The following is a 57,671-nucleotide window of genomic DNA, read 5'->3' on the forward strand; positions in this document are numbered from 1 at the left end:
CCTTTCCAATTATTATAAGAGAACCCTGCAAAGAAGCTATGTATCAGGTTATCTTAAAAATGATAAAAATGCCGTCAATATAGATCAATCCAATACCGAAAAATGGACCTGGTCCAATACTGCACAATACACCGCCAAGATTGGCAACCACCATTTTGATCTCTTGGGAGGAACGGAAATGTACCGCGAACAGTATGACAACACATGGCTTAGGAAAGAAGGTTTCCTAATAGAAAATCCAGACTATATGTACCCTGATGCCGGTACTGGTGATGCCTTTAATGGTGGAACTTCTACTTTGTACAGCCTTATGTCTTACTTTGGAAAATTCTCCTATGATTACGATAACCGTTACCTGTTTTCTGCAACATTGCGTTATGATGGGTCTTCCCGATTTGGGAAAAACAACAGGTTTGGGACTTTTCCTGCATTTTCTGCCGGATGGCGCATCAACAAAGAGGATTTTGCTGAAAAAATCATCCCTTTCTTCTCAGACCTTAGGCTGAGAGCTGGCTGGGGGCAAACTGGTAATCAGGAAATCAGCAACTCGGCGGTGTACTCTTTATACATCGCCAACTATGCCGGAGGCAACCCGACATGGGCGACTTCTTATGGTACAGCCTACGCCATATCAGGTGTAGGCAGCGGCCTTCTGCCATCAGGCTTTATCGCTACCCAAACCAAAAATGATGATCTTAGATGGGAGACTACTACCCAAACCAACCTCGGTTTGGATTTCGGATTTTTCAATCAGAAACTAACAGGTTCTGTGGATCTTTATAAAAAAGAAACCAAGGACATCTTGGTACTTCCACCTTACTTGGGTGTAATTGGTGAAGGTGGTGACCGTTGGATTAATGGTGCCTCTATGGAAAACAAAGGGATTGAGACTGCTTTGGCTTATCAGGACGAGACTTCCGGCGGTTTCCGGTATGAGGTTTCTGCCAATTTTTCCATAAACAGAAACAAGATTACAGAACTGCCACAGTCTGTGGTTAACAACTACGGCGGCAACGGCACTACAGACAACATCCTAGGAAGACCGGTTAATTCTATGTACGGCTACGTTGCAGACGGACTTTTCCGTACCCAATCGGAGGTTGACAATTCTGCCACACAGTCAGGAAAAGGACTTGGCCGCATCCGCTATGCCGATCTTAATGGGGATGGTGTGATTGATGACAAAGACAGAACCTGGATTGGCAATCCCAACCCAGGATACATGTATGGGTTGAACCTAAACTTCTCTTACAAGAACTTTGATCTTTCTACCTTCTGGCAAGGCATAGGCGATATTGACGTGGTTAATGTCAAAAAATACCAAACCGATTTTTGGAGTGTGGACGATGTGGGTTCCAATAAAGGAACGCGCCTGCTGAGTGCGTGGTCTCCACAAAACCCCAACTCTGACATCCCGGCTCTAACAACCGTTGACAGTAACGCAGAATCAAGGCTCTCGTCTTATTATGTAGAAAATGGCAGTTACCTGAAGCTAAGAGTTTTACAATTGGGTTACACCTTTCCAAAATCCATGATGGAGCAATATAAGATCAGTAACTTCAGGATCTACACCAGTGTACAAAACCTGCTGACCATCAAATCCAAAAGCTTCACAGGCATAGATCCAGAGACGCCAGCCTATGGCTACCCATTTCCGTTGACCTTCAATTTTGGTGTTAACTTTTCCCTTTAACCATTAATATTTTAAAAATGAAAAAGAATATACTTTTACTCATCTCCTGCGGGCTCCTGCTAATTGCAACTGCCTGTAATGATTTCCTCGACAATGATCCCAGAGGTGTCCTTTCCGAAACAGATGTTGTCTCTGCGCAGAATGTGGATGGTTTTGTGGTAGCCGCTTATGCTGCGTTGGGAAATGACCATTATGATACCCCATTCAGTCTTTGGCCCTATGGGAACGTACGTTCCGATGACGCTTACAAAGGTGGCAGTGGGACCAATGATATCCAGACATTCCATTTCTTCGAAATCTCCAATAACATCCGTTCGGATTTTGGCGAGTTAGACCGCTTGTGGTATATCAGTTATGTAGGTATCGGCCGATGTAACAAGGCTATTGCGGCACTCAAACAACTCTCCGATGCAGAGTATCCCAACAAACAGAAACGTATTGCGGAGATGAACTTTATCCGCGGGCATTTCTACTTTATGCTAAAGATCCTTTTCAAATATGTACCCTACGTGACAGAAGACACTCAGGTAGAGGATTATCCCAAAATCTCCAACAGAGCAAAATCTGACCAAGAACTTTGGGAGGCCATTGCCTCAAACTTCGAATTTGCTGCTGCTAATTTACCAGCTACACAGTCTGACCTGGGGCGGCCAAAGAAAAGTGCGGCCTACGCATACCTTGCCAAAGTAAGGCTTTATCAGGCCTATGAGCAGGATGACAGTTATAATGTAATCAAAATCAACCAGCAAACTCTACAAAAATCTGTAGATGCCGCGAACCAAGTGATCGGCAACTATAGCCTGGAGCCGGACTTTGGCTACAATTTTTTACCAGGTGCTCACGAAAATGGTCCCGAGGCAGTATTCTCAATCCAATATTCAGACCATGATGGAACTTTGTTTGGTAGACTCAACTATGGTGATCTGCTCTCTTTACCACAAGGCTTAGGCTGCTGCGATTTCCACAAACCGAGCCAAAACCTGGTCAATGCCTTTAAAACGACATCCCAAGGCTTACCCATGTTTGACAATTATAATGAGGTAAACCTAGATTACAACCATCTCAGCAGCTACAATGTGGATCCAAGGCTCTACCATACCGTTGCCATGCCGGGATTACCATGGAAATATGACGAAAACAAAATTTATCAGGAGAGTTGGGTAAGAAGCCCCGCCACCTATGGCTATTTTGCATCGTTAAAAGAAAATGTGCCCGTAGGATGCAGTTGTAGTGTCAATGTAGATCCTTTCTATGGAAATTCAAAGAATAGGATCATCATAAGATACTCCGATGTTTTACTGATGAAAGCCGAAGCATTGATAGAAATGGGGCAACAGGATGCCGCATTGCCACTCATCAATCAGGTTAGAAGCCGGGCAGGTGCCAGCACCGTATTAACGGGAAGTTACACCAGCAATAATCTCATCAGCAAATATGAGCCGGGCGTTAATTGTACATGGAGCCAGGATTTTGCAAGAAAAGCATTGCGCTGGGAACGCCGTATGGAGTTTGCCATGGAAGGCAACCGCTTCTTTGATCTTGTAAGATGGGGAAATACAGCAGAAACCCTCAACAGCTATTATGCGGTAGAAAAAACGAGAAGGTCTTACTATTCTCAAGCCGGATTTGACCACGGCATTGAGGAATACTGCCCTATTCCATTGGCTCAAATCAACTTTAGCCAAGGTGTTTATAAACAAAATAAAGGTTACTAAACAACATACTAATGAAAACTATATTTAAAAATTTTCAGCTACTGGCAGTCCTGCTATTGTGCGCAGCCCTTGTGTTGTCGTGCGAAGAGCAGATGGAAGACCGCCTTGTCACAGACGTTGCCGTTAATATCACCTCGTTCAGGGTGGGCAATGTTGCCGGTACCATTGACAATCAAAATGATAAAATCAATGTAACCCTGCCCTATGGCACCAAGGTTACAGCTTTATCTGCCGCTATAGACATTCCTCAGGGTGCCGTGGTATCGCCGGCTTCTGGGCAGAGTGTCGATTTTTCTGAGGCGGTGAAATTCCGTGTGAGGAATGGTAATATTTACAAAGATTACCAGGTGACTGTCAAAGCTCAGGATCCTATCCTCAGTTTCAAGATCAACGGTTTGTCTGCAACTATTAATAGTATCAATAAGAGCATTGCGCTGACCATGCCTGACGGTACAGACCTGTCTGCTTTGCAACCAGTGATAGAAACCGGTGCAGGGGTATCTGTTACACCAGCTTCGGGAACAGTTATCAATTTTAAAGATCCAGTTACATTTACGGTTTCTAATGCTAATTTAACAGAAACTTACACAGCCAAAGTAACTATCCCGGTTTCCGGCCCATCCATAGCATTTATTGGCACAGCTTCTACCAGAACCGGCCTTACCAATGCAGACGAAATCGCAGCTTCGGACTGGCTGTTCAGTAAATATGCCGGTGCCGTATATATTTCCATGGCAGATATAGGCAGTGGTGCAGCAAACCTTAGCAATATTGATGTACTTTGGTGGCATTTTGATTCTGCGGTAAGCTTACCAGCAGAGGCTCTGAATGCTAACGTTACATCAAAGATTAAAACTTACATCAATGCAGGTGGTAACATTCTGCTCACCAGTTTTGCATCGAAGTATGTGGATGCGTTGGGCATTGTACCAGCTGGAAAAGGACCTAACAATGTCTTTGGGGATTTTCCTCCGAGTGGCTTTGTAGATACTGGCAATGATTGGGGGATCTCCTTCAAGGGGCATGAGAACCATCCTGTATTTGACGGTCTGCAAACTTACGAATCAGGGAAGGCCAATCTGCTACAAAAAGGCACCTTCCGACTGAACCATACAGCATGGTGGTTTTTACCTGAATGGGGTGGCTATGTCAACTGGGCTGGATGGCGCACACAAACCGGCGGAACAAATCTTGCCAGCGAAGCTTGGGACAACACCCTGGATGGTCGTGTAGCGATTGCAGAATTCCCGGGAGGTAGTGCCAAAAAAACATGTATAGTTATCTCTATGGGTGCCTATGACTGGTACAATGAAACCTCCAACGGCAACCCTAGCCAACCTAACAGCTATCTTGATAATATTAAAAAGATCACGGATAACAGCCTTAACTATCTTGTAACCCATTAATTATAATCCAATGTCAATCAAAACAATATATTTATCAACCGTCCTGGCACTTGCTTTATTCTCCTGCCAGGATCATGATTCGGGTGTTGATATTAATCCGGATGATATTTTCAAAAAAACCAATATTTTCCCTTTACCTCCGGAACAGTGGATGCAGGGCGACAAGCCCTATTATACTGCGGGATATGTGGGCGACGTGATGCCTTACTATGAGAATGGGAAATTCCATATGTTTTTTTTGCATGATGCAAGGACAAAACCTTCTGGAGAAGGCTTCCATGACATCCACAGTATGGAGACCATCAACTTTTCCGACTACAGTTATTCTGGGAGGCAGATTGCCTACGGAACCACTTCTGAACCTGATTTTGGCGTAGGTACTGGCAGCATGGTGAAAGTTGGCAATACGTATTATTACTATTATACCGGTCATAACGAGATAGCTTCCTTTATCTCTTCTAACCCAAGGGAAAGTGTTTTATTGGCCAAAAGTACTGATATGAAAAACTGGACCAAAGTTTCCAATTTTAAAATCACAGCTCCGGCAGGATATTACGATTATGACTTCCGTGATCCACACGTTTTCTTCAATACCGAAGACGGAAAGTACTGGATGCTGGTATCTACACAAACCTCTTCCCGCAAAGCTGTTTTGCTTAAGTTTACGACCAACAATCCAGAGGCAGGAAACTGGACGCCGGAAGGTCCTCTCTACACGACAACAGCTTCCGAAAATTACTTGATGATGGAATGCCCAGATATTTTTAAAATGGGTAACTACTGGTATCTGATATTCTCAGAAAATTGGAGCGACAATACCGGAACCCGATACCGAATAGCGAGCTCGCCCAACGGACCATGGACTACTCCTGCAGTTGACCGTTTGGATGGTTCTTACCTGTATGCCGCAAAAACTGTGGCAGACAATACAGACCGTTACCTTGTGGGCTGGACAGCCAGAAAAGTTCCTGAGAATAATACCGGAGGAAAAGACTGGGCAGGAAACCTTGTCGCGCACAAGCTGGTACAAAATACTGACGGTACACTTGCAGTAAAACCGATCGCCAGCGCGCAGAATGTATTTTCAAAAGCAGCAGACTTGACTGTAGATCAAATAACAGGCAATGCCAGCCAAAGCGGAAACAGTTTTAATCTGGGTGCCAATTCTCAGGTGACATTTGGTAAACTTCAAAAAGCAGAACAGATTAGCTTTACATTGGATACTAGCTCGGGCCAATCAGGTTTTATCCTTTCACATGACAGCAAGGCTGGCAGTGGCGTAAAAATTTCGCTAGAACCTGGTCAAAAAAGAATTGCCGCCTATATCCTGAACGATGGAGCAGAAACGTTGGCCAATACCTATCCCATTACGGCCATTGCAGGCAACACTTATAATGTGACCGCACTTATCAGCAATGATGTATGCGTGGTTTATATTAACGATAAAATTGCTTTCAGTAACAGAGTTTACCAAGTTGTTAACCAAAAATGGAGTATCTTTAGCTCTTCAGAAAGTACGTTTAAAAATATCAATATAAAAATACCTCATTAATGTTCAATAACAAGATTATTAAAGCTGTCAGTTTTGGAGAAGTTCTTTTCGATGTATTTGAATCTGAGAAAAAAATTGGCGGGGCACCACTCAACCTTGCGCTCCGAACAGCTTCTTTCGGTTTCCCGGTAGCTATGATCAGTGCCATTGGTAACGATGAAGACGGACAAACGATCCTAGATTACACCCGGGATAATCACCTCAACACTTCCGGAATCCAGACCACATCAGAGTACGAAACGGGAGTGGTTCAGGTTTCCCTTAATGACCGCGGGTCTGCGACATATGAAATCAAATTCCCTGCTGCATGGGACTTTATCAGTGTTAATGATTCCATTCTAAATACGGTGAAAGAGGCTGATGTATTTTTCTTCGGCAGCCTGGCCTCCCGAAATAAAGCATCTAGAGATACGCTGTTTGCTTTACTCGACTCTAATGCTAACATGTTTAAGGTTTTTGATGTAAATCTCAGAAAGCCATTTTATGAGACAGAGCTCCTCCAACAACTGATGGACAAGGCCGATTTTATCAAATTCAATGACGAGGAGATTTTAGAGATAGCTGGAGAACTTGGTTTAAAGTCTGATGACCTAGAGGAGAATATTTATTTCATTTCAGAAAAAACCAATACCCCAGCCATCTGTGTTACGCTTGGAAAACATGGCTCAATCCTGCTTTGGGACGGCGTTATTTACAGCCATGGCGGTTATCCCGTTACTGTCGCAGACACTGTGGGAGCTGGTGATTCATTTTTGGCAAGCCTCACCGCAAAGTTACTAACGGGACACAGTCCGGATGATGCCTTGGACTTTGCCAGTGCTGTAGGGGCTATGGTTGCCACCTTTACCGGCGCCAATCCTCAAATTGATTATACTAAATTAAACCAATTAATTAAACAAAGCCTGTAGTAATACAGGCTTTGCCTTTAGGAAGGCAATCTATAAACTGTAAAAAACAATTAGAACGCAGAAATGGCCCTTTTCTATCCGCAGCCAGATGTGAATAAATAGGCAGTTAAATTGTCTTGTAACGGAGGAGCTGAGGCTTTGCTGTTTTTATTACTTTTAATAAATCGTTAGACATAAGTGACGTCGGATCTTATATAAAAAACTTAATTCCTATATTTGTTGGCAAGTAAATGTTCTTTATCATACTTCATCCAACAGAAGAGGTTTTGCTTAACGCAGATTAATAGGGAATCGTGTGAGAATCACGAGCTGTCGCGCAACTGTAAGTAACACCCAAAAGGTTTTTATCAAGTAATGTCCACTGTTCGCCAAGGCGTATGGGAAGGACGATAGAAACTGTTACAAGTCAGGAGACCTGCCTATTCTGAATGGACAATGCTTTCGCGATTTTGAAGCTTTTGGTCTTACCGATGATATATTAATGACGCTTTTTCCTTTCATGGGATTACTGTGTCTTTTCGGTATATCATTTTTTTCCAACTCTTTATCGGTCAGCATTGCGAAGCATTCTAAAGCACTTTTAGAGTTAATGTTTAATTTTTTAAAAGTTTAAAGAAGATGCAAACGCACCTGCTTGGCTATCCGCGTATTGGTAGCAAAAGAGAACTCAAAAGAGCCTGCGAGCACTATTGGTCGGGCCAAATTGTACTGGAAGAACTTCTCGGTGTGGGAAGAAGTATTTGTAACAACAACTGGAATCTCCAAAAGGAAGCAGGAATTGACCTGATCCCCTGCAATGATTTTTCCTATTATGACCAGGTTCTGGATATGACGCTCACGCTGGGCGCCATTCCTAAACGCTATCGCGACATTGAAGTGAAGGTCCAACATGAAATGGATTTGTATTTTGCGATGGCAAGAGGGTATCAGAAAAACGGGTTAGACATCACCGCCATGGAAATGACCAAATGGTTTGATACCAATTACCATTACATCGTTCCCGAATTTTACAAGGATCAGACATTTAGCCTGAGTTCCAACAAGATTTTCAACGAATTTGAGGGTGCACGGCAGGCCGGTATCCAGGCCAAACCAGTCTTGATTGGGTTGGTTACCTATCTATTGCTTGGCAAAGAAAAAGAAGAAGGTTTTGACAGATTAGACCTAGCAAAAAACCTTTTACCAGTTTATCTAGAAATTTTGACCCGGTTGCAGGAACAGGGTGCCGAATACATTCAGTTTGATGAGCCTTTTCTTGCTTTAGATTTATCCGAAAAAGCCAGAGAAACTTTTGTGTATGTGTATGATCAAATACGCCAAAAATTTCCGAAACTGAAATTCATTATCGCCACCTATTTCGATGGTTTAAAGGATAATATCAGTTTGGCAACATCACTTCCGATTGATGTTTTGCACATTGATTTGGTGAGAAATCCTGATCAACTGGACAATGTTTTGAATGCCGTTCCTGAAAATTTGAGTCTTTCACTCGGAATTGTGGATGGTAGAAATATCTGGAAAAATGATTTCGAGAATTCTTTAAAATTCATTCAAAAAGCAAAAGAAAAATTGGGTTCAGAACGAATTTTTATTTCCTCATCCTGTTCACTTTTGCATTCGCCTTGCGATCTGGATTTTGAAACATCTTTAAATTCCGAAATAAAAGACTGGCTCGCTTTTGCCAAGCAAAAAGTGCAGGAAATTTTTGTTTTAAAAGAGCTGGCAAATGGAACTTCTGATTCACAAATTTTAGAAGAATTTGAAGAAAACAAAAAAGCGTTGGCAAGCAGAAAAACTTCAAAATTAATTCATAACGAAAAAGTTAAACAAAGAATTTCATCTTCAACTGAAAAAGATTCCCAACGAAAAAATGCTTTTGTCTCCAGAAGAAAAGCACAACAGAATATCCTGGGATTACCTCTGTTTCCCACTACCACTATTGGATCTTTCCCACAAACCAAAGAAGTAAGGAGCTGGCGTGCCCAATTTAAAAAAGGCGATTTAACGGCCGAGCAATACGACCGATTGCTGAAGGAAGAAACCAAGCGGACTTTGGCTTGGCAGGAAGAAATCGGTATTGATGTTTTGGTTCACGGAGAATTTGAACGGAATGATATGGTGGAATATTTTGGTGAACAATTGGAAGGTTTTGCATTTACAAAAAACGGTTGGGTACAGAGCTACGGAAGCCGTTGTGTAAAACCGCCTATTATTTTCGGAGATGTTTCCCGTCCAAATCCGATGACGGTTTATTGGTCTGAATTTGCTCAATCCCAAACCAAAAAATGGGTAAAAGGTATGTTAACAGGTCCCGTTACAATTCTGCAATGGTCTTTCGTTCGTGATGACCAGCCGCGCTCAGAAACCTGCCAGCAAATTGCCTTTGCCATTCGCGATGAAGTTGAGGATCTGGAAAAAGCAGGCATCAAAATCATTCAGATCGATGAACCCGCGATTCGCGAAGGATTGCCACTTAGAAAAGCAGAATGGCAGAATTATCTGAAATGGGCGGTAGAAAGTTTCCGTATTTCAGCAAGCGGCGTGGAAGATTCTACTCAGATTCATACACACATGTGTTATTCGGAATTCAATGATATTATCCAAAATATAGCCGATATGGATGCCGATGTCATCACGATTGAATGTTCGCGCTCTCAAATGGAACTACTAAGTGCTTTTGCTGATTTCAAATATCCAAACGAGATTGGTCCTGGTGTTTATGATATTCACTCGCCGAGGGTCCCGTCCCAAGAAGAGATGACTGATTTGTTAAGAAAAGCCGAACATGTAATACCCGCTGACCAGCTTTGGGTGAATCCTGATTGCGGATTGAAAACCAGACACTGGGAAGAAACCGAAAAAGCATTGATTGCCATGGTTGCCGCGGCAAAGGAAGCGCGGTCGCACTACGTGAAAGCGGAAAACCTGAACAATCAAGTGCATTAAGATTTGCCTCAACACGAAGAAAAATACTGCCCAAGATGCCACACCGCTTTTGAATGTAAAGCCGGTTCGATTATGCTTTGCCAATGTTCCACTATACGACTAACGCATGAAGAACTTGAGTTTATCCAGTTGCAATACGAGGACTGTCTTTGTGCCCAATGCATGAAGGAACTGAAAGCAGTCTATCACCGGCAGCTATTACAGGATAAAATGAAGCGCATTTTGGGTCTATTTTATAAATCTTAACCGCTACTATTAACATCACCTCGCAGGTCTCGAAAACCTGTGAGGTTTATCCAAACCCAAAAACAATGACAACAGAAGAAAAAATACAACAATCAGAAACCCGGATATTTAAAGCCGTATTTCCCAATACCACCAATCATTATGACACGCTTTTTGGCGGAACTGCCATGCAGATGATGGATGAGGTAGCGTTTATCACCGCCACGCGATTTACCCGGCAAACCGTAGTTACCGTCAGCAGTGACAAAATCGATTTTAAAAAGCCCATTCCAGCGGGAACCATTATAGAACTCATTGGCCGTATCACCCATATCGGGACAAAAAGCCTGAAAGTAAGCGTTGAAATTTTTATTGAGCAAATGTACTCGGAGCACCGCGAAAAAGCAGTTCATGGCGACTTCACTTTTGTGGCCATTGACGAAAATAAACAACCCGTTGCCGTTTGCCATCTTTAAAAAAATCAGCAACAATTATGGTGAAGACGATCCCTTAGACAGAAAGTTGAAGATTGGTCTCTTGCGAAGAACGACCAGCTTTTAATACCTCGATTTTTATCCCAATTATTTTATCTATATTTGCTGCCATCTGGTGCGCCGTAACAAGCACTTAAAAGGGAATCCGGTGAAAATCCGGGACAGACCCGCTGCTGTAAGCTTCGTAAAAGGTTTTTGAAAATTATATCCACTGTTTTTTAATGGGAAGGATTTCAAAAATGAAGTAAGTCAGAAGACCTGCCAGGCCATTTTAACGTTTGACGCTTTCGTGGAATAAAGCTTAGGACAACAATGATTCTGTGCAGCCTGTATTGCGCTTTGTCATTGCTTTCTTATCTCCATTAGCGTCATCATTATTCGACAGAGCTAATGGTGACACAATTCTTTTTCCGGATTTATAAAGCCGTTGTTGCAATATTTGTGACCACTTCATCCTTATGTTTTTCCCAGTCAAAAGACACGATAAAGGAACGACAAATTTTCCCGGTCAGCGTTTACAAAAAGAATTTTAAAGAAATTCTACCTGCACAGACCTTGTCTGGTGAAGAATTACAAAAACTCAACAGCCATTCTGTTGCCGATGCACTTCGTTATTTCTCGGGTATCCAGATCAAAGATTATGGCGGAATTGGCGGTCTAAAAACCATTAATATCAGAAGTATGGGCAGCCAGCATGTGGGCGTTTTCTATGATGGAATACAGTTGGGCAATGCCCAGAACGGGCTGGTAGATTTAGGGCGTTTTTCGTTGGATGATATGGAGGCCATATCATTGTATAACGGGCAAAAATCTGATATTTTCCAACCTGCCAAGGACTTTGGCTCTTCCGGTTCGATTTATCTACAGCCAAAAGTTCCTTCTTTTAAAAATAAGCGAAAAACCAATCTTACGTTACGGCTTAAAAATTCCTCTATTGAACTTTTCAACCCTTCCTTCCGGCTAGAGCAGAAGATTTCGGAAGCGGTTTCAGCGAGTTTCAGTTCAGAATTCATACAGAGTAACGGCGTTTACAAATACCGTTACTATAAAAAATACCCCGATGGCGAAATTGCTAATGATACGATAGCCAAAAGGTTCGACTCCGATATCAAAGCCAAACGGTTTGAAACCACACTTTATGGCACACTGAACAACGGCAGCTGGAATGTTCGTGGATATGGCTATATTTCGGATAGAGGAATTCCTGCACCTGTTGTTAATAACGGATTTGGAGAAAAAGGCCAACGAATGAGAGACGAGAACTATTTTGTTCAGGCCAATTTTGTAAAAAAAATATTCCCAAAATTAGAAACACAGTTTAAAGCGAAATTTGCTTACGATTATACCCGTTTTATGGACACCGTTAAAAGCTCCAGGGTTTTGCGTGTCGATAATTCTTATATCCAAAGGGAAGTTTATCTCTCCTCTTCCAACCTCTACTCTATCACGCCAAACTGGGATTTGAGTGCCAATGCAGATTTCCAGTATAATAACCTGGATGCGTACGGAACGGGGATTTATAATTTTTCTTTTCCTGTAAGATATACATCTTTACTCGCTTTGGCGACAACTTACCAATGGAAACGACTGAAATTTTTGGGAAGCGTATTGGGGACTTTTGTTACAGAAGACGTGGCAATGAATACCAAGTCGCCAGATAAAAATGAATGGACACCTGCTGTTTTTTTGAGTTATCAGCTTTCCAAAGATTTTACTTTAAGGGCATTCTATAAAAATATGTTCAGGATGCCGACCTTCAATGATCTGTATTACACGATTATTGGAAACACCGCCCTGAAACCAGAATATGCCAAGCAATACAATTTTGGTTTCACGTATCAGAAATTTTACAACCACTCTATTTTTAAAGGGTTTTATGCCAAAGTAGATGGTTACTTTAACAAAGTTAAAGACAAGATTATCGCTGCCCCGAACGGCAGTATGTTCCGATGGACAATGATTAACCTGGGGCAGGTAGAAATTATCGGGACAGATGTGAATGTACAGGCAGAACTGGATTTGGGAAAAGTAAAACTAAAGCCTTTATTGAGTTATACCTACCAAAGCGCCCAGGATTTTACGGACCGGGGCGAGTCTTATTTTGGACATCAAATCCCTTACACACCGTGGCATTCCGGGACTTTTTCATTAATGTCGGATTATAAAGACTGGTCTTTCAATTACAGCTTTGTTTACGTGGGTGAGCGTTATGATGTTAATCAAAACAATATCGCGGTCAACTATGTACAACCTTGGTACACGCACGATCTATCGGTTCAGAAAAAAATCAACTGGAAAGACCACCAGTTTAGGGTTAGTCTAGAAGCTAACAACATCCTGAATCAATATTATGACGTGGTTCTTAATTATCCGATGCCAGGCCGAAATTTCAAACTCATTTTAAGTTTTAATTTATGAGAATAACGAAGTCTATCATATTGCCGTTAATGCTGTTGTTTCTGGTTTCATGCCGCACGGATGATATCATCCCGAGAGAAGAAACCGTTGCTGGGCTTACTCCGCCTGAAAATACAGCAATTAAAGGTTTTTACCTTCTGAACGAAGGCAATATGGGCACCAATAAATGTACGCTAGATTTCTTTGATTATACCACTGGTACATACCACAGGAATATCTATGCAGAAATTAATCCCGAGGTGGTAAAAGAGCTTGGCGATGTGGGTAATGATATCAAAATCTACGGCAGCAAAATGTATGTGGTAGTGAATGTCTCCAACAAAATTGAAGTGTTAGATGCCAAAACTGCTAAGAGGATCAAAACAATCCAGCTTCAGAATTGCCGCTATTTGGCATTCAGAGGTGGTAAAGCCTATGCCAGCAGCTATGCCGGTCCTGTTTCCTTGGATCCCAATGCACCCATTGGCAAGGTGGTAGAGATCGACACCTTATCATTAGCCATCCAAAGAGAAGTGACGGTAGGTTATCAGCCAGAAGAAATGGCGATTGTGGGACAGCAGCTCTATGTTGCCAATTCTGGAGGTTACCGGTTCCCGAATTATGACAGAACAGTTTCTGTGGTTGATTTAAATACCTTTAAGGAAACCAAGAAGATTGATGTGGCCATCAACCTTCACCATATCGCTAAAGATGATGATGGTGATCTATATGTCAGCTCCCGGGGAGATTATTACACTGTACCCTCGAGTCTTTTCCTGTTAGATTCCAAAACTGGAACTGTCAAAAAAAACTTTGGTGTGGCTGTGAGCGAGATGACTATTGTAAATGGCAAACTGTACTTCTATGGTAACGAATTTAATTACAACACACATTCTTACACCAAATCCTTTGGCATCATAGATGTGAAAACCGAACAGATTATTTCCAAAAGAATTATTGACCAAGACTATGCTGATGCTATAAAAACACCTTATGGTATCGCCGTGAATCCGATTACTGAAGACATTTATATGACCGACGCACGAAATTATGTCTCAACAGGATTTGTGTATTGCTTTGATAAAAATGGAAAATTCAAATGGAAAACGGAGGGCGGCAATATTCCCGCGCATTTTGTTTTTCTTTATAAATAAGTGGTTATTGATTAAAATTTTAAAATTTGATATTCAGTATTTTACGATTGTAACAAAGAATTATATTAATTAAACTTATGAAAAATAGTAACGTTTTAAAAATCGCATTATTTTCATTATTTCTGTTGGGAATAATTGCGTGTAAAAGCGACAGGGATGAAGAAACCGGAGTTTTACAAGATTCTTATTCGGTTGATCGTTCAAAAGTTCTGAACATTGTTCCGAAAATATCGGGAAATGCAAAACTAACGTGGAGCATTAATGATTCTATCATCGCTGAAAGTTCTGCTTTAGATTTTATCAGCCCCTATTTAAGATCTTATTCTTTAAAGCTAAAAGTTGATAATAACGGGAAAACCACTTTTTACACCTCCAAAATCATCATCAATAAGGAAGCGAAGCCCTACAGCAAATACATTTCCAATGTTTTCGATTTCCGCCCGGCAGTTGGGCAATTTATCAATGAAATCCCCGAATATGCAACGGGAAATAGTGCTGGAGATATGATTATCAAGGCACGGCAGTCTTTGGTGGGTTCCAACTCAACAATGGTTTCTTTGGGTGGTTACGGCGGTTATGTGGTTTTTGGGTTTGATCATACCATCCCGAATCTAGCAGGAAGAGATTTTAAAATTCTCGGTAATGCATTTTGGGCAGACCAGGCTAACCATTCTAGAACGGGAAGTTGTGAGCCGGGGATTATCCTAGTGGCTTACGACAAAAACAAAAATGGGAAACCCGATGAGGACGAGTGGTATGAAATTGCCGGGAGCGAATATTTTAAAAATACCACTGTCAAAAATTACAGTATTACTTATTATAAACCAAATGAAAGTAAGCCTGCTGTTCCCGGAACTATGCCGTGGCAGTTAAATACGCAATACGTTCAATGGCAGGACAACCAAGGAAAGTCAGGTTACAAAACAAAAAATTCTTATCACAAACAAAGTTATTACCCATTATGGATTTCTGAGGCCTCTTATGGTTTTACAGGAACCAAGCTTGCTGATAATTATTACGATCAAAACGGCGCTGGAAATTATTGGGTAGGAAGATCCTATGACTTTGGTTATGCAGATAATGCCCCCAATAATGATGACGCCTCTAATATCGATATCTCTTGGGCAGTAGACAAAAACGGAAATTACGTTAAGCTTCCGGGGATCGACTTTGTAAAAGTCTATACCGGAATCAACCAGGAAGCCGGGTGGTTAGGAGAAGTTTCTACGGAAGTGGCAGGCGCATATGATTTATATTTAAAATAATATTCGAAAACAAATAATTCTTAAAATCAATTAACAATGAAAAAAATTTACCTTTTTATGATGCTGTTTCTGTTTGCATTTATCACAAATGCACAGATTACAGTCCAGGGATTTTCTAGAAATGATCTTGAAGGAAAATTTCATCAAGAAAATCAGGAAAAAACGACTGATTTTACATTTGATGATGTACAATATTGGGTGGGAACTGGTTCTAACCGAGCCGTTATGGTGGTTCAGTGGAACGACTCCAAAAACCCAGATGCTTTAGTCTGGGGATTCAGATGGGATGGAGAAGCGAAGGCAGAAGATATGATAAAAGCTATTGCAAAGGCAGACAAAAGATTCTACTCATTAATGTATTACTCTGGACCGGGACTGGGAACCGCATTGGGAGGTTTAGGTTTTGACAATGATGGTAAAGGGATTAAAGGTCTGTACAAAAACCATGATTTCGCAAATCCGTTTTATCCAGAAAATGGTGTTATAAATACCTCCACTTATGATTTTGATTCTTTTTCTGCCATTGATACCAATGATAGATGGCAGGCGGGATGGAAAACAGAAGGGTATTGGTCCTATTGGGTAAGAAGTAGCGCACAGGCAAAATTTTCATATTCTGGTCTTGGGATTTCCAGTAGAAAACTTAAGGATGGTTCTTGGGATCTATGGAATTTTAATGTTAAATTTAAACAAGCTCCAACTGCGACGACCTTCACCGCTGTTTCTACACCTCCAGTAGAATATACACAAGGTTATTTTATGATAAACGAGGATTGGTTTGGCCACCGAAACGGCTCCCTTAACTTTATCACCAATACCGATGAGGTTATTTACCGTCCTTATGCCACCGTTAATAATAATGGGGCATTTGGTGCCACCGCACAATTTGGTACGATATACGGAGGAAATCTCTATGTAGTATCCAAACAAGAAAGTGACGGAGGAGATTCAGAATCGAACGCTGGTGGAAGATTGGTTGTCGCAGATGCAGTTACTTTGGTTAAAAAAGCGGGTTTTGATAATATTGGTGGCGGAGATGGCAGGTCTTTCTTAGGTGTAGATGAACATACAGGATATATTGGAGCTTCCAACGGTATATACCTTTTCGATATTGATCATCTTTCTGTAGGTAATATAATATCCGGCACAGGTGGTGGCGAATTGTATGATGGGCAAATAGGTAATATGATTAGAACCTCGCAATATGTTTTTGCCATTAAACAAGATTTAGGAATCTTTGTTATTAATCCAAAAACACATACGATTATCAAAACAATTGAAGGTGCTTTCAACAGTATCGTTCAGGCAAAAGATGGCAGTGTTTGGGCGATACAAAGTACAAAGCTGGTGAACATTAATACTATTGATTTTTCCACCACAAGTTACGATCTCCCTTCCGGAAAAGATTATGACGGAAGTTGGGGAGCCTGGAATGCTGGAACATTAACTGGAAGCATCAGCGAAAATGCCTTGTACTACTTTCCAATTATTGGATGGTCGGCAGACTCTACATTAGTAAAATTTGATGTTGATTCCAAAACTTTTAACACTGATTACTTGAATATACAACCTCTAGATCCTGATGAATTTATTTATGGCGCCGGCGTAAGAATCAATCCAGCAACGAATGATTTTATCATCACTACAACAAACAGCTACACAAGTGACCAGATCTATCGACATAGTAAAGAAGGAGTGTTACAATCATCAATTAAACTGAATGAAAATTATTTTTTTCAGGCAATGCCTGTTTTTCCTGATAATGCAGTACCATTGGTAAGCACTACTTTTCCTGCACAAGTGACATTGAACGAAACCAAAACCATTGATTTGAAAAGTTTGGTATCAGACCTTGACAATCTTTCCACTGCCATTGTGAAAAGTGTAAAATCCAACAGCAATGAGACAGCAGTTTCTGCGGAAGTGAATGCCAACGACGAATTAGTACTGACTCCAAAGGATGCGGGAACAGCTTATGTTGTTTTAAGTTTTAACTCCAATGGTAAGGTAGTTGAAAAAACTTTAACCGTTATTTCTTCTTCGCTGGCCGTAACATCAGACTACAAAAAACCTGAACTGAGCATCTATCCAAATCCAGCAACAGACGTTGTGACCATCAGGACGCAGGATAAGATTAGCGCCATCATATTGTATGACCTCAGCGGGAAACAAGTTGATGCACCACGCCACGATAATCAGATTCATGTGACGCATCTACCTAAAGGAACCTATATCCTACAGGTGAAGACCGAGCAAGCTGTCTATCAGCAGAAGTTTATCAAACAATAACATGAAGCGAGCCTTTCGGCTCGCTTTTTTTTTCAAGTTTTTGCTCAGATGGTTTAAGACTGCCAGCAATGGCGTGTACAATTCTTGTTTGCTTTATTTCTATTTTCTTATTTATTTTTCCTGTGTTTCTACTTTTCTCAAAAAAAGACATCAGCAGATATTTTATAGTGATGTACTTCCATTATTCTATATTTTATTGTTAAGCCCCATCCATCCACCTCCGTTGTAAACTTTGGTGTAGCCGTTATTTTTCAGGATTGCTTTTGCCGATGCGCTTCGCATTCCGGACGCACAGCAGGTAATAATGGTTTTGTTTTTGTCTTTCAGTCTGGAAAGATTCTGCGGAAGTTGATCGACCGGAATATTTAATGAATTGGGAATATGCCCCCCCGCGTACTCACTTTTACTTCTCACATCCAGGATGACGGCTCCTTCTTTCATAAGTCCGGCATAGTCGGTTTTTTCCAACCCGAACAGGTTTTTGATTGCCTCTAACATTTTAATTGATTTTTAAATTGATAGTGCAAATTTAGAGCTGCCACAAAAGCCGGTCAGTGATGTAAGTTACAATAGGGTAATTTTGTTTCGGGAAAGTTGGATTTGGCCATCGGTTTCAATGTGTTTGAGTACGCGGCTCACTGCTTCGCGTGTAATCCCCAATTCGTCAGCCAACTGTTGATGGGTAACTGAAAGGGTTTTGGATTTATATAATTGGGCTTTTTGATTGAGCAGGTGCATCAATCGAGCATCTACTTTCTGGAATGCAACGGCGTTGACTACGCCCAGCAAATCCTCGAACCTGCGCTGGTATAAACCGAAAATAAAATCGGTCCATTCCGGATATTTTTTCAACCAGTCTTTGGCCTGCTTCAGAGAGATCATTAAAATTTCCGCCTCTTCTTCCACAACAGCTTTTACTTTGGATGTACCCCGGGTGAGACCGGATAAAATGGAAGAAATGCAGCTTTCGCCGGGCGTTAGATAATAAAGAAGGATTTCTCTCCCGTCTTTATCCGTCCGCGTCACCTTGATGCTACCCGAAATCACCAAAGGAATATAATTGATATAGGCATTGATATCCAATATAACGCTTCCGGCAGGAAACACTTTAAGATGGTCATTAGATGCTATTTCTTTTCTAAATTCTGGGTCTGATATTTGACTGATATCCATGTTCAAATATAAAGATACAATCATCATCGCCAATGTATTAGGCAAATTTTTGTTCATAACATTATTAATCCCCAGCTTTCGAAGTTTTCCTTATTGGCCTATGTAGGCCTTTTATTAATATAATGCAGACATACCTCCTCAATTTTTTTAGAACGTTTATAAAAAATACAAGACAGCACTCATAAATCCCGATATATTAATATCTTTGCCCTGTGAAAAAATGCCTGGCCATTGTATTACTTTCATTATACCTCTGTTCCACAACAGAGTTATACCAGTTTTTGAAGGTGCCCATTCTTATTGAGCATTTTATAGAGCATAAGTCGGACAATCCGGCCATGAGTTTTTACGGTTTCCTGAAACTTCACTACGACCACCATGTAAAAGATGCCGACTGGCAGACCGATCAACAGTTGCCGTTTATTACGCACCACGATTTGCCAACGATGGTTTTCACGCTTCATGTACCGTACAGCATCGATTTGAAAAACTTACATTTACCAGTTGCCGTTCACAAGATTCCCGCTTATAATGACGAATTCTCTGACAGGGACATCGTTTCATCTGTCTGGCAGCCTCCCAAGTTCTGTTAAGATTTGATATTGATGATTTCCAATCATCCTTAGTTTTTGACTATTACCCATTACACTGCGCCGCTGCGTGGATGTCTGTATGGTGCATTATGCCGAGTCAAAAACAATTTTTCATTTTTTTACGATTAACAGAATTAATTATGCTTACGAAAATCATTGAGTTTTCTGTCAAGAACAAACTCATTATAGCGCTTCTGATTCTTGGATTAATTGGTGTCGGTTCCTATCAGGTTTCCCAATTACCTATAGATGCCGTGCCCGATATTACAAACAATCAGGTGCAGGTTATTACCATTGCTCCGTCATTTGGAGCAACCGATATCGAACGTCTCGTCACTTTTCCCATTGAGCAGGCCAACTCCAACATTGCCGGCCTCAAAGAAATCCGCAGTTTTTCACGTTTCGGATTGTCGCTGGTGACCATTGTTTTTGATGATGGCATCGATGTCTACTGGGCGCGCCAACAGGTAGCAGAGCGATTGCAACAGGTTCAAAACGAGATCCCACAAGGTATTGGCACCCCCGAACTAGGGCCAATCTCCAGCGGTTTGGGAGAAATTTACCAATATGTAGTGCGCCCTAAAAAAGGTTTTGAGCAGAAATATAACATTACCGAACTGCGAACCATACAAGACTGGATTGTGCGCCGGCAGCTGCTACAAGTAAAAGGTGTGGCAGAAGTCAGCAGTTTTGGTGGCAAGCTCAAACAATATGAGATCTCGGTAAAGCCCGATCAACTCAATGCCTATCGTATCACTATTAATGATGTTTTTGAAGCGCTGAATGCCAACAACCAGAACACCGGTGGCGCTTATATTGAAAAGGGACCTACGGTGCTGTATATCCGCAGCGAAGGTTTGGTAGGTAGTATTGAGGACATTGAAAATATAGCCATCAACAACAAAAATAATGATGTCCCGCTATTTATCCGCGATGTAGCCGAGGTTAAAACCGGCTATGCCACGCGTTATGGGGCCATGACCTACAACGATCAAGGCGAAGTCTCGGGAGCTATTGTTATGATGCTGAAAGGCGCCAATAGCAGTCAGGTGATCAAAGACGTGAAAAGCAAAGTCGCACAAATACAAAAAACACTGCCCGAAGGTGTGGTGATAGAGCCCTTTCTCGACCGCACGAAGATGGTAAACCACGCCATCAGTACAGTAGAAACCAACCTGATGGAAGGTGCCCTGATTGTAGTCTTTGTACTGGTTATATTTTTAGGAAATATTCGCGCCGGGATATTGGTTGCATCTGTTATCCCGCTGGCGATGCTGTTTGCCATATGTATGATGAACCTTTTTGGGGTAAGTGGTAACCTGATGAGTTTAGGAGCCTTAGATTTTGGGCTTATCATTGATGGGGCCGTCATAATTGTGGAGTCGGTACTTCATCAGATAATGCTCCACAAAAAGCTCCGTCAACTTACCCAAATCCCTAACGATGATATGGACAGCTTGGTGACAAGCTCTGCCGGCCGAATGATGAACAGCGCTGTTTTCGGACAAATTATTATTTTAATCGTTTATATTCCGATCTTAACATTGCAAGGAATCGAAGGAAAAATGTTCCGCCCCATGGCAGAAACCGTAGCTTTTGCATTGCTTGGCGCCTTTCTGCTGTCGTTAACGTACATTCCGATGATGAGTTCGGTATTGCTGCGAAAAAGAAGCATCAAACCATCGTGGTCTGATCAAATGATGAAAAAAGTGGAGGCTCTTTATTTAAGATTGTTGCTTAAAGTGCTGCGCATCCCCAAGACTATTTTCAGCATTATTGGGCTCCTTTTCATTGCTGCCGTTATTCTGCTCAGCAGAATGGGCGGTGAGTTTATCCCCTCCTTGGAAGAAGGCGATTTTGCCGTGGACACGCGTGTACTGCCTGGCAGTAACCTAAGCACTACCATAGAAAGCACTCAAAAAGCAGCCCATATCTTGAAAACCCGCTTCCCCGAAGTTGAAAAAGTGGTAACCAAAATCGGTAGTGGTGAGGTTCCCACGGATCCCATGCCCATGGATGCTTCTGATATGATGGTGATTTTGAAGGACAAAAAAGAATGGACTTCTGCCACAACATTCCCAGAGCTTTCCGATAAAATGAGTAAAGCGCTGGAAGACGTACCCGGCATTACCGTGGGTTTCCAGTATCCTGTAGCCATGCGTTTTAACGAATTGATGACCGGCGCAAGGCAAGATGTGGTGATTAAAATCTTTGGTGACAACCTAGATTCTCTCGTACAAAACGCAAACCGACTCGGCAAGATTATCGAAACCGTAAAAGGTACACAAAACCTTTATATAGAACCCGTGTCGGGACTTCCGCAAGTGGTTGTTAAGTATAACCGTCCGGTGATTGCACAATACCACCTCTCGGTGGCGGATATCAACAGGGTCATCAACAGTGCTTTTGCAGGCCAGAGTACCGGACTGGTTTTCGAAGGCGAAAAGCGCTTTGATATGGTTGTACGCCTCAACGCTAATGACCGAAAAAATATCAATGATATCCGAAAACTGCTAGTTCCAACCCCATCTGGTAACCAAATCCCACTCAATCAACTGGCCAGTGTGGATGTTGTACAGGGTCCCAACCAGATCCAGCGAGAAAATGCCCAGCGCCGTATTGTTGTAGGTTTCAACATCAAAGACCGCGATGTGCAAAGCATCGTTGATGAATTGCGGGGAAAAGTTGATCAAAGGATCAAGCTTCCTGCCGGCTACTCGATTACCTATGGTGGTTCTTTTGAAAACCTAAACAATGCCAAACAAAGACTGATGATAGCCGTGCCACTTGCCCTGGCACTGATATTCGTGTTGTTGTTTATGGCCTTCAAATCAATCAAAGAAAGTCTTCTGATTTACACAGCCATTCCGTTGTCCATCATTGGAGGAGTCTTCCTGCTGAGTCTGCGTGGGATGCCTTTCAGCATCAGTGCCGCTGTGGGTTTCATTGCTCTTTTTGGCGTCGCGGTACTGAACGGGATAGTACTAATTTCGGAATTTAACCGCCTGCACAAAAGCGGCATCCGCAATATCGTAAGAATTGTTATCGATGGTGGGGAAAGCCGCCTGCGCCCTGTGCTGATGACCGCTGCCGTAGCGTCTCTCGGATTTATTCCTATGGCACTCAGCAATGGTGCCGGCGCCGAAGTCCAGCGACCGCTTGCCACGGTGGTGATTGGCGGGCTACTGCTGGCCACGCTGCTCACCCTATTTGTGCTGCCTCTTTTATATGTTAATATCGAAAATGGATTTAAAATGAAAAAACCAAAACATCAATATATCGCACCTATCATAATAATTTTGCTGCTACTTTCAGGAACCATAGTGAAGGCACAAACTCCTATTTCTCTGAACGACGCCATCAGTGTTGCCCTGCAAAACAACCGAAACCTCAACAATGAGAAACTGCGGTCAGACTATGCGAAGGCACTCATCAAAACGGCTACCGCTGATCTCCCTCAAACCAACTTTACCGCGGAATATGGTCAAATCAATAGTGCTTATAATGATATGAAATTTGGGATTACCCAAACTATTGCTTTCCCAACGGTTTACCAGAAACAAAAAAACTTATACACCGAGGAGTGGAAAAAAAGTCAACTGAATGTGTCACTCAAAGAATATGAACTTAAAAAAGCAGTAAGCCAAAATTATTTTCAGATGGTGTACTGGCTGCAGAAGATGAAACTACTGAATGAAACGCTGCAACTATACACCCAATTTTTGGATAAAGCCAGCCTGAGGCTGAAAGCTGGCGAAAGCAATATCCTTGAAAAGACCACTGCGTCCAACCAAAAATCAGCTATCGACATTCAGCTAAAGCAGGTTGCCCAGGAGCTGAACACACTGGAACTGCAGTTCCAGTGGCTGCTGAACACCGAAACCCGCTATGTTGCGACGGAGCATACTCCAGCCTTCCTTATAGATCAGGACTCCCCTTCCCATCCTCTGTTAAAAGTTCTTGAGCAGCAAAGGACGGTTACTGAAAAACAAACTGAAGCAGAGAGGTCCAAGTTATTACCAGGGCTACAAATTGGATATAATCTCAACTCCTTCAAAGGTACCGGCGCTGATGATCGCCTTTACACGGCTACGCCCCAGTTTCATTCGGTAATGGTGGGTGTGGGTATCCCTCTGTTTTCTAGTGGTCAAAAAGCAAGGATCAATGCCTCCAAATTAGCGGAAAATATTGCCGAACATGATTGGCGCAATGCCGACGTGGCACTAAAAAATAGACAACAACAGCTGAAACAGGCCTATCAAACCAATATGGAGATCGTAAACCGGTATGAAAGCTCTGAACTTAAAAATGCAGAGGTAATCACGCGGACAGCTCAACAGCAGTTCCAAAATGGGGAGATCAACTATTTGGAATTTGTGATGCTCATCAACCAAGCTGTCACCCTTAAAAGTAATTATGCGGATGCCCTTCTAAAGCTTAACGAAAGTGCTGTTGAGCTCCAATATTTGACGCTCCCATAGTATTCTATCCCAACATTAATTCCCCTAATTAATTATAATACAATGAAAAAAAACAAGATATATTACCCTTACATTTTTCTTTTGCTGGCACTTTTCTCTGCCTTGCAATGTCAAAAAAAGGAAGATAAAAGAGCTAACCCAACCGCACAAACCAAGCCTAAAGATGACACTACAGTTAGTCTCACGACCGCCCAGTTGCGCAATGCTCCCATTGAGATGACGGAGTTGTCTATGCAGCACATCTCAACGGTATTGAAACTGAACGGAAAAATCGACGTACCGCCTCAAAATCTGGTTTCGGTGAGTACTCCATTAGGTGGCTACCTTAAAAGCACGGCGTTGCTGCCGGGGATGAAGGTGTCTAAAGGCGAGGTGATTGCCGTTATTGAAAACCCACAGTTTGTCCAGTTGCAGCAGGATTACCTGATGGCCAAATCCAAATACCACTTTGCCGAACTAGACTATAACCGCCAGAAGAAGCTGAACCAGAGCCAGGCTAGCAGTGACAAGGTGATGCAGCAGGCCCAGTCTGAGATGACCAGCCAGCAGATCCTGATGAGCTCGATAGCCCAGCAGCTGCAACTGGTGAATATCAACGCATCTTCGGTTTCGGCGGGCAATATCAGGAGGAGCATCCCGGTGTACAGCAGCATCAACGGTTTTGTAAGCCAGGTGAATGTGAACATTGGCAAGTATGTTACCGCGTCGGATGTCCTCTTTGAACTTATTAACCCTTCTGACATTCACCTGAATCTGAGGGTTTACGAAAAAGACCTGCAAATGCTGAAAAATGGTCAACGGATCGTAGCGTATACCAATACGGATCCTTCAAAAAAATATGCCGGAGAAATTTTGCTCACCAGTAAAGATGTAGATGCCAGCGGTATTGCTGATGTACATTGCCATTTTGAAGCCTATGACCCTACCCTTATCCCTGGCATGTATATGAATGCAGAAGTGGCTACCCAAACCTCTTTTGCCAATGCCGTTCCCGAAGAAAGTGTGGTAGATTTCGAAGGTCAAAGTTACGTCTTTGTAGCCATCGGAAAACAAAGCTGGAAGATGATGCCTGTAACGACAGGAACTTCTGAAAACGGTTATATAGAGATCCTGAACTATCAGGCATTTAAAGGAAAGAAAATCGTAACAAAAAATGCCTATACCCTTCTGATGAAACTTAAGAACACTGGAGAGGATGAGGATTAGCAGCCATTGTTTTTACCACTAACAGCCATTGGCACTTTATGATCCAGAATGCGCATTAATTGTAAAAGATATCATAACTTTGATTCCGCAACGGTGATTGGCGGTATTTTTGTTGTCGCTGAGACATCTTAAATTATTATTATGAAATACTTATTTATTGTTATGCTATCATTTTTCGGATTTACGAAGAGCCAGGCGCAGGCCCGGTCGATTCACAGTTTTAAAGTAGAAGCCTTAGACGGCTCCACGATAGATTTTTCCCAGTTTAAAGGAAAAAAAATCCTTGTTGTGAATACCGCATCCGAATGTGGTTTTACACCTCAATATGCGGATCTGGAAAAGCTTTATGAGGCCTATAAAAACAAGCTGGTTGTTGTGGGCTTTCCTGCCAACAACTTTGGTGGGCAAGAACCCGGCAGCAACCATGAAATCTCTACATTCTGCCAGAGAAACTATGGTGTACAGTTTCCTATGGCGGCCAAAATTTCGGTGAAAGGCAAGGATATTGCACCGATCTATCAATTTCTGACTGAAAAAAAAGAAAACGGTGTAAAAAACACAAAGATCCTCTGGAACTTTACCAAGATCCTTCTTGATGAGAACGGGCATGTGATTGACAGTTTTATCAGCACCACCAATCCGATGAGTGAGAGCATTACCAAATATCTGAAATAAATTATTTTGCATCCTTAGAATGATGAATATATACTACTACGCCGCCCAACTGATCATCTGCAGAGGTATTTTTAAATGAAAAATGATGAGTTGGCTGGTGAAGCTGGTAGGAAAATCTATGCGGATATTTGAAATAAGTAAAAGCATTTGAACAGAGAAAGGTCAAAGTAAATCTAGAGGGCTTTTTACAGATGATTTTTTAACATCGCTGATATGCGTATAGATCTGTGTTGTTTTTATAGAATTATGCCCTAGAAGTTCCTGAATAAAACGAATATCAGCACCACAATCTAGCAGATGAGACGCATAACTGTGCCTTAAGCCGTGGATACCGATAGTTTTATTGATTCCGGCTTTTCTCATGGCATTTTTGAAAACGGACTGTACACTCCGTACAGAATAAGGCCCGCCATATTGCCCCTCAAACAACCATTCTTTTGGTCTATAAGCAGCGTAATACTGGCGAAGCAACTCCAAGACCGATTCGGGAAGATTGGTATAACGGTCTTTTTTACCCTTCGCGCCACTAATGTGCACTAGCATATCTTCGGAATTGATATGTTCTACTTTTAGGTTAACGATTTCGCTCACCCGAAGTCCCATGCCATATGATAGCTTTAGCATAAGAAGGTGTTTGGTATTGTTGGTGTTAACAAATATTTTTTTAATCTCGGCCTTGGTTAATATTTTGGGCAGCGTGGCTGGTGTTTTTGGTCTTGGGATATCAAAAAACATCCTCTGCCGGTGCAAAACCTGTTCAAAATAAAATTTGATGGCATTAATACGAGTATTTAGATGCCGCTCTTTTATATCTTCTTTTTTAACACAATAGAGAAAGTAATCTTTTAATCGTTGTTCCGTCAAATCTTCTACAGGATGAGTTTTTAATGTAATTAGAAGGTGGGCAAACTCTGACAAATAATTTTTGATGGTTCGTGGAGAATAAGCTTTCAGCATCATCTGATCAATATATTGCTGAAAAGCAGATTGATTAATAGGATGTATTTTACCGAATATTCTTTGTCCCCATTCTTTAGGTGGCAGTTTTAAAACAGTTCTGATGGAAGGTAAATCTGGCAAATACCAACATATAAGTGTACGACTCCATCTCGCACTGGGAAATCTTTGTTTGAGATCATGAATCAACCTTTGGTTATACGGAAAACGGACAAAAATAATCTCTTTACCAAGATGGGATCCAAAAGAAAACTGATAGTCTGAAAAAACCATTGCGTAAAACTTATTGATTATTACCAAACAAATATAGTAAAATATTGCTATTCTATATAATATACGCACTTATAAATATTCATAACCAATTAATATACTGCACATTGTCCACTTACATTACTTTTTACTTATATATCTAAAAACTTTCGTATATTTGGGTGTTATCTGCAATATTCACAAAAACCCGTTAAAATACAATGTTTGGAAAATTAAAATCTCTTGCAAATAGCGGCATTCAATCCGCCATATCTTCTATTAGTAATAATGAAGAAATTACTACTAATATTGTAGAAAAAATTGTTTCAATTGATTATTTGGAAGCAATAGAATTTATTAATCAGAACGAATCAATGATTCCTCAATCGGAAATAATTCTATCAACTTTGTTGACTTTAAATAATGCTTCCAATGAATATCATTTCAAAGACGAAAATCAAAATACAAATCAATATTTCTTAACATCTCTTGTAAATAATATTGATGCCCAAAAAACTGTTGTAGCATTAGAACCAGTTGTAAAATTGATTCCATTTGGCGGAATTATTTTATTTGTGTTAAAAATGATTGTTAAATTCAAAAAATAAAAAATGTCAAAACTTTACAACGTAACCATTAAAGGAACTGGATATTTAAATGGAAATATAAATATTAATAAAACTGTTCAACTCGATGAAATTGTAGCTAGAAAATTTATTGGAGGTGACAGAGATGTTGCAATAATAGAATTATGCAGACAACATTACCCTGGTGTTAAAGTTGAAAAAGGAAGAGTTTCAGCAAATGTAGTTCCGACAAAAACTGAAACAAATACAAATTCTCCATCAAAAAATAATTTGCAAAAACAATCTTCAACTGTTTATTTAAGTGGAAGCGAAAATAGTTTTAATGAATCAAAAGAAAAAAAACAAAATAATTCCTCAAATTTTTCTGGTGGAAATTTGTTAAAATCTGCTGGTTCTTTTGCTTTAGGTTCTATTACAAATTCTGTAATGAATGAAATAAATGGAAACATTGAAGAAGAAAAAGAAAGAAAATTAGAGGTAAGAGAATTCAAGAATAAAAGAAATGAAATTATTTCTACTGAAATTCCTGATGATAAAAAAAGTGTTTTCAAATATGCAAATAATTTAATTGCAGAATTAAAAAGTTCTGGCTGGTCTGATGGAGAAAATCACAAAAATGAATTTGCAAATGCTTGTTTATCTAAAATTGAACAAAGCAAATATGTTTTAATTGGATTAGGTGCTGTAAATGAAGCGAATTATTTAGACAATGAAATTAAAAAATTAAAAAGAAAAAAATACACTCAAAAATATTTAGCAATTTCATTAGGAGCTGGTTTTATTGCTGTAATTTTTATATTGTATTTACTCGGTATAATTCACGATTAAAAATACTGCAGATAACAGTGTATTGGCAAAATGCGGGGTTTAAGTCTGAATTGATAATCCACAGCTTTTTTGCCGCCGCTGCTTTTCAATTCCACATTTTTTTGTAATTTAGTTCCATTGAAAAAGCATCGGCTTCGTTTGGGCTTTCTTGAACTAAAGTTCTTCGAATGCCCGCACTTCGCCAATACTTTTTCCGTTATATGCAATGCTATCAGAGTGGTCAAATAATCAAGATTTCTGAAAATAAAGAACTGAATTTTAGAAAAAACTCAAAACCTTTCCCAACTCAAAATTTATTCTTTTTTCCAGCACCTTTTTTTGCCAACGCACATCAGCACATTTGCAAAATTCCAACGCTAAATCAACAACCTATTTTGCAAAAGAGCTGATTTTCCATTCTTTTATGAAACACTTACTTTGAAATTTCATTATTTTTGTACATACTTTTACAGAATGAATCACTCAAAAATAAAATTTTTAATATTTCTTTGTCTTACAACATTCTGTTATGGTCAACAAAAACTAGATGAAAAGAAGTCTAAAAATTTTGAGTATTACAAAAAACTGCTGAATACAAATTCGAATAACTATAATAGTAATTCACAAGCCCTTCTTCAAAATGCTCAGACTTCTAATGAGAAATTTTACGCCAATTATATTATGGGTGGAATGAAGTACAGAAATGGTTTTTATATTCAAGCAGTCTATTATTATGAAGAAGCCGAGAAAATAGGAAAGAATATTGATTCAATAAGTTTACAAATGTCATATATCAATGGTTTGGTTATGTCATACAGAAGAGCAGGTCTTACTGAACAATCAAATGATGCTTGGCAAAACTATATTAAACTACAAAAAGAATATAAAAATCCCTTCAAAGAAGCTGAATATTATTATAATCTATCCAAAATCTATGATATTGATGCGGATTATTGTAAAGCTTCTGAAGCTAGAATAAAATATTTAAGTTTAGTACCTTTAGACATTCAAAAAAAAGATCCTGATTACATTTTTGCAGTGTATGCCCAAAATGCTTTTACTCAAATGAAATGCGGTAATATTTTTGAAGCAGAGAAAAATATAAAAAAAGCAGATAACACAATACGTGATGTAACCATAAGGGAAAACTCATCGTTATATGAAATTTATGAATTAGCTAAAGCTCTATTAGCAGTAAAAAATGGAAAAAAAGAGCAAGCGAAAACTTATTTTTCTACTGCCTATTCGAAGTCTAAAATCAAAAACACTGTTGCTTCAACAAAACTTATTTTAAAAGAACGTCTAGTAGCAAAGATAGATTCACCAGAAGAACAATTATCTTTTGTTGAGGAAATAGATAAGATAACCCATAATGAAACCTTAAATACACAAGAGTTAACAAAATACGAAACGAGAAAGTCAAAAAATAAGATTCAAGAAGAGAAAAATAAAACAAGTATCAGTTTTGTTATTATTCTATTTTGTATTATAGGTTTGATATTTTTAGTTTGGTATAATAGACTTAAACGCAAGAAACTTACATCTGCTTTTCAAGAAATTATTGCTAGACTTGAACAGAAAAAAAATGTTAAAACAACAACTCTTTCAAAAACTAATGGGGAGTTTAGAGAAATTGAAAATGAGGATCAAATTATCAAGCAACTAAAGAATTTAGAACAAAAGAATTTCTTTTTAGCTCAAAACTTTTTAGCAACCCAATTAGCATCAAAACTTAATATCACACCAAGAAACTTAAGTTTTTTACTAAAAAAATACTATAATCAAGATTTTAATAATTATATGAATGATTTACGAATCGATTATTTCACTCAATTATTAAAGGATAATCCACAATATCGCAGATACAAAATTTCTGCTCTTGCAGAAATGTGTGGTTATAATTCGTACAATCAATTTGCATTAAATTTTAAGGCTAAAACAAAAATTTCTCCTTCACAATATATTAGTTATTTGGAAAAAGAATCAGATTAGTAATGAATTTTCTGTTTAAATAACTCGACTATTTGTTGCAAATTTCTTTAATAATTCCGTTTTTGTCTTCATTTTTATTTGTTTTTTCAAATTGTCTTAGTTTCAATCCCTAAGTATTAAAAATACCATTTTACAATTTTACAATACTGATAATCAATTATTTAATGATTTTTTATATTTTGGAATAAACATCAAAGCCAAATACATTTACTTTTAAAACCAAGGAAAATACATTCTCTTTGTGCCATCAAATACGATGATTCTTTAAGCACAAATGATGATTATATATTTAAAGATGATACTTGAGTTTTTTCCTTTTATAAGGAAGAAGTTCTGTATCGTCTTTTTTCTTTGTGTTATCAATTTTTTCCAGTCTCAAATATTTCAGGCCAATAGTTCTACACTTTATATTTCAGAAGGAGCATCTATTATTGACGTTTACAAAGAAAATACTGATAAAATAGAGGTCAATATTGGGAAGATTTTTGTTTCAAAAAATACACTTGTATGTACTGATAAGAATACAATTTCTGCACAAGTTGTTTTGATAGAATCTCATAAAAAGGCTTCTTCTACAAAAAAACATCTTGTATTTATTCCCAAACTAAAGAAATTAGATTCGGGAAAAATTGCGGAACCTATCAAAAAATCCGATTTCAATTTCGTATCCGGAAAATCAAATTCAATTTTCCAAACGGATTCGGCTAACGGATATATCGCCGTTTCAAACACAAATTCACAGATAAAGGCAATTCTTGAGAAGAATTCCGCTCTTAATTTCAACAAAACAGTTTGCAAAACGCCTGTTAATCCCTTCATAAACAATGAAAATAACAGTAAAAGGAGTGTAAACTATTTTTCTATTCGTCCTCCGCCTGTGGTTGAATTTATTTCGAGTATGTAATTAGAAAAAATTAATTCAAATTTTAAAACAAATGAAACAAAAAATACTAGTGTTGGCACTTTTGTCAATTTCATTATCAGTATATAGCCAAGTTGGAATAAAAACCGAAAAACCAATTGGTATTTTCAATATTGATGGACAGAAAGACAATGCAGGTTCTTTAACACCAACTGCAGCACAACAACTTAATGATGTGGTAGTTCTCGCAAATGGAAATGTCGGATTAGGGGCAACTTCACCTAATGTTAAATTCACCGTTGTTACTGGAGGTACATCAACTTCACCAAAACCAGATATAAAAATTGTGGATGGCAACCAGACCGCAGGACATACAATGATTAGCGATGCAAACGGTGTAGGAACTTGGAAGTTACTGAATTTAGGGGCAACATCTACAATATCGCCAATTGCTAATCAATCTTCCTCAGTTACTATTTCGTCAGATAATTCAGGTGCCACATTCATCAACACAGGGGAAACGTTGCATATCCCCGAAGGCAGATGGAACGTTAATGTTGGTATGAGGTTTAATTATGTAGCATCAGGAGGAACAATTGATTACAAAAGTAGTTATTACCTTAATGGATATATTTCTTCCAGCCCAACAGCAATTTCGCAAACAGGGTTTACCGTTGAGAGTGTCACCAATAATCCTGATTTTTCCATTGGTGGAGTTATTGTACGAGGATCAAATTATATTTCGGGTACAGCTAATGACAATAATGGTAGCTATATACAAGGAAGCTCAATAATTAATGTAGGACCAGGTGGTGTAGATTTGTATATTTTAATAGAAAACATTGCAACTCCTACAGGTGCAACAGGTGCATCTTGGCAATATACACCCAACAACGCGGAAAATATTTTTTACGCAGTTCCCATTAATCCCGCTTAAGAGTAATAATCATTATAAATAAGCATAATAATTTAATATGTCTACAATGAAAAAAAATATAATTATACTCATTTCATCTTTATTTTGTGGAACTTTATTTTCACAAGTCGGAATTGATACTCCAAACCCTCAAGGTGTTTTTAATATTGATGGAGGAAAAGATAACCCTAAAACTGGTTCCGCACATACACCAGCACAACAACTAAATGATGTTACCGTACTACAAAACGGTAACGTAGGACTTGGAACAATAACCCCTACTGCTAAATTAGAAATACAGACAGGCGGAACTACTGCACTACCTGTACCCGGATTCAAATTGATTGATGGTTCTCAATCGGCTGGTGCCATGCTTACTTCAACTACCGATCAAGGAAATGCTAAATGGACAGTCTTGGGAACAGCGAAAGGTACTGTAGTTGGAACTATAGAAACACCTGGCTTAATTGTTACGTCTGATGAAAATAGTGGTCAATATAGATATACCAATTATAAAATTGAATTAACTACGGGCAATTGGATTGTAAATACGGGACTTAAATTGAATAACACAATGAACGTAAACATCGGTGATGGAACCTGGGTACACGGTCTTGTGTCTACCGATAAAATTATGAGACAACAGATTGGGTTTTCTCAAGATGCTAATTATAATGCTGGCTATGCAGCTGCTCTAATCAAGAATGAAACGGCAAATTCTCCTAATTTTTTCGCTGGTACAGTCAACGTAACAGTCACGGCTCCATCTGTCACTCTTTATTTACTCCTTGATAATGTTAAGCGATATGGTGGTGCTACATCTGGTGTTCAATGGTCGCTTGATCCAAATGCGAAAGGAAATTATTTTTATGCAATTCCTGTTAACAAGTAATATCTAAAATTTAACTACAATGAAAAAAAATATATTATTCATATTATCCTTTATAATTTGTGGAGGACTTTCGGCTCAAGTGGGCGTAAATACAGGTAATCCCCAAGGAACTTTTCACATTGATGCGGACAAAAACAATCCTACTTCTGGAAGTACCTTTACTTTTGCAGAACAAAATAATGATGTAATTGTAATGCCTGACGGAAAAATGGGAATAGGAACAATACATCCTGATACTAAGTTGGATATTAGATCAGTAGATGCATCAGTTGTCAATCCTACATATACTGCCGGTTTTAGATTGTCAGATGGCAATGAAAAGACTGGTAGAGTTTTGCAAACAGACGCAAATGGGCTTGCTACTTGGAAGGACATCAGTAAACGAGATATCGTAATTGGGAGGTTTTCTGGTTCTGCACCAGTTTATTCTGATAATGATCCTGCAACAGTAGCAACAGTTCCTTATAAATTGATAGGTGCAACAATAGATCTAAAACCTGGAAAATACGCTGTATATCTTGGTCTATCAGTCTATTTACCTGTTTCATATCCATTAGGTTATAGCTATTATTTGCCTGTACTTTTAAGTTCATCAAATACCTCTATTGATACAACAGGTTTTAGTTATCAATCCGGTGCAGGTACTGCAGCTGCTTTTGGAGGTAGGATGGTTAAAAACAGAGGGAATACCAGTCTCAATATGATACAAGGAAGTCTAATTGTAAATGTAACAAATCCTGCGGGTGTTAAACTTTATACTTTTTTAAAAAACATACCATTATATAACGATGTTACACTGACTGCTACCCAGCAAACGCCGCCACTTACAAGCTATAGATTTAATGCAACAAACTGGGAAAATTTCTTTTATGCATTACCTATAAACTAAGAAGTGATTCTGAAAACACAAGTAAATGAATTTAAAACACATCCATATAGGAAAAATGATTGAAAAAGAGGTTGCAGACTGCGGGATAGAAATGTCCCGCATCTGTAATTTTATGAAATGCAATGAGGAAGACATCAATCAAATGTATCTTCAGGAAAACCTTTCCACTGATGTTTTATTGAAATGGAGCAAATTATTAGAATATGATTTCTTTAGAATATACTCACAACATTTGATCCTGTATGCACCACAATCAGCCAAGGAGCCAACATTGGAACATACAAAATCATCACTTCCGCAATTCCGAAAAAACATCTATACAAAAGAAATTATAGATTTCATCTTGGAGCAAATTTCATCGGGAGAAATGACGAAAACACAAGTGATGGAAAAATATAAAATTCCCAAAACAACGCTTTACAAATGGATAAGCAAGTACAACTAATAGGATTGACCAAAAAAGAAATACTGAAAAAAAATGGGTGATGAGTTCAACTTCTACCCCGATAAAAAAGGGTTTATATCTTGAAAAAATATTGGTTGGGAAAGCAGAAAAAACTCATCATCGAATTTGATGATGAAGATAAAGCTGTAAAACAATACACAAAAAGTACGTATGAAAAATAATCAGCCCGACTATAAAACAATCTATGCGGATATTCTCCACAAAAAACACCCCGAAAAAAAAGCAGAATGTTTTCCTTTATTAGAAAAGGAAAATCTTTCGGTTTTGGATATTATCGAACTCAACAAAAAAATATTTGGTATTGCTGATAAAGAAACCCAAGCAGAAAACCAAAAACACCGCTCTTATTCCAAATCAGATATTTTAAGCATCCTTGACTATCAGAAAAAACACAAACTAAACAACATTAAACTCGCAAGACATTTCGGACTTAGCAGAAATACCGTTGCCAAATGGAAAAAAACATTCGTAGTATAGGACCTATACAAAAAAAATAAATTTTTCTACGACAGCGCAGCGCTCATTTTCATTATTAATAATGTTAGTTATTGAAAAATTTATTTCTCATCATTTGTTGTACTGACTCTCACGTGCCAGTATTTTTCAAAAGTATACACAATAAAAAAACAAAATATTATGAAATCGCACTCAGAAGTAGGACACGCAAAAAATGTCGCAAATTTTGCAGACTTAATTGCTTATTGCACTGCATACGGAACCACCTACAATCCGTCCAAAACAGCATTGCAATTACCATCACTCAACACATTATACACCTCTGCACAAACAGAACTCACCAACGTAACCACCGCAAAAAATACATTCGACACCGTTACAGGCGACCGCCAATTAGCATTTGAACCCCTCAAATCTTTAGCAACAAAAGTTTTCAATTTCATCTCCGTTACAGATGCCACAGAGCAAACAATCGCAGATGCCAAAACCATCAACAACAAACTACAAGGCAGAAGAGCGGGAACGCCCACAGAAACTACACCACCACCTCCTCTTGGAGAAGGCACTCCCCCTTTGGGGGAGCCGGAGGGGGCTATTTCCGTTTCACGCCAAAGCTACGATATGCTCACAGAAAACTTCTCTGCACTCATAGACTTAGTTTCCTCAATTCCTTCATACACCCCAAATGAAGCCGACCTCACAACCGCTTCACTCACAACATTTCACGCAAATCTTCAAACTGCAAACACCAACGTAACCAATGCCGAAGTAGCATACAGCAATGCAAGAATTTCAAGAAACAATGTGCTATACACCGAAAGCACAGGCTTAGTAGAAATAGCTTCTGATGTCAAAAAATATGTAAAAGCAATTTTCGGAGCAACCTCTCCACAATACAAACAAATCAGCGGAATCAAATTCACAAAACCATAATTCTAAAATAATAAACCAATAACTAAAGAGTTGCAATCCCAAAAATTGCAACTCTTTTCCATTTTTATAAAACTCTTTTCCGTATTTGTAAAATTCCTATCCTTATTCATAAAACTTCCGTCCTAATTTATAAAACTCACTTCCTGCATTATAAAACTCACATCTGCATTATAAAACTCACATCTGCAAGTATAAAACTTCTATCCTAATTCTTAAAACTTACGTCCTCATTTATAAAACTCCCATCCTATTTTATATTTCTTGTATCCTTACTTACAAAACAAACAGAAAAGTCCAACGCATAGGGAAAAGCACATTTGCAGTCCGCTCCACCCACAGCAAAACCAAAGACTGCAAAAGAGCTTTTCCCTACCATCTTTCGCCCACCGCTAAAAAAGAATAAATTTCCCACCACTACTCCTGCATATTTTACAACTAACTGAACAAAAAGCACTGCATATAACATTGTATTATATAATGTACATCTATTTTCCCTTTTATTCATAGTGCTTTATAACTTTTACATCTAAAAAAGTACAACATAAGTATAACAAATTAGAAAATATCGATAAATAAAGCGATTTGGGTGATTTTGTTTTTAGATTAAATCTTTTATACCTGATAAACAGGAAATTCTTCTAAGCTGGCTTTTGTCCAGCTTTTTTTAATGAGTTCTTATTCGAAATTTTAGACGGCTAATCCGATATTGATCGATATCCCTTTCAAAAATAGAAATTGATTTTTACCCACTTCCCTACTTTTATTTTCTAAATGTACTTCATATAAAAGAAAAGTAGCGAATTAGAAAGCATTCAAATTAAGTATTTATTGAAGTACTTGTCTTAGTTTTGGTATTTGTGAACCATATTTTATAAGGATTCCCCTCCTGAAAAGAAAAAACAAAAATATATCAGATTTAAAAAATGTTAAAATCGCAATTTATATGCTTTAAAAAATACATTTATGAATCAAAACTACGCACTTACAGAAACAGTACCTTTTTCGGAATTCACCTCTGTAAAAATTACAGAAAACTTCGACGCATTGTTTGATGTAGAAAAAACTCAAGAAGAAAATTTGACATCGTACTGCCAGAATCTTATGAACAAAATTTTTCAACTCAGGTATTCACATATCCCGAATTTTCTCAAACATCATTGTGCTATTGCTGATAATCCGATGCAGTGGCTGAACAAATTTGAAAAGCTGATCTCAGTGAATGAAAATCTTTTCTTAAAAGACAAAAACGAAAGCCGGCTCATAAAATTTCAAACCTGTATTGAGTTGAAACGATTCAAACTCAGATATGAGGACACTCACAAAAGCACGTTGAGATTAAATAAAACGCACATTAATGCAGAAAGTGAAGACCGGTTCTTTAGTTTCAGAGATGTTAAGGAAAAACTTAACAGTATAAAAATTTTTGAAGAAAAGATCGTTTATCTTACTCATCAAAAATACGATTATCAGCAGTCTGTCATTGATTTCGTGAACAAAAATCTTCCTTCATTTGATGAACAATGCAATAATGAAATTGCAAGGCTGATTGAAGTTAAAAAACTAGAAGAGCAGATTACTAAGAATAGTACCAGTCATCAAAGAAAAAAAGTTTTAGGAAATAAAATTAGAGTCAACAGTAATCTCAATCAGCTTGTCGATGTATTTTTTCAACTCAATAGAGAGCTTTTTATCGAAGGTAAGCCATTTTTAGATGCTAATTCCTCAGACTTTGTAGCATTAATTTGTAATAATTTTGTGGATAAAGATGGGTACGAAATCAGCCAGGCAACTGTAGAAACGATTTTGCGTCCGTCAAAATATGATAAAAGACCCAAGTCTCACAAGCGTGTAGATATTGAAAAATTAATCTAAAAAAACTTAGTCCTGTTGTGACCGTTTCGGGACTTCGGGACTTTTTCCTTTTGCTCAATTTTGCTCCATAATCATTAAATAAAAAACAAGTTATGGAAGCAATCATTTTTTCAAAAGAGCAATTCGATGCTTTACTTTCAAAAATCGACCAAATTTACCACAAAGTGAACATGAAAAGCCTTCCGAAGCAGGAGGTGTTTTTGGACAACGAGGAATTTATTAAAATGCTGAAAATTTCCCGTAGAACAGCTCAAACTTGGCGTGATGAAGGCAAAATATCATTTTCACAGGTTGGAAACAAAATCTATTACAAGCTTTCAGACGTCGAAAAAACGATGGATGAATACTACAATAAATCCTTTTCAAAAAAATGGTAATTCAACAAAAACCAATATCATTATGGATATCGATCCGCAAACACCACTTTGGAAACTGACTGTTGAAGAATTTCTGGAAGTTTCCAAAAAACTGAACTTGGAAAACAAATACGAATATGGGCTGAAAGGATTGGCAAAAATACTGGGATGTTCGGTTTCAAAAGCATCTGAAGTTAAATCTTCAGGGATTTTAAACGAAGCCATTATTCAGAAAGGAAATATCATCATCATTGATAAGAAGCGTGCATTAGAACTATTTGCCAAAAAGTAAAGATGTATTATCTGGAGCTCATACAAAGGTTTTGGAATTTTAACCAAAAAGCACAACTGAATACTACAACCATTGCGATGTATCTCTATCTTTTGAAACTAGGACATGATACCAATGGATACCATATTATTGTTTCAGATGTCGCAATGAGTAATGCTTTAGGAATAACAAGGAAAACGGTAAAACCTACAAAGGAAAAACTTCGGAATTTAGGATTAATTCAGTTTGAAAACAGAATCGGACTCCCCTGTTCTTACAGGATTTTGTTGAATTACTCTTTTGAATGTAAAGATCCGGAAAAACAAAAAATAAAAAGCAATAATGAATTCCATGCTCCAATATTAGAGAAAATTGAAAATTCCCAATCGGACAGTTTGCCAATTCAAAATAATTCCAAAACAAGTGTCCTGAAAGATGAAAAAGTACATAATAACAAACCAAAACATTTCAAATCAAACCAACCTTCCTGGAAAGAATTTATCGAATATGCACAAACCTTAGAAAACTATACCTCTCAATTGGATTTTAGTATCGAGGAAAAGTACAAAATATGGAAAATCAATGGATGGAAAAATTCGTCTAAACTTCCTATTACCAATTGGAAATCTACATTGAAGAGCACTCTACCCTATCTTTTAAATCCTAAAGAAAACAGTAGTTTTTCATTACAAGATATTCCCAACATAAAACGACCTGAACCCAAAAGTAAGAATCAATAAACCAAAAAAAGTGAAAAATTCAACAATCAAAATATCAGACTTAAAACTAGGACAAAAAGTAAGCATCAATGGGATGCTCGCTGAGTATAAAGGTATTCAGAAAGTACGGATTTCAAATTTCGGAAAAGTGGAAAAAAGAGTTTTCAAAGCGGATGGAATTAATATTTAAAAATATTACAATCTCATTGATGGCCCAAAAACACTGAAAAGTGAGAAAATCATACTACTATAAAAAGTTTTCCTTTGAAACAATAAATTTGAAGCAGATTATGCCTGTACACGAAAAGAATTTACGATTTATCCGAAAAGGATTCGAAAGTAAAAGCGAGAATAATCCTGATAAAATCCGTATCGGAAACCATTTTGTGGATGATTTTATTTTTGATGAAAATGAAGCAGCGGACATTCCCATTAATGCCCTTCGTGTGATTTTTAATATTATTTCCATTATCGGCAATGAGCAGTTCCGTCCACAAGATCGTCCGAAACAACTCTCCCTTTTCGATGAAGAATTTGAAACTGAAAATAACATATTCGCTTCCATAAAAATCAGAAACAACAAAATATCGCCGAGCGGATCAACAAAACAAGTGATTGATGCCTATGAATTTCTGACAAAATTCAAAATGGGTTGGTATAAATCTGTCAATTCCAAAGGAAAAGAAATCAAAACTTTCGGCGGACTGATTTCTACTCCCAGTTACGATAAAAGAGGTTTTACCAGTTTTCTAATCAGTAGTTATTGGCTGAAAAAACTTTTGGTCATTCCGGAATACAATTATGTTTTGTATAATTTGGTCTATAATATCAAGAATAACAAGCACATTATTTTTGCGATTTGGCTTTCAAAACTTCCTGAAAATGGAACAGTTTTAAAACTTTCCACGCTAAATAAAAAGTTTGGACTTAAATACAAAACCACCAAAGATTTTTGTTTCAAATTTTTAAAACCTGCAAGAATCAATTTAAATAAATTCAATACGATTTCCTTTAACTATACCTACAAAAAAGGCACTATTTTCATTATCCCCTGCCAAACCAAAATGATTTTGAATAGCCATTTATCTGAAAACTCAGGAGAAATAGTGAACGTTACACGAAGATTAAATTACTTCCGAATGAGGTATGGGTTAATGGAAACTGAGATGCTACAGTTTTTCCATCAATACCGAAATATTCCGCAAACAAGAGAACTGATCGAAAAAGCCTTCAAAGAATTTGTTAGAATAAGCAGACTAAAGAAAATAAAGTCAACAGAATTTCAAGGGAAACTATTTCTGAATGAAATTCAGGAACTCATCATAAAATTATACAAGGAAACAAAAATGGGAGAATTATTACCCAATGGATTTCCAATTATTATTTGAATTCGGATTTACACTCACCAGAAATTCGGATTTGCACTCACTAATGTTAAAAAAATGCCAAAATATGAGAGTTTTTTATTGAGATTTCGGATTTGTGCTCACTCCAAATTTTAAAAGTCAATAAAAACGTGAACAAACACTGCTTTTTGTGGATAAAGCAGAGAATAATTAGAATTTGGAAAAATCAATTCGGAATTGCACTCACCAAAAAACAGTTCGTATTTCGGATTTGCACTCACTCTACTTTCGGAATTGAACTCACCCTGAATTCGGATTTGTGCTCACCAAAAAAGCCGTTCAAATCCTTTTCCATAAGGTGATGACACGATTCATTAAAAGAATATTAAAAGTAATTAAAAAATCTTTTTTTATTTAAAAGGAAATTGTGGATAAAGTAATTGCATTAAAAAAGAAAAAAATATGAATTGCGAAAAAATTAAACAAAAAGTCGGAATCAGAACCGTTTTGGAATCTTTTGGACTTTTTCCGGTCAAAGAAAACCGAAAAACAGCTTTTTATTTTGCATTGGACAGAGAAGAAAAAATCCCGAGTTTGTCTGTTGATTTTACGAAAAATAAAGCCTTTGATTTTGGAACGGGAAAAAATTACGACGTAATTTCGATTGTTCAGCAAATGAAAAAATGTTCCGTTTCGGAAGCATTGAAATTCCTTTCAATATTCAATTTTTCAGTTCAAAATGAATTTTTAATTGGAGTGGTCAAAACACAAATTGATTACAAAATTCTTGAAATTAAGGAAATCACGCATTTTGCTTTAATTCAATATTTAAAATCCCGAAAAGTCCTTGAGCAAAAGCATTTGGTTAAGGAAATTCATTACGAACTGAACGGGAAAAAGTATTTCGGAATCGCCTTTCAGAATAATTCCGGTGGTTTTGAAATTCGCAATGCATATTCTAAAATCTGTTTGGGTAAAAAGGACATTACCTTCTTTCAAATCGAACAAAATCCCAACAATGAAATTGTTATTTTCGAAGGTTTTTTTGATTATCTGACTTTTCGGAATTTAGAAAAATCAAATCACTCAACTTCCGATTTTTTAATTCTTAATTCAACATCAATGCTTTTCAAAGCCGAAGAAAAGTTAAAGAAATTCAATAAGATTTCATTGTTTTTAGATAACGATGCTAACGGAAAATCAGTTAAAGCAAAAATTCAAAATCAATACAAAAACGTGGAAGATTGTTCTTTGATTTATCACAATTTCAAGGATTTGAATGAGTGGTTTTGTGAAAAGGAAACGAATACATTTTCGCCATAATCAAATCGTTTTTCCTTCGGGTTTTGGAAAGTCTTTTCCTAAATCTGAAAATAATCTCCTGACTTTCATCCGCCAACTCAACCTTGCTTCTGTCCATGTTTTGCCTGCTTCTACAATATCAATTCTATCATGTGAATGTGATGGTCTACCCGATCTGGATTTTTTCGGCTCATCAAATTCTAAAAGCAGTTCCGGATATTCCAAAACATCTTTTTCAATATCCAAATCAAATAAAGATTGATGTTCCGGTAGATGAAATGTATTTCGTTTCTCTGAAAGTTGTCTGAATAAAGTGATTAACGGAATTTCATCGGTAATAAAGTCCAAATCGTAAATGTCTTTTTTTGCAAAACGATTGGTCGCACTCATCAACTTGAAGAGTCCGATGTCGTTTTTGTGAATGAGCCTGAAATCATCAATAATTTCGGGTTCAAACAGACATTTCATATTCTGAAGAAACTCGACTTTTATTATTTCTTCATTTACAGTCAAAAACATCCTGAGAAACATAAATTGATCTCCTAAATCTTCGTTGATGAGAATGGCTTTTACATCTCCTTTTCCGTAATGGTTCTGAACTTCAGCAATAATTTTTTCAAATCCGAGTTTCCCGACAATATCAGGAGAAATAAAATCAATATCAACAGAAATCCGATGTCCGTAACGTAATGCCAAATTAGTTCCACCACCCAAAGAAAAATGAGCTACAGATGATAGATTTTGTAATTCGAGAATGGTTTTTCTTAAACTGATTTCTACAGCGCTCATATTCTAAACCGAGAAAATGATGTGGTATTGTATCTTTTGGAAACCAAAGCACAGACTTCGTTACTGATGATTTCTTTTGTATTTTTAAGATAATTGAGGATGTCTTTTTCAGAATAAATACGTTCCAATTTTTGGATATCATCTTCAAATGAATCTGCAGTAGTTGCATACATCGCCCTTGGAATAATTATATCCTTATCCTTTTCAGAATGAAGTTTATGATAATCCATATCCCAAAAAAGGTATTTGGGAAAAATTGCCGATATGTTAACGTTCTGTTTCACAATACAAATTTAATCAAAATTTGTGATTCTTCTTCATACTTGAAAAGTATTCATAAAGTATACCAATATGATTTTATGGAATAAAAGGAATATTGGATTTTGAAAATATTCAAACAATTTTAAAACCACTTAAAAAAGACCAATTTCTCAATGGATTTCCATTTGTTTTTTCATTGATGAAAACGTTGTTGAATAGCCCCTAACTGCGGTTAGTGCTTTTTACTGTTGCAAATGTAGGGCAGCATCAATCACTCAAAAAAATCTTTTTGGGTTTCTACAAAAATTCTTTCCACTTTGCTCCAACAATTTTTCCAGACACTCCTAAATCCTTCGGACAAAAAGATTTCAAGCCCAATTCGGATTCTGTTTTCACCAAGCGGACCTGAATCAGGTTTTGTGTGCCTGATACTGTCCTATAATCATCGGCAAAGAAAAAGCCGGAACCTCAGTTATACGAATCAATTCAACTCAAGACGTTCTTTGACATCAACGGAAAAACCAAAAGAAAATTCAACAAAAAAATACTGCTTTTCCAATTCGGAAAAAAGTAAAAAAAAAAGCCGAGTGTCCTCGATACCAAATCAATTCACTCGAAAAATTCTAAATCATCACAAATCACAAACTAACCACAGTTTAAAAATTAGCAAACAATCATTAACCATTAAAAATGTACAGTATGAATACAATTATCGGTAGAGTAACCAAAAACGCAGAAATCAATACTTTGAAAAACGACAAACAAGTTGTTAATTTTTCAGTAGCCATCAACGACAACTACAACACCAAACAAGGAGAACGCAGAGAACAAACCACGTATTACAATTGTTCCTATTGGATAAATTCCAAAATAGCTGAGTTTCTTACAACGGGAACGTTGGTAGAACTTTCGGGTAGAATAAGCAGTAGTGCATGGATTGGAAAAGATGGAGAAATCCGTTCGGGATTGAATTTCCATACTTCCAACATTAAACTTCACGCAGGAGGAAAAAGGGTAACAGTAGAAAATGAACCACTACAGAAAAACAATAATCCTTTTTCAGATGAAACAGAAGATGATTTACCATTCTAATTATTCAGAATTATGAAAACCACTAATAGTAATAATTGGATAGCTACAAAATTTGTACATCATGATGTTCCCGAATTGAAAACTTTACAATTTTCAAAAGCTTATCAACTGCGGGAAAAACTTAACAAAGGAGAAAAGATGAACCGAATTGAAAAGAATTGGCTTGCAGAAGCGGTGAACAGAAATGCATACTTCAAAAAAGCAATTCCTGTAGGTGGATACCGATTTGGATTTGAAGATGTCCTTAAAACATTTTTAGTCAAGCAGTACGGCAATTGGTACGAATACAATTCACCCGATATAACAAGTCTTAAAAGAATTGTTTATGGCAGAATTGAACAAATAACAGAAATCCGAAACTAACAAATCAGCAAACAAATCAATAACACTAAATTATTAGCACAATGCAAACCAATTTTTTCAGACAACTCGCCAAAATGAATCTTATAGGCGATTTGCAGATAATTTTAAGACCAACCCAAGACAACAGTTTTGTACTTTCCGTTTTGCTCAATAATGAGCAATGTGGAGACGAAGCAAGGAAAACCATTCCACCGCTGAATCTTCGAGGAACAGCCGAAGAATTGGACAATGGATTTTTTGAAAGTATCTCCACACCATTACAAACGGCATCGGGTTTAATGGTGGATATGGAATCTTTTATGAAACAACTCGAAGAAGCCAAAAATAAATCTGCAATGGAAAAGGAAAAATCCGATAAGGAGAAAAAAGAAAAGGAAGCCAAAGACAAAAAGTACAGAAAAGCCTTTCAAAAAGCGGAGGAACTCGAAAAAGAGGGGAAATACAAAGATGCGTGGTCGGCTTTGCCAAAAGTTTCGGAACATCCCGATTTTGTAGAACAAATCCGTAAAAAGCAGGACGAATACGAAAGGCATTTTGCTCCAAGTCTTTTTACCGAACCAACCAATGAAAATATTGAATCTTATTAATCCAAAGAATGTTATTAGCTACCAAATTAGAACGAGTTTTTATCTTGCAAGACAACAATCAAGAAATAAAACTAACCGACCCCGAACCGAAATGGAGCGTAGAAACGGTAATGAATTTTTACGCCAACACCTACCCGATTTTAACTACCGCCAAAGTTTCCACACCTCAAATTCGAGAAGATACAATACAGTACAAGTTTGAAAGCGTAATGGGAACGAAAGGATAAAATGACTGACTGTTGTTGGTTGATAGCTGATTGAATTTTATCAATTCTAAAGCATCAATTTTTTCAGCCAACAACTGACAACAATCAACCATCAACCATCAACCAAAATAAAAATGAATGCAACGAAAAATCATATCGGGAAAAATCCTATTTCCAAAGGAACAAAAACAAAGGTTACTACACAGACAATTAGGCGGGTTCAACGAATGGATGAAACAGCCGAAAGACGCGAACGAGATACGGAAAGACAAACGTCAATCCGTTCCAATAGCAATGATTCCAATGGTTTTCTGAAATGTACTTTTCTTCCAAAGCTGAAAGAATCGGAAAATTTACAGTATTGTAAAAACACTGCTAAAACGGAAAGGGATTTTTATCAGTCCCTTTCCCAATTGGCAAATCATTACGGAATTAATCGTAAACCGACGCGGGATTTTACATTTCCTTACAATCTTGCACTGACTTTGAAAGATGTACAAAATCAACTGAAAAACAAAGTACAGGATTGGGAAGAAATCCGACTAATACAAGATGAAAATAAAACCTATTTTACAAGTGAAGAACGCTACAATACAGGACAAACGTTGTATTACATCCCAATACTTCCGTTGTACCGATTATCCAAAAATCCAAAGCGGAAAAAATCCGCACAGCTTCTCCAATCCCTCTGCTCGTATTTGTATCATATTGCAGAAGTTCCTTATTATCGAAAACAGGACAGCTACCTGTTTTGGATGTACGAAATGGTTGCAGAATGGCTTATTTCCGATGACCAAAATGAACTAAAACCAACGTATTTATCGGAAATAAAACAAGCGGAACAAATTGGTGACATTATAGAAAAAAAAATTTACAGCCATAATAATTTAAGTCGATTTAATGACCATTTGAAAAACTTTAAAGCCAAAGATAGTTTTGACAATGATTGTATTATGTTGGCAAGTAAATTTTTCTCTCTTTACAAGCAATATCCAAATGCTACGATTTACCGCAACTCCCAACCCAACTCAGAAGCAGACGAATACGAAAGAGATTATGTTTTGTCAATGAACAAATACGTTTCTTTTTGTTCAGATGTAAAAGGCGAACTATTTCAAAGTCTTTTTGAAGCAGTTAATGCCGAGTTTCAAGAATGTACGATAATGGAAGAACCAACTATTATAAAAAGGTTTGACGGAAACAATATCACAAACAAAAACCTTGATTTTGAAAACCGAATTTTTCCTTTGATTGAAGAACTGATTTACATTTTAAACAATTTTTAATACATAAAAATGAACGATATTACACAAAATTTCGGAACGCTTTACCACCCGACATCAGCATTGGTTTTTTATCAGACCGATGAAAGAAACAGAGATACTTATGTAGAGTATTTCGATATGGACAAAAACGGAAATCCAATCAACGCCCATCCATTGACAGAAAGAGAATCTAAAATATTGGTAAAAGCATTAAGCCTAAACACTAAAAAAGAAAAATGCCAAGATTTTCTAAAACCAAAAGGGATTATGCCGCCCAATATTCTGCATATTAAACCAAGTGAAAATGGTAGTGTAATTTGGTACACTAAAGCAATGAAACGACAATTGTATTTTGTTGAAAATTTAGAAATACCCAATGGAATTGCGGAAATCCCTCCAATGCTTTGGTTCGCTAACAAACGAAGTTTAAGCATTTTTGCCCTTTCTAATAATCGCAGACCAACTGAGAAAACTAAATTATATCATGCTCCCTTTTTCAATGTTTATGAAAATGGCAAAGTATGTATGGGAACGGTAGATGTGAATATTAAAAAATCAGCTTCAGTTGAGGAATTTACGAAAAAATGGGAACACTATTTTTTCAATTCTTATTTCAGTCATTTGATGAACGAGCATAATCCGATAAAGGGAAATTGTGTAATTCTTTGGAAAAGCCTTATTAGTACTGATGAAACATTCCCTAAAGAAGAATTGAAAACCACCAATAAAATTTTAAAAAATTTGCTCTGATGAATACTGAATTTAAAATCGAAATAGAAACTTTGCTAACTGCCGAACCACGAACTAAAGTTCATTTCACGGATAATTTATTAATCAATCCAACCAATCCGATTTCTATAAATCTAATTGGAGCAGGTGGAACAGGTTCGCAAGTTCTAACCGCATTGGCAAGAATGAATCACGCTTTAACGGAACTTAATCATGCAGGATTATCCGTAAGATTATGGGATGATGATATAATTACGGAAGCTAATTTGGGCAGACAACTTTTTGCGGAAAGTGAATTAGGATTTTATAAATCCGTTGCATTGATTAATCGTGTAAACCGATTTTTCGGAACGAATTGGAAAGCCGAAACCGTAAAATTTGAAAGGAAAAGGTTGAGCCAATTGCCCGAAAATGCAACGGCAAGTATTTATATTTCCTGTGTGGATAGTGTGAAATCAAGATTTGAGATTGCTGATATTTTGAAAAGTCTGAATAATCGCAATTCCTATTCCAATCGTCCATCTTATTGGATGGATTATGGGAATAGTCGGTTTTCGGGACAGGTTTTGCTTTCAACGATTGGAAATATCAATCAACCCAATTCGGAGAAATATGAAAAGGTGGAAAATCTTCCTTTTATTACTGAAGAATTTAGAGAACTATTAATACATTCCGAACAGGAAGATGAAATGCCAAGTTGCAGTTTGTCAGAAGCACTCGAAAAGCAGGATTTGTTTATCAATTCAACTTTAGCACAAATGGGAAATTCGCTTTTGTGGAACTTATTCCGAAATGGATTAACAGAAAATAGAGGATTTTTTCTCAATCTAAAGATTTTTCAATCGCAACCGATAAAATTGTAATTTTTACCGCCTAATGAAAAATCGGGCGGCAAAAATGCAATTCCTCCCTTTACTCGGAAACGCATTTTTGCAGAAAAAGGAACAACCCCATTTCTAAAACAATGCCTAACTTGGACAAGCTTGTTTTTGAAAAAAGGTTGCAAAAATATCTTATTGAAGTTTATACGATCCAAATAAAATTTAGAATAATAAAAAGTCTTCTTTGAGGGATTTCCCCAAAGAAGACTTTAATTGAATAGGTTAATTATTTCTATTCTTATATATCTGATTACTTTCTGTAGTATGTTTATTACCTGGCAAGATATATTTCATTATCACATTATAAGTTCCTTTTCTCATAGATTTAAATTGTCCGTTTAAGAACAGATATGCTGGATGAGAAGAAGATATAACACCCGATGCCAAATCATTAACAATTTGATTTCTTATATCAATTAAATCTTTTTTATACCATAATGGCAAGTCATATTCATACGGAAAATAAGTGGACACCGTTCCATAGTTTACCCCATTTTGGACACTGTTCAAATAATAATTATTAATAGAAAATGCACGTTTCGGAATCAATCCATATTCTTCAGCATCTCTGTTTAAAATAGTATATTTATTTCCAACCGGAAGCTGGTTATATAAAACAGGATTGATGTCTTGTGTAAAGTAGTCGTCATTCAACTGTGCTTCTATCATAACCAACGATTTTCCTGCGGTATAATTATTACCAATTAAATCTGCTTCTTCAAATGGTTCTGTCTCCTGCAAACTATTTGCAAGTGAAATTACATCTGCCGAATGAATAATAAAATTGTAATTCGACACATTGATTGCACTTATTTTATTAGCAAACTTTTTATACTTACTCGTTTTAAAAGTATATGCTAAACGCTCAATTTCTCCATCTCTTACTACATTTTCTGCTTGTTTATTCTCAATGGTAAAATCGTTACCTTCTTCGGTATGAGTTGTCTGTGAAGTACCTGCCGTTTCGGAAGCTCCATCTTTCATCGTACTAAATATAGTCATTTTATATTCCGATAATGTTTTGATATCTGGCATCTCGTAATACAATTCGTTTTCAGCGGATTTATAATTGAAAACAGTTTTCTGTTCTGTATTCTTACTTATATCTTTTATTCTTACAGCAGTTTCCCATTTACTGTCTTCAAACAAATAATCCTGACCTCGTTTCAGTTTTACATATCCATCTTTATATTCATCTTTGAAATAATATTTCTGATCTACTACTGGATATGCATATTCAATATTAGTTAGAGGAATATGATCTGGAGCAGAACCTGTTGTAAAGCTTCGCTCTTCAAACTCTTTGACCAACTGTCCATTTTCAGTAATTGGTTGATAAACACCATTAACTAATTTTTGGAAACTTACTTCTACCTGAGCCTTAAATGATTTATTTGGCTCTAATATATCTGTTGATACAAAATTAGCCCTGTCTTTAAGTGTTGACCACTCTAATGTTCCTTCTACATTTTGCCCTGCATCATTTACTAAATTAAATCTCTCTAAAACCACTTTATAAGTATCTACATTTCCGTTTTCATTTGGTAATTCAATAGGTTGATTAACTTTCATAGCAAAAGTTGCCTGAGGAACAGCAAATACATCTACGTCATTCGATTGATCTTTAGGAGAAACATCCATAATCATTTTCATTCCATCTAAGGCTCCTCCATTTGCAAACTCGCACTGCTTGCCAATGGTTACTTTAAAATTAAATTTTCCTTTTATCAACCCTCCTAGAATATTCATATATCCTCCTACATAACCTCTCATCCAAAAAGGATTTGGTAATTTCGCCTGCATTAATACTGCTGCTCCCGCGGAAATAATAGGAATTTTCATACGAATGAATAAAAGCTTGACTTTAACTCCTAATTCTCCTTGAAGATAAGCATACGATTGTCCATTTGCATACCAACCGTCAATACCTATCTGTTCTCCTGTATTCGCGCAAGCTGCTTCCCCATAATTTTTCAGCATAATATCAAATCCAATTCCTGCTTTAAAGTTCGCATAGAAAATTAAAAATGTTAAATCCCCAGTATCAATACTTAAATCGGAACCAAAAGCAAAACCTCCCGCATTAGCCAATTCATTTTCATCTCTCATGTAATTAAGCTGTTCGGCATCTACACCCAAAATATTTGCTACATGAGGAGGTGGCGGTGGTGATCCTGGAAGATAAGTTCCTGCCATCAAATATGAACCTGTTTGTAATGAAATCCCAGCTACACCTAATTTTACCCCAATTCTCTGATCTGGTGTCCCGATATATAAATACCAATCCTGTGGATCTTTATGAAAGACTGCCCAACCGGCTCGTCCACCTTCTCCAACTCCTGAAATAAATCCTGCATTGATGTAAACATCCAACGTTCCGTGAGTTGTTTTATTAACAATATCAAATTGTATAGCTGCTCTGAAATCAATTGCTGCCTTAGTATCTTTTGGAACATCTGGGATTGCTATTTTGGCTATTGGGAGAAAACGATTTTCAAAACTTGATCTTTCATCTGTTTCCGTCTTCATATTTAAGAAAGAAGCACTAGATTCTAATCCAGTATTTACTTTTTCAACAAGATTCCTAATATCATCGAGACCCGGTATTTCTTTCATAACCTGCCCTTTTCCATAGACTGCTGCAAAGTTTAATCCCCCATGTTGATTGAATTGCAGTTCAAAAGCAGCCTCTCCGTTAAAGGCTTTTTCACTACCTATAGCAAAACTAATTAGCGCCTTTAAACCTAAGCCTGTACCTTCATATGGCTCATAAGTAAGCCCTGAAGGTGAAAATTCTGCTGGATCGGCGAATGCAGAGCGTTTCATTTTATAGTATGCTCCCCCTCCGAAACCATTGATGAAATAAGAGGTTCCTGTCAGTTTAGCACTAGCGTCGAAATACCAATAACGGAAATCTTTCTTTCCAAAAATGGCTTTAGCACCAACTTCGAAAGCTCCTTTCATCTCTACATTAAGTTCCGCATTAAATCCCTTACCATAAATTGGATGATTTTCCAACAAATCTAATCTACCAGTCATATGAAACCCGCTGAATTTTGCATCAATCATAATTGTAGATAAATCTAAGCCAGAATACTTCCAACGCTGTCTATTTCCTTGGGGTTCCAAAATTCCCTTAATACCCAAACGTGCATCTGCTTTGAATTCACTTTTATCCATAAGGTTTAGACCTAGATCAAAATATAAATCCGCACGATTATCTTGAGCAATTATTTCAATATTACCGATACTTACAGGAAAGTTTCCAAATTTAATATTGTCATGATAGCCCATGCTTCCTATTTGTATCATCGGAAAAACTGTTTGTAACGTTAAATTCTCGAAGGTTAATCCTTTGAAATCTATTGTCTTTTCATTCTCTGGTGTTTCTTTATCGTCTTCATCCTTGCTCGATTTGGATGCTGCAAAATCTATAGATCCATGTAATGTTGCTTTGGGAAAAAAGCGTCCTTCTCTCACTTTAAGTTGAATAGAACTATTAGGCAACAAAGTAGCTTTAGCTTTCCAAATATCAAAATTAATATTATTGGCTGTTGAAACCGTTAAGCTATATTCATAATCCGAAATAATTCCATCATACAAAAAACCATAATGTGTTTGTTGTGTATTATTTTCTTTTACTTTCGTAACTGGTAAAATAATTTCCCCTGCCAAATTGGCTTTTATAAGCTTATTGGTTTCTAGTGTCACACTAATATGGTCCAACGAATACGCCCATGCATTTTTATTGTCAGTAATACCTTCTTTAATGGGAAATACATTGTCTGCATAAAATGTCCCAGATACTCCGAATTTATCAATCAATAGTTTAGACGCTCCTAAATGAATTCTACTATTATTCTGGGCGGTTGCATTTGTTTTAAATTCTGATGGCAAAGCTACATCTAATGTTTCCACAAAAACCCCTTTCCATGTGTCCTGATTGGGAAAAAGGAGTCCATTCTGATGATAAGTTGGTGGAAATGCAACTGTAGGGCTGTTTCGTATATCACTTAAATCCAAAACAGCATTGTTCACTAGAAACTGAAAATTTCCATTATAATCGGTTCCATTTTGTTTTTTGTTAAGCACAAATGGGTCTAAGGAAACTTCCACTAGCATATCGTTCCAGCTTGCTGCAGTAAGACTAAAAAAACCTCGTACTCTATTAGGCACCAATGCATTCCTACCATTGCTTAAAGTGACAGGAATCTTTGCGTCAGACTCTGCTACTTTACCATCTCTAATGGGTAAGATAAGACTTCTGGAAAATTCGACAGCGCCTGATAATTTTAATTCTTTAAAACCATCACAATCTATAGTCACATAGGTTAAATCTTCAATCTCTCCTGTACTTTTATTAAATCCTCCAAATAAGGATATTTGCCAAGAGTTTTCATTGATAGGAATATTCAAATCTCCTAATAATGCCAATTTTGCGTCACCAATAATTCCTCCGTCATGAGATAATTTTATATCCTGTGCTCCAAAAAACAATGACATAGGTAAGCCTTTTTCTCCTTTTTGAGGAATATCGACTTTGGCAAATACCGTAAGCTCTGTATATTCAGGGTAAAATTTTGCTTTAGTAACTCCAATCGTATAGGTTGTATTATCTCCTGCAATCTTAGATTTTATACCAATAGGTAATGAGACAATATTTTGGTTGGATATATTGTCCACATACGCATTGTTTTTATCTATTTCATTAAAGGAATCTACTGCTCCAGAACGCATTTCTTGTGAGGATTCTTGTGCTAACAAAAAATGACCTACGAACAATACAAAAAACTGAAATATATAGTAAATCTTTTTCATGTAATTGATTTTTTATTTAAAAACTATAACTGTAGTTGAAATTTATGGTTAAGTCATTGATGTTATCTTTTCCTTCTGTTTTTCGAAACATCTGCATTCCATACAAGGATAAATTATGTTTTTCAAACAAGATATAATTCATGTTAAGCTTTATTCCCATAACTCCATTTTTCGGAGAATTACTTCCTGTTGTTTGGTTATATAGGACTCCGAAATTGGTATTCAATTTGTTTTCAAAAAATTTCTTCGAAACACTAACTGATCCACCGTACGCATGATTATCTAGTAATCCTGTTGTATTATCCGTATAGTTTAAAGAAGTATTCAATCCAACTTGTGTGGATGGAAAATTGATACTGTGCGTAAGATTATAATTCTGTATTGTACTTGCCTGTCCTCGTCGTATTATCCCACCTTGTTTATTTGCCTGTCCTGCAATAGAATAATTGAAATTAAGATTTTGATTCTTATCCTTTCCAAAAACATAATTTGCGTTCACATTCCCTGTCTGTGAGAGTTGTTGATAATTCAGAGTGTCTGCAGGAACCATATCCGGCATATTGATATAATCAAATTGGTTAAGCCTTCTATTAGTCGTTGCTGAAAAATTAGAATAAGAACCTGTAATATTCAATTTTTCGGACACTTTCATTGAGGCATTAACACTTCCTACTAATCGTACCGAGGTTTGATTTTTCTTATTGTCTAAATTATCTCTTTGATATCCTAACTGTGTAGCAATTGCCAAACGGTCTTTAAAAAAAGGAGTCGAAAATGTCAAACCTATGTTTTCTAAATCGTTATTGAAATACATCGCACCAAACGTACGGTAAGTAGGATCTACATTCTCATATACTAATCCCAGATTGGCTTTGCCTAATGTGTAGTTAATTCTTGTATTGAATGCTTTATTATATGATGTAGATTTTGAATAATTATTCACTGAATTTCCATTGTCATCATAAAACAAAAATGGTGAACGCTCTTCAATAGCAGAAACTGCATATTCAGCTTCAAAGTTGACATTTTTTATCAATGTACTAGAAAACTTTAAGCTTCCCACATAGTTCGACATTGGGATCACGTCTGTTGCATTTTTTAAAGAATTTTCTTTGTCTTTTGCATAAAAACCAATAGCCTCAATTTTATATTTTTCTTTTTCGTAACCCAACTTGGTTCCGTATCCATAACGCTCAAATACTGCTGGCAATCCAATACTATCGTTTCCTTCAACAGCTTTTAAGAGTCTTCCGCCCATCGCACTAAATTTAAAAGCTCCTTTTGGGGTTAGTTCTACTCCCAATCCACGAAACGGATGTCCATTTAAGGTATATGGAGAGAATGACATCGCATTATCTCCGATATAGGCTTTTACCCATTTGTATTTTGGAGTTAAGCTAAATCGATTAAAATCAAATGGGACATTGTAATTGAACGAGTTTCCTTGATTGGTTATGGTATAGCTAAAAGGCATACTGAATGTCATAAAACTAAAATTCAAATTTCCCGTGAGCATATATGTAAATGGGTCTCTATTTTGATCCATGTTAGAATTATAGAACATGGCATTGGCATTGATTCCCCCATTTACTTTTAACTTGGTGTCTTTCATCATGGCTTCAATATCCATGTGTTGAGCTTGAATGCTTACTACAGAAGAAAGCAACAAAATACATAAAAGTCCTCTTTTTTTCATCATATTACTTCTGTACTTTAATATCACATAGAATATATGACTGATTCAATGTTCCTGAAACAAACTGCTTAATTTTGATTGCTCCTTTTCTACCATCGTATGTTTTGAAAAGAACTATTCTAGGTAGCTCGTTTCCAAATTGCTGTTGCCCAGCAACCGAATTTGGAATATTAAGATTCTGTAAAGGTGCATCATTAAACATCGCATCAAACTGAGATGAAGTGAAATTTAGCCAACAATTACAAATTTCCTGCGAATTGATAAATAAAGTTTGTTTTGCGTTCGGTATCGAAGCAAAACCATACTGATTCACCATTGTTGGAGAAATAAACTTATTATAAGTAAACGAGTTATTTTGTCCTTGAAAGGCAATGTCAATATCTGCTCCAATTTGGGCGTTCACTTCATCTGCCGTAAATGATTTTCTAAGTTTGGTTGAATAAAATGCCCCAATTGAATTGGTATTATGTGCATAATTGACTCCTAGTTTTACATTTTCCAAAACATAAATTCCAGTATCTGGATGTATAGTTACCTGCTTTTGCAATGTCTGTGTCATTTTTCCATTGGAAGCCACAAGTATGATGGAATATACTCCTGGTTGCGAATACATTACCTGAGGATTCTCATCTGTAGAAGAAGAGGGACTCCCTCCTGGAAAGCTCCACTGATAACTTATTGCATTTTGGGTGTGATTTTGTATGAATAATTTAACCGGCGCTTGATAATCGTAATCTTCCAAAGCAGTTTCCCAATCATATGCTATGGCTATATTTTCCAGTACATGAACGATATCTGTCTTGCTAAATGTTTCAAAACCGTTGGAAACCGTGAGTTTTACTTCATGATCTCCAGGCGTTGAAAACATTACATTTGGAGGATGTTGACCAGTAAACGATGATGGATTACCGCCTTCAAATGTCCATTGATAAGTCAGATTCTGTCCTTCTGTTGTATTGATGAATTTTACTTCTACAGGTGGGTGGTTACTCTCAATAACCTCTTTACTGAAGCGGATATTGATGGCATCTTTTATCTCCACTTGCTGTTCAAAAACATCTTTTTCTCCATCTATATTGCTCACAGTGAGCTTTATGGTGTATGTGCCTGGTTCAGAATAAAATATATCGCCGGGATCTTTTTTGGATGATGTAGATGGTGTTCCGCCTTCAAATTCCCATTCATAGGTATCTGCTCCTTTTGAGAGGTTTTCTATTTCGAGATAAACAGGGACAGATTCATCTGCGTTTTTGAATTCTGTTGTGAATTTTGCTTCAACGCCGATAAACGATTCCTGATAACAAGATTGTAGCAATAGACTGAGTAATAAAAGAAATAAAAATCTTTTCATCATTGGACTTTGTGCATTTTTGATAGTATAGAGATATTGCTATCTCTTTTGTGAGTTGTTTAATATTATCTTTGTTGTTCTTTCCAAGCTTTATCCCGACTATTTATATATTTGGGTTCATTGGGATTTTCTGCATTTTGCAAAAAGCCTAAGGCATATAGTTTGTGTACCGCACGCTTGGTAAAATCATTAAAATCTATTTTACTGAAATCGTAATTGATTTGATTTAATTGTAATTGTTCGCCATTGGCTAATTTCAAAAACAATCCGTCTCGGTTTAGGTTTTCTTCACGATAAAATGTGGTTTGGGCTATCATATTTTTGCTGCTGTCAAAGAAGCTGTACGTATAATATACCAATGAACCTTGTGGGGTTTCTTTTTTTTGAATATATCCAACCGTTTCTCCAGCACGTTTAATCGTTCTACCATCGAAGGCTATTTTGTCTTGTTTTGCGAGAGCGTCTTCTCGCTCGTTTTCTGCAATTTGATCTGCTATGATCTTATCCCATTTTTCAGAAACACTTCTATCTTGAGTTTGAAAAAATTGCTCGACAGCTTCTTTGCTTACTCCAGAAGACGTTAACAATCCTGTATCTGTATTTAGCAGGGCTTCTACATGCCATTTTTCTTTACTCATGGAAAAAGGAACTTTTCTGTATTCTGCTTCACGAAGGTTTCCGTTGGATCCTGTAAGTTCCAGCCAATATTCCAGAGCAACATTCTTGGTTTGGGTAATATTAATAGCATTAGCTAAAAACCAAGTAGATCCGTCTAAACTGCTGATCTTATAGCCTTCTTTTTGTTTTTCTATTTTGCCTATGGCTTGTTTATCTAACTGAATTTCTCCTTTTTTAATTTTAATGTCTTGAGCTGTAACCGTACTTACACTGCTTACGGCTGCGATAATGGTTAATAAATTTTTCATCGATTTAATGTTTAAATTATTTGTAACTTTCGGTTTATATAAAATTTTCTTTAAAAGTTTGAGCAAGATGCTCGAGTCAGAGAGGATCATTTACAAATTATAGATAGGCTCTACGGTTTTTAGACGTTCTTTTAGTTTATCTAAATAAGGTAAATATTCATCAGCCATAGAAATATAAAGCTCTCTTACATTCTCTAACTTTGCTTCATAATTTGTATCATTACATAGTTTAGAAATTATAAGACCTCGTAATAAAAATTCTGGACCTCCTGCAAGTATTTCATTCCAATATTTACCCTCTGCTTGTAATTCATCCATCTTTTTTAATATGTTGGGTAAATAACTGTAGGTTTCGATGAAATCTTTACCTGAGGTTTCTAAGTAATTGATAATCCAATTAGTGAAATACTCCAACTGTTCTTGATTCTCTACATCATAACCAATTCCTCTATAATAATTTTCGGGTATGAACATATCTCTATCGTAAGTTGTATTTAAAAAATATTTTTTATTGTCAACGAAGTCATAATTATTGTTAGGCATTTTCACTTCAAACATAATATCTTCGACTTCTTTTATAGAAATAGATAAACTAGAAAAATCTATTTGTCCAAGGTCTTTAAAGTTGAAAAAGAAGTTTACTGCTATATTCTTAGATTTTAA

52 protein-coding genes and 2 riboswitches (2 of these 54 cut by a window edge) are annotated in these 57,671 nt (G+C 37.2%); of the genes, 40 read left to right on the forward strand and 12 right to left on the reverse strand.

Annotated elements, in window-relative coordinates; genetic code table 11:
• The 12 genes from AC00Y6_RS05305 to AC00Y6_RS05360 all read left to right on the forward strand — a co-directional run.
• Positions 1–1,693, forward strand: partial view of a SusC/RagA family TonB-linked outer membrane protein gene (locus AC00Y6_RS05305; protein WP_474489579.1) — the 3' portion only. It extends 1,409 nt beyond the left edge of the window; only the last 1,693 of its 3,102 coding nucleotides appear in the window; the start codon falls outside the window, past its left edge; it ends in the stop codon at positions 1,691–1,693.
• Positions 1,694–1,710: 17 nt separating this feature from the next.
• Positions 1,711–3,408 (forward strand): RagB/SusD family nutrient uptake outer membrane protein, encoded by a 1,698-nt coding sequence (locus AC00Y6_RS05310; protein ID WP_474489580.1) that lies wholly within the window; start codon positions 1,711–1,713, stop codon positions 3,406–3,408.
• A gap of 11 nt (positions 3,409–3,419) precedes the next feature.
• The gene (locus AC00Y6_RS05315; protein WP_474489581.1) at positions 3,420–4,814 is read left to right on the forward strand and encodes a DUF4960 domain-containing protein; all 1,395 of its coding nucleotides are present in this window, start codon (positions 3,420–3,422) and stop codon (positions 4,812–4,814) included.
• 10 nt (positions 4,815–4,824) lie between these two features.
• Entirely contained in the window at positions 4,825–6,366 is a 1,542-nt protein-coding gene (locus AC00Y6_RS05320) for a glycoside hydrolase domain-containing protein (RefSeq protein ID WP_474489582.1), read from the forward strand.
• Entirely contained in the window at positions 6,366–7,274 is a 909-nt protein-coding gene (locus tag AC00Y6_RS05325; RefSeq protein WP_474489583.1) for a carbohydrate kinase family protein, read from the forward strand. Before AC00Y6_RS05320 ends, AC00Y6_RS05325 begins: the two co-directional genes overlap by 1 nt.
• Positions 7,275–7,518: 244 nt before the next feature.
• Positions 7,519–7,711, forward strand: a riboswitch (cobalamin riboswitch).
• Positions 7,712–7,892: 181 nt separating this feature from the next.
• Positions 7,893–10,220, forward strand: a complete 2,328-nt coding sequence (metE, locus tag AC00Y6_RS05330; RefSeq protein WP_474489584.1) for a 5-methyltetrahydropteroyltriglutamate--homocysteine S-methyltransferase — start codon at positions 7,893–7,895, stop codon at positions 10,218–10,220.
• A gap of 3 nt (positions 10,221–10,223) precedes the next feature.
• Positions 10,224–10,466, forward strand: coding sequence for a cysteine-rich CWC family protein (locus tag AC00Y6_RS05335; protein ID WP_474489585.1), 243 nt, complete (start codon positions 10,224–10,226; stop codon positions 10,464–10,466).
• A gap of 65 nt (positions 10,467–10,531) precedes the next feature.
• Positions 10,532–10,921, forward strand: coding sequence for an acyl-CoA thioesterase (locus tag AC00Y6_RS05340; RefSeq protein ID WP_474489586.1), 390 nt, complete (start codon positions 10,532–10,534; stop codon positions 10,919–10,921).
• Between the two features lie 114 nt (positions 10,922–11,035).
• A riboswitch (cobalamin riboswitch) is annotated at positions 11,036–11,219 on the forward strand.
• A 110-nt stretch (positions 11,220–11,329) separates the two neighbouring features.
• Entirely contained in the window at positions 11,330–13,357 is a 2,028-nt protein-coding gene (locus tag AC00Y6_RS05345; protein WP_474489587.1) for a TonB-dependent receptor plug domain-containing protein, read from the forward strand.
• Positions 13,354–14,490 (forward strand): YncE family protein, encoded by a 1,137-nt coding sequence (locus AC00Y6_RS05350; RefSeq protein WP_474489588.1) that lies wholly within the window; start codon positions 13,354–13,356, stop codon positions 14,488–14,490. The genes AC00Y6_RS05345 and AC00Y6_RS05350 overlap by 4 nt, the downstream gene beginning before the upstream one ends.
• Before the next feature lie 77 nt (positions 14,491–14,567).
• On the forward strand, positions 14,568–15,755 hold the full coding sequence (locus tag AC00Y6_RS05355; RefSeq protein ID WP_474489589.1) for a cell surface protein: 1,188 nt from the start codon (positions 14,568–14,570) through the stop codon (positions 15,753–15,755).
• Between the two features lie 36 nt (positions 15,756–15,791).
• Positions 15,792–18,044: a DUF5074 domain-containing protein gene (locus AC00Y6_RS05360; RefSeq protein WP_474489590.1), complete on the forward strand. Its 2,253-nt coding sequence runs from the start codon at positions 15,792–15,794 to the stop codon at positions 18,042–18,044.
• Here the strand turns inward: AC00Y6_RS05360 and AC00Y6_RS05365 are convergent.
• The 3 genes from AC00Y6_RS05365 to AC00Y6_RS05375 all read right to left on the reverse strand — a co-directional run bounded on the left by AC00Y6_RS05365 (position 18,034) and on the right by AC00Y6_RS05375 (position 19,274).
• Positions 18,034–18,195, reverse strand: a complete 162-nt coding sequence (locus AC00Y6_RS05365; protein WP_474489591.1) for a hypothetical protein — start codon at positions 18,193–18,195, stop codon at positions 18,034–18,036. The two genes, AC00Y6_RS05360 and AC00Y6_RS05365, sit on opposite strands and share 11 nt — an antisense overlap.
• A 35-nt stretch (positions 18,196–18,230) precedes the next feature.
• Positions 18,231–18,542: a rhodanese-like domain-containing protein gene (locus AC00Y6_RS05370; RefSeq protein WP_474489592.1), complete on the reverse strand. Its 312-nt coding sequence runs from the start codon at positions 18,540–18,542 to the stop codon at positions 18,231–18,233.
• 66 nt (positions 18,543–18,608) lie between these two features.
• Positions 18,609–19,274, reverse strand: a complete 666-nt coding sequence (locus tag AC00Y6_RS05375) for a Crp/Fnr family transcriptional regulator (RefSeq protein ID WP_474489593.1) — start codon at positions 19,272–19,274, stop codon at positions 18,609–18,611.
• 155 nt (positions 19,275–19,429) lie between these two features.
• Here AC00Y6_RS05375 and AC00Y6_RS05380 point away from each other — a divergent pair, with 155 nt between their 5' ends.
• The 4 genes from AC00Y6_RS05380 to AC00Y6_RS05395 all read left to right on the forward strand — a co-directional run bounded on the left by AC00Y6_RS05380 (position 19,430) and on the right by AC00Y6_RS05395 (position 26,172).
• Entirely contained in the window at positions 19,430–19,810 is a 381-nt protein-coding gene (locus AC00Y6_RS05380; RefSeq protein ID WP_474489594.1) for a hypothetical protein, read from the forward strand.
• 140 nt (positions 19,811–19,950) lie between these two features.
• Complete coding sequence (locus AC00Y6_RS05385; protein WP_474489595.1) at positions 19,951–24,291, forward strand: CusA/CzcA family heavy metal efflux RND transporter; 4,341 nt, start codon at positions 19,951–19,953, stop codon at positions 24,289–24,291.
• 42 nt (positions 24,292–24,333) lie between these two features.
• A complete protein-coding gene (locus tag AC00Y6_RS05390) occupies positions 24,334–25,497 on the forward strand; it encodes an efflux RND transporter periplasmic adaptor subunit (RefSeq protein ID WP_474489596.1) in 1,164 nt (387 codons plus the stop codon).
• Positions 25,498–25,659: 162 nt separating this feature from the next.
• On the forward strand, positions 25,660–26,172 hold the full coding sequence (locus AC00Y6_RS05395; RefSeq protein ID WP_474489674.1) for a glutathione peroxidase: 513 nt from the start codon (positions 25,660–25,662) through the stop codon (positions 26,170–26,172).
• A gap of 162 nt (positions 26,173–26,334) precedes the next feature.
• Here AC00Y6_RS05395 and AC00Y6_RS05400 read toward each other — a convergent pair whose 3' ends face one another.
• Positions 26,335–27,402, reverse strand: a complete 1,068-nt coding sequence (locus AC00Y6_RS05400) for a tyrosine-type recombinase/integrase (RefSeq protein WP_474489597.1) — start codon at positions 27,400–27,402, stop codon at positions 26,335–26,337.
• A gap of 197 nt (positions 27,403–27,599) precedes the next feature.
• Here AC00Y6_RS05400 and AC00Y6_RS05405 point away from each other — a divergent pair, with 197 nt between their 5' ends.
• The 10 genes from AC00Y6_RS05405 (at position 27,600) to AC00Y6_RS05450 (ending at position 36,178) form a co-directional block, all read left to right on the forward strand.
• Positions 27,600–27,986: a hypothetical protein gene (locus AC00Y6_RS05405; protein WP_474489598.1), complete on the forward strand. Its 387-nt coding sequence runs from the start codon at positions 27,600–27,602 to the stop codon at positions 27,984–27,986.
• Between the two features lie 3 nt (positions 27,987–27,989).
• A complete protein-coding gene (locus AC00Y6_RS05410) occupies positions 27,990–28,793 on the forward strand; it encodes a hypothetical protein (protein WP_474489599.1) in 804 nt (267 codons plus the stop codon).
• A 453-nt stretch (positions 28,794–29,246) separates the two neighbouring features.
• Positions 29,247–30,764, forward strand: coding sequence for a helix-turn-helix domain-containing protein (locus AC00Y6_RS05415; RefSeq protein ID WP_448843960.1), 1,518 nt, complete (start codon positions 29,247–29,249; stop codon positions 30,762–30,764).
• 295 nt (positions 30,765–31,059) lie between these two features.
• The gene (locus AC00Y6_RS05420; protein ID WP_474489600.1) at positions 31,060–31,668 is read left to right on the forward strand and encodes a hypothetical protein; all 609 of its coding nucleotides are present in this window, start codon (positions 31,060–31,062) and stop codon (positions 31,666–31,668) included.
• A 52-nt stretch (positions 31,669–31,720) separates the two neighbouring features.
• Positions 31,721–32,563 carry a hypothetical protein gene (locus tag AC00Y6_RS05425; protein ID WP_474489601.1) on the forward strand — a complete coding sequence of 281 codons (843 nt, stop codon included), beginning with the start codon at positions 31,721–31,723 and terminating at the stop codon, positions 32,561–32,563.
• Between the two features lie 46 nt (positions 32,564–32,609).
• Positions 32,610–33,434, forward strand: coding sequence for a hypothetical protein (locus tag AC00Y6_RS05430; RefSeq protein ID WP_474489602.1), 825 nt, complete (start codon positions 32,610–32,612; stop codon positions 33,432–33,434).
• A gap of 19 nt (positions 33,435–33,453) precedes the next feature.
• Complete coding sequence (locus AC00Y6_RS05435) at positions 33,454–34,323, forward strand: hypothetical protein (RefSeq protein ID WP_474489603.1); 870 nt, start codon at positions 33,454–33,456, stop codon at positions 34,321–34,323.
• A gap of 25 nt (positions 34,324–34,348) precedes the next feature.
• The gene (locus AC00Y6_RS05440; RefSeq protein ID WP_474489604.1) at positions 34,349–34,768 is read left to right on the forward strand and encodes a transposase; all 420 of its coding nucleotides are present in this window, start codon (positions 34,349–34,351) and stop codon (positions 34,766–34,768) included.
• Between the two features lie 171 nt (positions 34,769–34,939).
• Positions 34,940–35,266 (forward strand): helix-turn-helix domain-containing protein, encoded by a 327-nt coding sequence (locus tag AC00Y6_RS05445; RefSeq protein ID WP_474489605.1) that lies wholly within the window; start codon positions 34,940–34,942, stop codon positions 35,264–35,266.
• A gap of 159 nt (positions 35,267–35,425) precedes the next feature.
• Entirely contained in the window at positions 35,426–36,178 is a 753-nt protein-coding gene (locus tag AC00Y6_RS05450) for a hypothetical protein (protein WP_474489606.1), read from the forward strand.
• Between the two features lie 247 nt (positions 36,179–36,425).
• Here the strand turns inward: AC00Y6_RS05450 and AC00Y6_RS05455 are convergent, their stop codons facing one another.
• The gene (locus AC00Y6_RS05455; RefSeq protein WP_474489607.1) at positions 36,426–36,683 is read right to left on the reverse strand and encodes a hypothetical protein; all 258 of its coding nucleotides are present in this window, start codon (positions 36,681–36,683) and stop codon (positions 36,426–36,428) included.
• 458 nt (positions 36,684–37,141) lie between these two features.
• Here AC00Y6_RS05455 and AC00Y6_RS05460 point away from each other — a divergent pair, with 458 nt between their 5' ends.
• The 7 genes from AC00Y6_RS05460 to AC00Y6_RS05490 all read left to right on the forward strand — a co-directional run bounded on the left by AC00Y6_RS05460 (position 37,142) and on the right by AC00Y6_RS05490 (position 42,065).
• A complete protein-coding gene (locus AC00Y6_RS05460) occupies positions 37,142–38,050 on the forward strand; it encodes a hypothetical protein (protein WP_474489608.1) in 909 nt (302 codons plus the stop codon).
• 92 nt (positions 38,051–38,142) lie between these two features.
• Positions 38,143–38,427 carry a helix-turn-helix domain-containing protein gene (locus tag AC00Y6_RS05465; protein ID WP_209390961.1) on the forward strand — a complete coding sequence of 95 codons (285 nt, stop codon included), beginning with the start codon at positions 38,143–38,145 and terminating at the stop codon, positions 38,425–38,427.
• A 22-nt stretch (positions 38,428–38,449) separates the two neighbouring features.
• Positions 38,450–38,698 (forward strand): DUF3853 family protein, encoded by a 249-nt coding sequence (locus AC00Y6_RS05470; RefSeq protein ID WP_421772821.1) that lies wholly within the window; start codon positions 38,450–38,452, stop codon positions 38,696–38,698.
• A gap of 2 nt (positions 38,699–38,700) precedes the next feature.
• A complete protein-coding gene (locus tag AC00Y6_RS05475; RefSeq protein ID WP_474489609.1) occupies positions 38,701–39,417 on the forward strand; it encodes a hypothetical protein in 717 nt (238 codons plus the stop codon).
• Positions 39,418–39,427: 10 nt separating this feature from the next.
• Positions 39,428–39,586: a hypothetical protein gene (locus AC00Y6_RS05480; protein WP_474489610.1), complete on the forward strand. Its 159-nt coding sequence runs from the start codon at positions 39,428–39,430 to the stop codon at positions 39,584–39,586.
• A 40-nt stretch (positions 39,587–39,626) separates the two neighbouring features.
• Positions 39,627–40,784, forward strand: coding sequence for a hypothetical protein (locus AC00Y6_RS05485; RefSeq protein ID WP_474489611.1), 1,158 nt, complete (start codon positions 39,627–39,629; stop codon positions 40,782–40,784).
• Positions 40,785–41,204: 420 nt separating this feature from the next.
• The gene (locus AC00Y6_RS05490; RefSeq protein WP_474489612.1) at positions 41,205–42,065 is read left to right on the forward strand and encodes a toprim domain-containing protein; all 861 of its coding nucleotides are present in this window, start codon (positions 41,205–41,207) and stop codon (positions 42,063–42,065) included.
• On the opposite strand, the gene AC00Y6_RS05495 is transcribed toward AC00Y6_RS05490, so the two are convergent.
• Complete coding sequence (locus tag AC00Y6_RS05495) at positions 42,066–42,833, reverse strand: nucleotidyl transferase AbiEii/AbiGii toxin family protein (protein ID WP_474489613.1); 768 nt, start codon at positions 42,831–42,833, stop codon at positions 42,066–42,068. It abuts the gene before it with no gap.
• Positions 42,830–43,117: a DUF6922 domain-containing protein gene (locus tag AC00Y6_RS05500; RefSeq protein WP_474489614.1), complete on the reverse strand. Its 288-nt coding sequence runs from the start codon at positions 43,115–43,117 to the stop codon at positions 42,830–42,832. The genes AC00Y6_RS05495 and AC00Y6_RS05500 overlap by 4 nt, the downstream gene beginning before the upstream one ends.
• A 676-nt stretch (positions 43,118–43,793) precedes the next feature.
• On the opposite strand from AC00Y6_RS05500, the gene AC00Y6_RS05505 reads away from it, so the two are divergent.
• The 7 genes from AC00Y6_RS05505 to AC00Y6_RS05535 all read left to right on the forward strand — a co-directional run bounded on the left by AC00Y6_RS05505 (position 43,794) and on the right by AC00Y6_RS05535 (position 48,199).
• Positions 43,794–44,186 carry a single-stranded DNA-binding protein gene (locus AC00Y6_RS05505; RefSeq protein WP_474489615.1) on the forward strand — a complete coding sequence of 131 codons (393 nt, stop codon included), beginning with the start codon at positions 43,794–43,796 and terminating at the stop codon, positions 44,184–44,186.
• 12 nt (positions 44,187–44,198) lie between these two features.
• The gene (locus AC00Y6_RS05510) at positions 44,199–44,549 is read left to right on the forward strand and encodes a molybdenum ABC transporter ATP-binding protein (protein ID WP_474489616.1); all 351 of its coding nucleotides are present in this window, start codon (positions 44,199–44,201) and stop codon (positions 44,547–44,549) included.
• A gap of 41 nt (positions 44,550–44,590) precedes the next feature.
• Positions 44,591–45,136, forward strand: coding sequence for a PRTRC system protein E (locus AC00Y6_RS05515; protein ID WP_474489617.1), 546 nt, complete (start codon positions 44,591–44,593; stop codon positions 45,134–45,136).
• A gap of 8 nt (positions 45,137–45,144) precedes the next feature.
• Positions 45,145–45,363, forward strand: a complete 219-nt coding sequence (locus tag AC00Y6_RS05520) for a PRTRC system protein C (RefSeq protein WP_474489618.1) — start codon at positions 45,145–45,147, stop codon at positions 45,361–45,363.
• A 113-nt stretch (positions 45,364–45,476) separates the two neighbouring features.
• On the forward strand, positions 45,477–46,628 hold the full coding sequence (locus AC00Y6_RS05525) for a hypothetical protein (RefSeq protein ID WP_474489619.1): 1,152 nt from the start codon (positions 45,477–45,479) through the stop codon (positions 46,626–46,628).
• Between the two features lie 9 nt (positions 46,629–46,637).
• The gene (locus AC00Y6_RS05530; RefSeq protein WP_474489620.1) at positions 46,638–47,357 is read left to right on the forward strand and encodes a PRTRC system protein B; all 720 of its coding nucleotides are present in this window, start codon (positions 46,638–46,640) and stop codon (positions 47,355–47,357) included.
• Positions 47,357–48,199, forward strand: a complete 843-nt coding sequence (locus AC00Y6_RS05535; protein ID WP_474489621.1) for a PRTRC system ThiF family protein — start codon at positions 47,357–47,359, stop codon at positions 48,197–48,199. The genes AC00Y6_RS05530 and AC00Y6_RS05535 overlap by 1 nt, the downstream gene beginning before the upstream one ends.
• Before the next feature lie 240 nt (positions 48,200–48,439).
• Here the strand turns inward: AC00Y6_RS05535 and AC00Y6_RS05540 are convergent, their stop codons facing one another.
• The 5 genes from AC00Y6_RS05540 to AC00Y6_RS05560 form a co-directional block, all read right to left on the reverse strand.
• Positions 48,440–53,035 (reverse strand): hypothetical protein, encoded by a 4,596-nt coding sequence (locus AC00Y6_RS05540; RefSeq protein WP_474489622.1) that lies wholly within the window; start codon positions 53,033–53,035, stop codon positions 48,440–48,442.
• A 16-nt stretch (positions 53,036–53,051) separates the two neighbouring features.
• Positions 53,052–54,665: a hypothetical protein gene (locus AC00Y6_RS05545; protein ID WP_474489623.1), complete on the reverse strand. Its 1,614-nt coding sequence runs from the start codon at positions 54,663–54,665 to the stop codon at positions 53,052–53,054.
• A 70-nt stretch (positions 54,666–54,735) separates the two neighbouring features.
• Positions 54,736–56,085, reverse strand: coding sequence for a PKD domain-containing protein (locus AC00Y6_RS05550; RefSeq protein WP_474489624.1), 1,350 nt, complete (start codon positions 56,083–56,085; stop codon positions 54,736–54,738).
• Positions 56,086–56,147: 62 nt separating this feature from the next.
• On the reverse strand, positions 56,148–57,008 hold the full coding sequence (locus AC00Y6_RS05555) for a hypothetical protein (protein WP_474489625.1): 861 nt from the start codon (positions 57,006–57,008) through the stop codon (positions 56,148–56,150).
• A 90-nt stretch (positions 57,009–57,098) separates the two neighbouring features.
• Positions 57,099–57,671, reverse strand: partial view of a hypothetical protein gene (locus AC00Y6_RS05560; protein WP_474489626.1) — the 3' portion only. 105 nt of this gene lie beyond the right edge of the window; 573 of the gene's 678 nt are visible here — the last part of the coding sequence; the start codon falls outside the window, past its right edge — the gene reads right to left on this strand; it ends in the stop codon at positions 57,099–57,101.

This window comes from Epilithonimonas sp., from assembly GCF_056329745.1.

Excerpts from the sequence above, each read along its gene's own strand:
- AC00Y6_RS05370 (WP_474489592.1), bottom strand. The coding sequence starts at position 18,542 with ATGTTAGAGGCAATCAAAAACCTGTTCGGGTTGGAAAAAACCGACTAT.
- AC00Y6_RS05450 (WP_474489606.1), top strand. The coding sequence starts at position 35,426 with ATGAAATCGCACTCAGAAGTAGGACACGCAAAAAATGTCGCAAATTTT.
- AC00Y6_RS05550 (WP_474489624.1), bottom strand. The coding sequence starts at position 56,085 with ATGATGAAAAGATTTTTATTTCTTTTATTACTCAGTCTATTGCTACAA.
- AC00Y6_RS05355 (WP_474489589.1), top strand. The coding sequence starts at position 14,568 with ATGAAAAATAGTAACGTTTTAAAAATCGCATTATTTTCATTATTTCTG.
- AC00Y6_RS05455 (WP_474489607.1), bottom strand. The coding sequence starts at position 36,683 with ATGAATAAAAGGGAAAATAGATGTACATTATATAATACAATGTTATAT.
- AC00Y6_RS05320 (WP_474489582.1), top strand. The coding sequence starts at position 4,825 with ATGTCAATCAAAACAATATATTTATCAACCGTCCTGGCACTTGCTTTA.
- AC00Y6_RS05445 (WP_474489605.1), top strand. The coding sequence starts at position 34,940 with ATGAAAAATAATCAGCCCGACTATAAAACAATCTATGCGGATATTCTC.
- AC00Y6_RS05410 (WP_474489599.1), top strand. The coding sequence starts at position 27,990 with ATGTCAAAACTTTACAACGTAACCATTAAAGGAACTGGATATTTAAAT.
- AC00Y6_RS05510 (WP_474489616.1), top strand. The coding sequence starts at position 44,199 with ATGAAAACCACTAATAGTAATAATTGGATAGCTACAAAATTTGTACAT.
- AC00Y6_RS05470 (WP_421772821.1), top strand. The coding sequence starts at position 38,450 with ATGGATATCGATCCGCAAACACCACTTTGGAAACTGACTGTTGAAGAA.
- AC00Y6_RS05495 (WP_474489613.1), bottom strand. The coding sequence starts at position 42,833 with ATGAGCGCTGTAGAAATCAGTTTAAGAAAAACCATTCTCGAATTACAA.
- AC00Y6_RS05405 (WP_474489598.1), top strand. The coding sequence starts at position 27,600 with ATGTTTGGAAAATTAAAATCTCTTGCAAATAGCGGCATTCAATCCGCC.
- AC00Y6_RS05340 (WP_474489586.1), top strand. The coding sequence starts at position 10,532 with ATGACAACAGAAGAAAAAATACAACAATCAGAAACCCGGATATTTAAA.
- AC00Y6_RS05430 (WP_474489602.1), top strand. The coding sequence starts at position 32,610 with ATGAAAAAAAATATAATTATACTCATTTCATCTTTATTTTGTGGAACT.
- AC00Y6_RS05310 (WP_474489580.1), top strand. The coding sequence starts at position 1,711 with ATGAAAAAGAATATACTTTTACTCATCTCCTGCGGGCTCCTGCTAATT.
- AC00Y6_RS05375 (WP_474489593.1), bottom strand. The coding sequence starts at position 19,274 with ATGAACAAAAATTTGCCTAATACATTGGCGATGATGATTGTATCTTTA.
- AC00Y6_RS05545 (WP_474489623.1), bottom strand. The coding sequence starts at position 54,665 with ATGGATATTGAAGCCATGATGAAAGACACCAAGTTAAAAGTAAATGGG.
- AC00Y6_RS05360 (WP_474489590.1), top strand. The coding sequence starts at position 15,792 with ATGAAAAAAATTTACCTTTTTATGATGCTGTTTCTGTTTGCATTTATC.
- AC00Y6_RS05535 (WP_474489621.1), top strand. The coding sequence starts at position 47,357 with ATGAATACTGAATTTAAAATCGAAATAGAAACTTTGCTAACTGCCGAA.
- AC00Y6_RS05435 (WP_474489603.1), top strand. The coding sequence starts at position 33,454 with ATGAAAAAAAATATATTATTCATATTATCCTTTATAATTTGTGGAGGA.
- AC00Y6_RS05350 (WP_474489588.1), top strand. The coding sequence starts at position 13,354 with ATGAGAATAACGAAGTCTATCATATTGCCGTTAATGCTGTTGTTTCTG.
- AC00Y6_RS05555 (WP_474489625.1), bottom strand. The coding sequence starts at position 57,008 with ATGAAAAATTTATTAACCATTATCGCAGCCGTAAGCAGTGTAAGTACG.
- AC00Y6_RS05525 (WP_474489619.1), top strand. The coding sequence starts at position 45,477 with ATGAATGCAACGAAAAATCATATCGGGAAAAATCCTATTTCCAAAGGA.
- AC00Y6_RS05420 (WP_474489600.1), top strand. The coding sequence starts at position 31,060 with ATGATACTTGAGTTTTTTCCTTTTATAAGGAAGAAGTTCTGTATCGTC.
- AC00Y6_RS05400 (WP_474489597.1), bottom strand. The coding sequence starts at position 27,402 with ATGGTTTTTTCAGACTATCAGTTTTCTTTTGGATCCCATCTTGGTAAA.
- metE (WP_474489584.1), top strand. The coding sequence starts at position 7,893 with ATGCAAACGCACCTGCTTGGCTATCCGCGTATTGGTAGCAAAAGAGAA.
- AC00Y6_RS05460 (WP_474489608.1), top strand. The coding sequence starts at position 37,142 with ATGAATCAAAACTACGCACTTACAGAAACAGTACCTTTTTCGGAATTC.
- AC00Y6_RS05505 (WP_474489615.1), top strand. The coding sequence starts at position 43,794 with ATGAATACAATTATCGGTAGAGTAACCAAAAACGCAGAAATCAATACT.
- AC00Y6_RS05490 (WP_474489612.1), top strand. The coding sequence starts at position 41,205 with ATGAATTGCGAAAAAATTAAACAAAAAGTCGGAATCAGAACCGTTTTG.
- AC00Y6_RS05385 (WP_474489595.1), top strand. The coding sequence starts at position 19,951 with ATGCTTACGAAAATCATTGAGTTTTCTGTCAAGAACAAACTCATTATA.
- AC00Y6_RS05395 (WP_474489674.1), top strand. The coding sequence starts at position 25,660 with ATGCTATCATTTTTCGGATTTACGAAGAGCCAGGCGCAGGCCCGGTCG.
- AC00Y6_RS05440 (WP_474489604.1), top strand. The coding sequence starts at position 34,349 with ATGAATTTAAAACACATCCATATAGGAAAAATGATTGAAAAAGAGGTT.
- AC00Y6_RS05415 (WP_448843960.1), top strand. The coding sequence starts at position 29,247 with ATGAATCACTCAAAAATAAAATTTTTAATATTTCTTTGTCTTACAACA.
- AC00Y6_RS05465 (WP_209390961.1), top strand. The coding sequence starts at position 38,143 with ATGGAAGCAATCATTTTTTCAAAAGAGCAATTCGATGCTTTACTTTCA.
- AC00Y6_RS05315 (WP_474489581.1), top strand. The coding sequence starts at position 3,420 with ATGAAAACTATATTTAAAAATTTTCAGCTACTGGCAGTCCTGCTATTG.
- AC00Y6_RS05365 (WP_474489591.1), bottom strand. The coding sequence starts at position 18,195 with ATGTCTTTTTTTGAGAAAAGTAGAAACACAGGAAAAATAAATAAGAAA.
- AC00Y6_RS05325 (WP_474489583.1), top strand. The coding sequence starts at position 6,366 with ATGTTCAATAACAAGATTATTAAAGCTGTCAGTTTTGGAGAAGTTCTT.
- AC00Y6_RS05530 (WP_474489620.1), top strand. The coding sequence starts at position 46,638 with ATGAACGATATTACACAAAATTTCGGAACGCTTTACCACCCGACATCA.
- AC00Y6_RS05520 (WP_474489618.1), top strand. The coding sequence starts at position 45,145 with ATGTTATTAGCTACCAAATTAGAACGAGTTTTTATCTTGCAAGACAAC.
- AC00Y6_RS05540 (WP_474489622.1), bottom strand. The coding sequence starts at position 53,035 with ATGAAAAAGATTTACTATATATTTCAGTTTTTTGTATTGTTCGTAGGT.
- AC00Y6_RS05345 (WP_474489587.1), top strand. The coding sequence starts at position 11,330 with ATGGTGACACAATTCTTTTTCCGGATTTATAAAGCCGTTGTTGCAATA.
- AC00Y6_RS05515 (WP_474489617.1), top strand. The coding sequence starts at position 44,591 with ATGCAAACCAATTTTTTCAGACAACTCGCCAAAATGAATCTTATAGGC.
- AC00Y6_RS05475 (WP_474489609.1), top strand. The coding sequence starts at position 38,701 with ATGTATTATCTGGAGCTCATACAAAGGTTTTGGAATTTTAACCAAAAA.
- AC00Y6_RS05390 (WP_474489596.1), top strand. The coding sequence starts at position 24,334 with ATGAAAAAAAACAAGATATATTACCCTTACATTTTTCTTTTGCTGGCA.